Raw genomic sequence first — 57472 nt, forward strand, 5'->3', positions numbered from 1 at the left:
AGGCTGGTCAGCCCCGGGGTGCCGAACTTCTCGGGGAAGAAGCGCTCCAGCCGCCTCCGGATCCCGGGCCGGCTCTCCGTCAGGCCGATCACGGCGCTCGCCACCTCGATCGCCAGATGGAAGGCCACATCGGCGAGCCGGCCCCGGCCGGTGTCCCGGATGGTGCCGATCTGCGCCTCCGCCACCCGGACCATGACCTCGCGATAGTGCTCATCGACCCGGCGCGGGGTGAAGAACCGGGCGGTCTGCCGCCGGTCCTCACGGTGTTCGGGACCGTCCCGGTAGAGCACCGGCCGCCGGAACCGGGACGGCAGCTTCTCCACCGTCTCGATGCCGAGCCCGGCCTGCACGGTGGCGGTGTCGCGCAGTACGGCGCGGGCCTCCTGGTAGCCGGACACCTGCCAGATCCCGTCGGGCCCCCGCCGCACCGGACAGCCGCCCGCGTCCGGCCCCCGATCGACCCTGCGCCCTCCGTACTCGTGCGCTCCGTGATCCTGTGAACCGTGTGATCCGCGGTCCTGCGATCCGTGTGATCCGTGGTCCCGCGATCCGTGGTGGTGCGATGCGCGTTCCTGCGATCCCCCGCCCATGGGCGGCACCTCCCGGCCCAGACTAGGAGTAGCGCGGCCACCTTACGGGCTCCGGACCCCGCTTTCCCAGGTCTAGGCTCCCCGACATGGACAGCGAGAACCCCCTGGGGCGCTTTCTGCGCGCCCGCCGTGAACTGGTGCGGCCCGAGGACGTGGACATCCCGCCCGCCGGCCGGCGCCGGGTGGCGGGTCTGCGCCGGGAGGAGGTCGCCCTGCTCGCGGGGGTCAGCACCGACTACTACATCCGGCTGGAGCAGGGCCGGGAGCGCCATCCCTCGGCGCAGGTGGTCGAGGCGCTGGCCCGGGCGCTGGTGCTGGAGGAGGACGCGGTCGCCCATCTGCACCGGCTGGCCCGTCCGGCCCCCGGTCGGCGGCGCCGCCCGGCCGCGCGGCGGGAGCGGGTGAGCCCGGCCCTGCTGCGGATGATGGACGGCTGGCCGCGGACCCCGGCCGTCGTCCTGGGGCGCTGTCTGACCGTACTGGCCCACAACACCTTGGGCGGGGCCCTGTTCGACGGCCACACCCACAGCCGGGATCTGGTGCGGCTGGTCTTCCTCGACCCGGACGCGCGGGAGTTCTACCCCGACTGGGAGCGGGTGGCGGTCAACACCGTCGCCGGGCTCCGCGCGGCGGCGGGAGTCGATGAGGAGGACCCCGAACTGATCGCCGTCGTCGGGGAGTTGTCGCTGAAGAGCGAGGCGTTCCGGCGGCTGTGGGCCCGCCATGACATCCGCCAGAAGACCCATGAGATCAAGCGTTTCCGGCACCGCCTGGTCGGCGAGCTGACGCTGGAGTACGAGGCGCTGACCGTGAACAGCGCTCCCGGCCAGCAGCTCATCGTCTACCAGGCCGAACCGGGCAGCCCGTCCGAACAGGCCCTGTCCCTGCTGGGCAGCCTCGTCGCCGACGCGGTGGAGACGCCCCACGACCCCATGAGCACCACGACGGACCCTATGAGCACCACGACGAAGGACTCTTCCGCATGACCGTCAATGAATCGCCCGTCTGGTTCATCACCGGCTGTTCCACCGGTCTGGGCCGGGCGCTCGCCACCGCCGTCCTCGGCCACGGCCACCGCGCCGTGGTCACCGCACGCGACCCCCGGCAGGTGGCCGACGTGGTCGCCGGGCACACGGACCGTGCGCTGGCCCTGGCGCTCGACGTCACCGACAAGGACCGGGTGGCGGAGGCGGTCGGGACCGCGGGCGCACGGCGCACCAGCACCTTCGCCACCTATGGCCGCCAGCCCGGGGACCCGGCCCGGGCGAGCGAGGCCATCATCGGCGCGGTGGCGGCGGAGGAGCCCCCGCTGCGGCTGCTGCTGGGCAAGGCCGCCTACGACATCGCCCAGGCCAGGCTGGACTCCCTCAGGACCGCCTTCGACACCTGGCGCGAGGTCACCCTCGGAGCCGACTACCCCGTGGCCGCCTCCTAGGCCCCCTGGACGCGGGGGCCGGACCCGCCGGGCGCGCAGGCCGGACCCGCTGGGCACGCGGGCCGGACCCGCCGGGCGCACCGGGTCAGGACCCGCCGGGCCCTCGGCGCGACCGCGCCCGGTGGCCCAGTCGGCGCAGCAGCCCCCGCCGGGTCCGGGAAGCCCGCGGTCCGGAGGGCCGAGGGCCGGCCACGCCCGCCAGGGTGTGGCTCGGCGTCCACTGACCGTCGGGGGAGAGGATCGGAGCCTTGCGCTCCGCCTGGGCCCGGATCTCGTGGTGGGAGTCATGGGCGGTCACCCGGAACGCCTCGTCATGGGAGGCCATGGCGGCCCGCAGGGCCGCGCCCATCGCACCACGCCGACGGGCGAGGGACGCCACCCAGCCGAGGAAGACCATGAGCACGGCGAGCACACCGGCGACGATCAGATACGGCAACACATCACCCATGGGCCGAGGTTACGTGAGGCCGAACGTCGTCGAGGACCCCGAGTTCCAGACGGCTCAGCCGCCCGGGATCGGCGATCACCTCGTACGCGGCGATCCGCCCGTCCTCGACGGTGACGGTCAGGGCGAGGAGCAATCGGCCGCGCGGGGCCACGACGATCCCCACGGACCCGTTCACCAGCGCGGGCTCCGCGAACCGCGCCCTCGGCGTGAACCCGGCGGTCTCCTCCGCCACCGCCCGCGCACCGCGGGCCACCGTCGGCACCCCCTCGGGCAGGGCGGCGCGGTCGGCGCGCCGTACGACATCCGGGTCCAGCACCGCGAGCAGCGCGCCCATGTCCCCGCCTCGGGCGGCGGCGAGAAAGGCATCGACGGTGCGCCGCTGCCGGTCCAGCTCGGTGCGGGGCACCGCCGCGCTGCCCCTCACCTTCTGGCGGGCGCGGCTGGCGAGCTTCTTCGCGGCGACCGGTGAGCGCTCCACAATGGGCGCGATCCCGTCGAACGGCACCGCGAACACATCGTGCAGCACAAAGGCGATCCGCTCGGCCGGGCCCAGCGTGTCCAGCACCACGAGCAGCGCCCTGCCGACCGATTCGGCCAGCACCGCCTCGTCCTCCGGCGCGCCCCCGTGCCCGGTCGCCGGGGCCAGGTCGGACAGCTCCTGCCCGACCGGCTCCTCCCGGCGCGCGGCGCGCGAGCGCAGCATGTCCAGACAGATACGGGAGATCACCGTCCGCAGCCAGCCGGACAGGTTCCCGACCGTCTCGGCGTCGGCGCGGCTGAGCCGCAGCCATGTCTCCTGGACGGCGTCGTCCGCCTCGCTGAGCGATCCGAGCATCCGGTAGGCGACCGCCCGCAGCCGGCCGCGGTGCGCCTCGAACCGCTCCGCCAGCCCGTCCTGCGGATGCTCTCCGTTCCCCGGCTTCCGCCCGTCCATCGGTCACCTTTCCTCGCCGTGCTCCGTCATGTCCTCAGACGTATCCCACGCGGCCGAGGTGACAAGGCCGAGGTGAGAGGGGAAAACACCATGAGCACCATCTGTTCGACCGCCCTGGACCGGCCGCTGCTGCGCCCCGCGGACCTGGGGGACCTCCGGCTGCCCAACCGGGTGGTGATGGCCCCCATGACCCGGGCCCGCGCCACGGGCGAGGGGCTGGTCCCGAACGGTATGCACACGGCCTACTACGGTCAGCGGGCCGGGGCCGGGCTGATCATCACCGAGGGGACATGGGTGAGCGAGCGGGCCATCGGCTTCCCCCATGTCCCCGGTGTCTACAGCGAGGAGCAGATCAGGGGATGGCGCCGGGTCACCGACGTGGTCCACGCCCTCGGCGGCCGGATGGTGCTCCAGCTGTGGCACACCGGCGCCGCCTCGCACCCCGACCACCTCGGGGGCGCTCGGCCGGCCGGCCCGTCGGCGGTCGATCCCCGGGAGCGGTCCTACACCCTGGGCGGGCCCAAGGCCACGGTCACCCCGCGGGAGATGACGCTCGCGGAGATCCGGGACACGGTCGCGGAGTACGGGGCGGCCTCGGCCAACGCCCGCCGCGCCGGTTTCGACGGGGTGGAGATCCACGCCCTGGGCTCGTTCCTGATTCCGCAGTTCCTCAATCCGCGGCTGAACCGCCGCCGCGACGCCTACGGTCGCGACGGTGCCGGACGGCGGCGCCTGCTGCTGGAGATCGTCGACGCGGCGGCCGCGGCCTGGGACGGCCGCCGGGTGGGCGTCCGTCTGTCGCCGCACTGGACCGGCGAGCGGTTCACCGCCGATGAGCGGACGCTCGCCGACTACGACGCGCTCGTGGCGGAGCTGTGCGACCACCCCGTGGCCTATCTGCATCTACGGGGACCGGCCCCCGCCGCGCCCGGCGCCGCCCCCGGCCACGACGTCTTCGCCCGCTACCGGCCGCTCTTCGACGGACCGCTGATCGCCAACCACGGCTTCGACCGGGAGAGCGGGAACGCCGTGATCGAGGCGGGGCTCGCGGACGCCGTCTCCTATGCCACGCACTTCGTGGCCAACCCCGACCTGGTGGCCAGGTTCGCCCTGGACCGCGAGCTGGCGGCGGGCGATCCGGGCACGTACTACACCGGCGGGGCGGGCGGCTATGTCGACTATCCGGCCAGCGGCTGGGAGGACGGCGTCAGGCGTTGAGCACGCCCGTGCCGAGCAGTCCGAACAGCGCCACGCCGATCACGATCCGGTAGATCACAAAGGCGTTGAACGAATGTTTGGCGACGAACTTCAGCAGCCAGGCGATGGAGGCGTAGGCCACGGCGAAGGACACCACCGTGCCCACCAACAGCGGCACCGTGCCCACGCCGCCGCCCATGGCGTCCTTGAGCTCGTAGAGGCCCGCGCCGGTCAGCGACGGAATGCCCAGGAAGAAGGAGAGCCGGGTGGCGGCCACGCGGTCCAGGCCGAGCATGAGGCCGGTGGCCATCGTGGCGCCCGAACGGGAGAAGCCGGGGAAGAGCAGCGCGAGGATCTGCGAAGAGCCGACCAGCATCGCGTCCTTGACGTCGGTGTCGTCCTCCCCGCGCTTGTGGCGCCCCATCCGGTCGGCCAGCCACATCAGCCCGCTGCCCACGATCAGCGAACCGGCCACCACCCACAGCGAGGCGAGCGGGCCCTCGATCAGCGGTTTGGCCGCCAGGCCCACGACCACGATGGGGATCGTGGCGTAGATGACCCACCAGGCGAACTTGTAGTCGTGGTGGTACCTCTCCTCGCGGTTGACCAGCCCCCGTCCCCAGGCGGTGGCGAAGCGGCGGATGTCGCGGAAGAAGTACAGCAGGACGGCGGCGATGGCACCGACCTGGATCACCGCGGTGAAGGCGACGACCGACTTGTCGTCCACCGGGATGTCCATCAGCCCCTCGGAGATCTTGAGGTGGCCGGTGGACGAGACCGGGAGGAACTCCGTGACCCCCTCCACGACGCCGAGAACGACGGCCTGTCCGATGTTGATCGCGCTCACGTGATCCGTCCCGCCGGTGTCTGTCCGTAACCAGTGAATGATGACGGGACCGTAGACGATCGATGGGACGGTGGCCAATCGGCGGGCGCGGGACGGTGGCCCGATCACCGGGCGCGCGACGGGGCCGATCGGCGGGCGGCCCACGGCGCTCCGCCGGGCTTGTGCGCAGAGGCGGACGCGGAATCCGGGCATCGCCGCGGCCCGTGCCCGTACAGGAAGGGGCACGAGCCGCCGCGGGAAGGGGTCAGGCGGCCGGACCGGAACCGCTGAGCAGGCTCCGCACACCGTTGGCCGAAAGGGTGACTGCCTCCGGGGCGCCCGCGTCGATGGTCAGCGAAAGCTCTTCGGAGGGCCATCCCTGGGCCAGCGCGCCCAGCGGCACCAGGTGGTACCGCTCGATCTGGGGCAGGGCCTGGTGCATCCGGGCCGGGGTGGTGAAGACCGGTACCAGCTGAGCGCCGTCCTCCTGCTGGAACACGGGCAGGGTCACGGCCTGCGGGTCCGTCTCCTCTCCGGTCTCGGCGGAGGGGAGCAGGACCTCACTGTTGGCAAGGGTGTTCAGCGCCGACTCGTCCGCCCGGTCGGCCGCCAGCTCGCCGAGGGCCTGCTGGGTGGCGGAGACGTTTTCATCGGAAGGGCTGGTCATGATTCCGTCCATGGATCGGGTTGTGGGTCTTCGTGGGTTTCTGGGTCCCAGAGCGGCCGGTTGAAACAGCCGCGGCTGGCTCGAATACCCCGGCTCATCGAACTCACACGTCCTCCGGACTCGATTCCTCCGCCGGGCCCGCGGGGGAATATGCCCCGGGCTACGATCTGGCCCAGCCCAGCGATCTCTCGACCGCCCGCCGCCAGTTCTCGTACTCCGTCTCCCGCCGTGCGGGGTCCATCGTGGGCATCCATTGGGCCGCGCGGTGCCAGTTGCGGCGCAGCCCCTCCAGATCCGGCCAGTAGCCGGAGGCGAGTCCGGCGGCGTAGGCGGCCCCGAGCGAGACGGTCTCGGAGACCATGGGGCGCACCACCGGCATGTCCAGGACGTCGGCCAGGAACTGCATCAGCAGATTGTTCGACGTCATTCCGCCGTCCACCTTCAGTTGACGCAGTGGCCGAGGCGAGTCGGCGTTCATGGCGTCGACCACCTCCCGGGTCTGCCAGCCGGTGGCCTCCAGCACGGCCCGGGCCAGATGCCCCCTGGTGATGTACGAGGTGAGCCCGACGATCACCCCGCGGGCGTCGCTGCGCCAGTGCGGGGCGAACAGCCCGGAGAAGGCGGGGACGATATAGCAGCCGCCGTTGTCCTCGACACCGCGGGCGAGGGTCTCGATCTCGGGGGCGCTGTGGATCATCCCCAGACGGTCGCGGAACCACTGCACCAGCGAGCCGGTGACGGCGATCGGGCCCTCCAGGGCGTAGACCGGCGGCTCGTCGCCGACCTTGTAGCCCACCGTGGTCAGCAGCCCGTGCCGGGACCGTACGAGCTCGGTGCCGGTGTTGACCAGGAGGAAGCTGCCGGTGCCATAGGTGCACTTTGCCTCGCCGGTGGCGAAACACGTCTGCCCGAACAGCGCCGCCTGCTGATCGCCGAGCGCGGCGCAGATCGGGACGTTCGGCAGCAGGGCACTGGCCATGCCGTAGCACTCGGCGGAGGAGCGGATCTCCGGCAGCATCGCCCGGGGCACATCGAAATAGGCCAGCAGTTCATCGTCCCAGGTCAGGCTGCGGATGTTCATCAGCATGGTGCGGCTGGCGTTGGTGGCGTCGGTGAGGTGCAGCCCGCCGCCGGGCCCTCCGGTGAGATTCCAGATCAGCCAGCTCTCCATCGTGCCGAACAGCACGTCCCCGCGCTCCGCGCGCTCGCGCAAACCCTCGACGTGGTCGAACAGCCAGCGCAGCCGGGGCGCGGAGAAATAGGTCGTGGGCGACAGACCGCAGCGTTCCAGGAAGAAGTCGTCACCGGTGGTCCGGCGCAGCTCCTCGACATAGCCGCTGGTGCGGGTGTCCTGCCAGGTGATGGCGTGGCCCACCGGAACGCCCGTACGGCGGTCCCAGACCACCGTGGTCTCGCGCTGATTGGCGATGCCGATCGCCGTGATCTGCTCGGGCCGGATCCCCGCGCCGTCGAGGGCCCGGGGCACGACGACCCGGCGCAGATGGGACCAGATCTCGGCCGGGTCGTGCTCGGCCCAGCCGGGCCTGGCGAAGTACTGCTCATGTTCTCGCTGGCCGACCGATACCAGCCGCCCCTGGTGGTCGAAGAGGATGCACCGGGTGGACATGGTCCCCTGGTCGATGGACATCACATAGCGTTCAACCATGGCCTGGCCTGCCTTCGGGCGCGTATCTGCGGGGCATGGACATCACCAGCGAGCCGCGCCGAGATCGCGGGAGATCGCCCGGGCGGCGTCGCGCGTCAGCCCGACGAGTGAGGCCTGGGGCCGGCCCTTGCTGTCGCAGAGGCGGTCCATGGCGCCGGAGATACCGACGGCGCCCACCACCAGACCGCCCTGTCCGCGGATCGGCGCGGCGATGTCCGCCTCGCCCATCATCATTTCCTGGATCGCGGCCGCCCACCCGGCCTCGCGGACCTCGCCCAGCGCCCGGTTCAACTGCTGGGGGGAGACCAGGGTGTGCCGGGTGTAGCTCTCCTGTTCGGTTTCCATGAGCGGCTCCAGCGGGGTCGCCCCGTACGCCAGCAGGACCTTGCCCAGCGCGCTGGCGTGCAGGGGCAGCAGCGAGCCCACATCCAGGGTCTGGAAGGTGTCATCGGGCCGGAAGACGTGGTGGACGATGAGGACCTTGCCCTCCAGGGGCACTCCGAGGCGGACCGCCTCACCGCTGCGGGCGGCCAGGGCGTCGGCCCAGTTGATGGAGCGGGACCGCAGCTCGTTGATGTCGAGATAGCTGGTCCCCAGGTGCAGCAGCGCCGCGCCGAGCTGGTACTTCCCCGTCGCCCTGTCCTGTTCGACGAAGTCGACGCTCTGAAGAGTGCGCAGAATGCCGTGCGCGGTGCCTTTCGCGAGCCCGAGCGAGGTCGCCACCTCGCCCAGACTGAGCCGACCTGAGCCCCGGGCGAGCAGTCGCAGAATCGCCGCCGCCCGCTCGATGGACTGCACCGGGCCGGCCATGACGCGATCGTAGCTCGTTGGGCAGTGGCACAGCCTGTCGGCGAAAACGCCAAACGTTCGGTAATGCCGACTCGGATTCGTTGACCCCGCTTGATGAGGGCCATAGCGTCCGTATCGGGACAAGAAGACTTGTATACCGAAAGGTGCCCTGAAGGGTGCCCGGCAGAGAAGCACTATCCGGCTAGGAGAGGAGGAGACGTGGCGGAACAACTGAGCATGCCGATGCCCGGCCCCACCGGGCAGGCCGCGGGGACCGTCGTCACCGGCGCCCGTCTCATCGGCTCCCAGGCGCAGGGCCCGGACGCCTTGAGCGCGTCGGCGGCGGAACACGACGAGGTTCCGGACCGGCCGCCGCTTCCGACCGGCGACGAGATGCTGGACCGGCCGTCGTCGGCGACGCCCGACGAGATCCTGGACCGGTTCTCGGCGAGCGAGGGCGATGCCCATGTACTTCCGGTCCCGCACATCTGCGAGGCCGTCGCCACCGTGCGGCGGCGGGCGCACGCGCTGCTCACCGAATGGGAGCTGTCCACCGAACTGCTCGACGAGGCGCTGATGGTGATCTCGGAGCTGGTCACCAACGCGATCCTGCACGCGCTGCCCCCGGCCGTCCTGCGGCTGGGCTGGAGCCAGTGCGAGGGCCGCTCCAGCCTGCGCATCGAGGTGACCGACGGCGGCCCGGTCCCCGCCGACCAGCGGGCGGACGAGGACATCGAGCCCGATGAGCACGGCCGTGGGCTCGGCATCGTCACCGCGCTGTCCGCGCGCCACGGCAGTCGCTCCTGCCATCAGGGCATCACCTGGTGGGCGGATCTGCTGGTCGCCTAACCGGCGGCCCGGTCCCAGGTGACCGGGAGCCGGTGGACTCCGTAGACCAGCATGTCGTGGCGCAGGGGCACCTGGTCGGGCTCCACCGCGAGGCGGAGGGTGGGAAAGCGCCGCAGCAGGGCGGGGTAGCCCGTCCGCATCTCCATCCGCGCCAGATGCTGGCCCAGGCACTGGTGAATGCCGTGGCCGAAGGCCATCTGATCGGGTGTGTCGCGGGTGACGTCGAGGGTGTCGGGGTCGGGGAACCGCGAGGAGTCCCGGTTGGCCGAGGCCAGCGACCCGACCACCGTCTCCCCGGCCTGTACCCGCACCCCCGCGATCTCGAGGTCCTCCCGCGCGACCCGCACCGTCCCGAACTGGACGATGGTCAGATACCGCAGCAGTTCCTCCACCGCGAGGTCGATCACCTCGGGCCGCTCCCGCACCATGCGCGCCTGCTCGGGGTGGCGCAGCAGAGCGTAGGTGCCCAGAGCCAGCATGTTCGCCGTCGTCTCATGGCCCGCTACGAGCAGCAGCAGGCCCACACCGGTCAGCTCGTCGTCGGTCAGCCCGGCCGCCGTGGCGGTCCCGGGGCCGCCGGGCGCGCCGTGGTCGCCGTTGACCAGACGGGACAGCAGCGCCTCGTCCGGCCGGTGCCGCTTGGCGTCGATCAGCCCCCGCATGTAGTCCCACAGCGCGTCCCTGGCCGCGTAGACCTCCTGCCGGCTCTGGCCGAGCCGGAGCAGCACGGTGGCCCACCGCTGGAAGTCGGTCCGGTCCTCGTACGGGACCCCCAGCAGTTCGCAGATCACCAGCGAGGGGATCGGCTGGGCGAAGGACGTCACGAGGTCGGCCGGGGGACCGGCGCGCTCCATCGCGGCCAGGTGGTCCTCGACGATCTCCTCGATCCGGGGCTGGAGCCCGCGCATCCCCCGGGCGGTGAACCACTTGCTCAGCAGCCGCCGGTAGCGGGTGTGCTCGGGTGGGTCCATGCCGATGAACGAGCCCAGCATGCGGCGGTCGTCCGGGCGGACCGGAAACGAGTGCACCGGCGAGGAGGTCCGGCGGCGGTCCGAGCTGAACCGGTCGTCCGCCAGCAGCTGGGATACGTCCTCATGGCGGGTGAGCAGCCAGCCCACGTTGCCATCCGGAAAGGCGAGCCGGCCGGCACCGCCCTCCTCGCGCAGCTCCGTATAGGCACTGGGCGGATCGAAGGGGCAGTCACGATGTCTGGGGAGCGCGGACGGAGTCGACGCGCGTGATGTGACGGACACGGAAGCGCTCCCTTCGAAAGGCGAACCGAGTCCCTCCCCATTGAGTGTCCCTCCCTTTCGAGCGTAGCTCGGGCCGATGGACCGGGCTATGCGACGGCCTGTGCGACCGGGGCCCGCGGCAACGCGCGGTCACCGCGGGTGGGTCCCCGGGCACGACGCGTCGCGCCCGGGGAGCCGGTCATGGGGAGAACTCCCTTTCCGGAGGTCCTGGGCGTCACGGCGGTCAGGCTCCTCGGTCGGGGAGAAGGGCGGCCGCGTGGCGGAGCAGTGTGTGCAGGGCCGGGTTGTCGTTGTTGCCGCGCCATACGAGGTTGAGTTCCACCGGTTCCGGGGTGGTCAACTCCACCGGTTTGAAGGCGATGTTCGGGTAGCGCGGCCGGGCGGCGGTCTCCGGCACCAGGGCCACTCCCCAGCCGCCGTTGACCAGGGCCAGGATGGTGTGGACCTGGCTCAGGTACTGGGAGAAGACCGGGGTGGCGTGTGCGGCGCGGAAGATGCTGATGAGTAACTCGTTGAAGTAGCGCGCCTCGATCGGCGAGTACATCAGCAGGTCCTGCCCGTCGAAGTCGGCCACCTGGAGCGGTTCTTCGCGCGCCGCCAGCGGGTGGCCCGTCGGCAGGGCGGCGAGCAGCCGCTCCCGGGCCGCGGGCCGGGAGCACAGATCCGGTCCGGTGACCGAGGGCCGTACCAGGCCCAGGTCCAGGCTCCGCTCGGTGACGGCCTCCAACTGGTCGCGGGTGACCATCTCGCGCAGTGTGATCTCCGCGCCCGGCATGGTCGCCCGGGCGATCTCCAGCAGTGTGCCGAGCACGGAGTGGGCGCTGGCCGCCGTGAAGCCGATGGCGATGCTGCCCGCCTCGCCCGTGGCCACCTGCCGGGCGGCGAGGACGGCGTGCTCGGACTGGCGCAGGATACGGCGGGCCTCGGTGAGGAAGGCGCGTCCCGCGGGGGTGAGCCGCACCGAGCGGTTGGCGCGCTCCAGCAGCCGTACCCCTAACTCGGTCTCCAGCAGTTGGATCTGACGGCTCAGCGGCGGCTGGGTCATCTTCAGCCGCTCCGCGGCCCGGGTGAAATGCAGCTCCTCGGCGACCGTCACAAAGCTGGTGAGTTGCATGAGCGTGAACAACGATGCTCTCCCGGTATCAACGCATGCCAATTTTAAGTTAGACGTAGATCGTCTGGCGACCTTAGCTTGCAAAGGAGTTCGTCGGCCGCCCCGGGGCGGTTCCGGCATCCACTCGCCCCGCACACGGGCCCCACACACAGGGACAACACGTGGTGACCACATCGCATACGGCAACGCACATCGCACAGCAAGCAGGCGAGGCAACCCTGGACCGGGTCTCGTGGATCCGGGTGTCCTCGGTCGTCCTTCCCCTGGCCACTCCGATCAGCGACGCCAAGGTTCTCACCGGGCGCCAGAAGCCGATGACGGAAGTGGCGTTCCTCTTCGTCGAACTCGCCACCGAACAGGGCCACGAGGGCATCGGCTTCAGCTACTCCAAGCGCGCGGGAGGGCCCGGCCAGTTCGCCCACGCCCAGGAGATCGCGCCCACCCTCCTCGGTGAGGACCCCAGCGACATCGGCAGGATCTGGACCAAACTGGTGTGGGCCGGCGCCTCGGTGGGCCGCAGCGGGCTGTCCACCCAGGCGGTGGCGGCCTTCGACATCGCCCTGTGGGACCTCAAGGCCAAGCGGGCGGGACTGCCACTGGCCAAGTTGCTGGGCGCACACCGCGACACCGTCCGCTGCTACAACACCTCCGGTGGCTTTCTGCACACGCCGACCGGGCAACTCCTGGAGAACGCCACGGCCTCCCTGGCCAGTGGAATCGGCGGTATCAAGATCAAGGTGGGCCAGCCGGACGGCAAGGAGGACCTGCGCCGGCTGACCGCCGTACGCGAGCACCTGGGCGATGATGTGCCGCTCATGGTCGACGCCAATCAGCAGTGGGACCGGCCCACCGCACAGCGCATGGGGCGCGCCTTCGAGGAGTTCGGCCTGGTCTGGATCGAGGAGCCGCTGGACGCCTATGACGCACCGGGCCACGCGGCCCTCGCCGCCTCGCTGGACACCCCCGTGGCCACGGGGGAGATGCTCGCCAGCGTCGCCGAACACTGGGAGCTGATACGCCACGACGCGGCGGACATCATCCAGCCCGACGCACCGCGCATCGGTGGCATCACCCAGTTCCTCAAGCTGGCCACCCTCGCCGAGCAGCACCATCTCCAGCTCGCCCCGCACTTCGCGATGGAGATCCACCTCCATCTCGCGGCCGCCTATCCGGCCGAGCCGTGGGTGGAGCATTTCGACTGGCTGGAGCCGCTGTTCAATGAGCGGCTGGAGATCCGCGACGGCCGGATGCGGGTGTCCGCACGGCCCGGCCTCGGCATCACCCTCAGCGAGCAGGCCCACGCCTGGACGCGCGCCACCGCCGAGTTCGGCACCCGATGAGTCCGGCTCGCCGCGAAGCCGGTCGCGGATCCATGGCCACACCCATTGACCGGTGGTGGTCACCCCTCTAGCCTCCATCTGCATATATGGACGGAGTGCATGTACGTGGACTCCTTGGCCCGTCTGGCGAACCGTTGGCGCCTCCCGCCCAACCGCTCGCAGTTCAAAGGGGAACTGAAGACATGCCACTAGTCGTCGTCGGAATCAGCGTGGGGATCCTGCTGTTCCTCATGACCAGGCTGAAGCTCAACGGCTTCATCGCCCTGCTCCTCGTGGCCGTCGGGGTCGCGCTGGTGCAGGGGGTCGAGATGGAGAAGATCCCCGAGGTCCTCGGGGAGGGCGTCGGGGGTCAGATCGGCGACACCATGCTCGTCGTCGGTCTCGGCGCCATGGTCGGCCGGGTCATGGGCGACTGCGGCGCGGCCCAGCGCATAGCCACCACCCTCATCGACACCTTCGGACTGCGCTGGGTCCAGGTGGCGATGGTGGTCACCGCCATGCTCATCGGCGTGACCATGTTCTACGAGGTGGCCTTCGTCATCATCGTGCCGGTGGCGTTCACCATCGTCCGGGTCACCCGGAAGAACCTGCTGTGGGTCGGGCTTCCGATGTCCATCGCCCTGTCGACCATGCACAGCTTTCTGCCGCCCCACCCCGGGCCCACCGCGGTGGCCTCGACCTTCCACGCCTCCGTCGGACTGACCCTGTTCTACGGGCTGTTCATCGCCGTCCCGGCCGGTGCGCTGATCGCCCTGGTGTGGCCGCGCCTTCCGTTCGTCCGCCGGATGGACCCTGCGATCCCCAAGGGCCTGGTCAGCGAGCGCACCTTCACCGATGAGGAGATGCCGGGCCTCGGCTGGTCGCTTTCGGTGGCGCTGGTCCCGGTGGTGCTGATCGCGGGCGCCGCGGTGACCGATATGGCCGTGTCCGGCGACGGCCCGGTCCTGCACTTCATCACCTTCGTCGGATCCGCGCCGATCGCCCTGCTGCTGACCCTGCTGCTGGCGGTGTGGGCGTTCGGCCCGCGGATCGGCCGGAGCCTCGCCGAGGTCAGCGCCTCCTGCAACTCGGCGGCCCAGGCGATGGCGATGATCCTGCTGGTCATCGGGGCCGGTGGCGCGTTCAAGGAGGTCCTGGTCGAGGGCGGGATATCCGACTACATCAAGGACCTCACCGACAGCTGGTCCATCTCGCCGATCATCCTCGCCTGGCTCATCGCCGTCGTCCTGCGGGTGGCGCTCGGATCGGCGACGGTCGCGGTGGTCACCGCCGCCGGTGTGGTGCAGCCGCTCCTGGAGAACAGCGGAGTCCACCCCGAGCTGATGGTCCTCGCCGTCTCCTGTGGTTCGATCGCCTTCAGCCATGTGAACGACCCCGGCTTCTGGATGTTCAAGGAGTACTTCAACCTCTCCGTCATCGACGCCATCAAGGCGCGCACCACCTACACCACCGTGCTCGCGGTCCTCGGCCTCGGCGGTGTCCTGGCCGTCGAATGGACCCTCGAAGCACTGCATGTCTGACCGCCTCCGACCCAAGGACGCCACGATGAGCCAGCCGACCGTCACCTCCTTCTCCGTCTATCCGGTCGCCGGACGGGACAGCATGGAGCTGAACCTCTCCGGCGCCCACGGCCCGTACTTCACCCGCAACGTGGTCGTCCTCGAGGACTCCGAAGGCCGTACGGGACTGGGGGAGGTCCCCGGAGGGGAGAAGATCACCCAGACGCTGCGCGACGCCGGATCCCTCGTCGTCGGGGCGCGGGTGGGCGACTACAAGCGGGTGCTGAGCGAGATCGGACAGCGGTTCGGCGACCGCGACGCCGGCGGCCGCGGCGCCCAGACCTTCGATCTGCGCACCACCGTGCACGCCGTCACCGCCGTCGAGTCGGCCCTGCTGGACCTGCTGGGGCAACATCTCGAGGTGCCGGTCGCGGCGCTTCTGGGCGACGGACAGCAGCGCGACTCGGTACGGGTCCTGGGCTATCTCTTCTACGTCGGCGATCCCGACCGGACCGACCTGGAGTACGTCCGCGAACCCGACGCCGACGCCGAGTGGTACCGCGTCCGCCACGAGGAGGCGCTCACCCCCGAGGCGATAGTCCGCCAGGCCGAGGCCACCTACGACCTCTACGGCTTCCGGGACTTCAAGCTCAAGGGCGGGGTGCTGGAGGGGAACGAGGAGGTCAAGGCGGTACGGGCGCTCAAGGAGCGCTTCCCCGGGGCCCGTATCACCCTCGACCCCAACGGCGCCTGGTCGCTGCGCGAGGCGATCGAGCTGTGCCGCCCGCTGCTCGGCACGCTCGCCTACGCCGAGGACCCGTGCGGGGCGGAGGACGGCTACTCGGGGCGGGAGATCCTGGCGGAGTTCCGGCGCGCCACCGGACTGCCCACGGCCACCAACATGATCGCCACGGACTGGCGGCAGATGACCCACGCGCTGGCGCTGCAATCGGTCTCCATCCCGCTGGCCGACCCCCACTTCTGGACCATGCAGGGGTCGGTACGGGTGGCCCAGCTGTGCCATGAGATGGGCCTGACCTGGGGATGCCACTCCAATAACCACTTCGACATCTCCCTGGCGATGGTGGCCCACTGCGGAGCCGCCGCCCCGGGCGAGTACAACGCCCTGGACACCCACTGGATCTGGCAGGAGGGGCTGGAGCGGCTCACCGTCGATCCGCCGCGGATCACCGGTGGCGAGATCGCCATCCCGGACACCCCCGGCCTGGGAATCCGGCTCGACCGGGACCGGCTCCTCACCGCCCACGCCCTCTACCAGGAGAAGGCGCTGGGGGCGCGGGACGACGCGGTGGGCATGCGCTATCTCATTCCGGGCTGGACCTTCGACAACAAGCGTCCCTGCCTGGTGCGTTAGGGCCGTTGGAGACCGAATCGCTCCAGTCCGCACCTTGGCGTGTCCGGGACGCGGTGCGCTGCCCTGACGACGCGCTACGGCGCGGAGGGCGATGAGGTGGCGCCGGGGGTGGCGGGGGAGCCCGAGGCGCCCGGGGCGTCGTCGACGGGGGCGGGCGGCGACGGCGTGGGCGCTTCCCCCTTGCCGGCGAGCGAGGTCGGCGCCTTCAGGACGACCATGGGCTCACCGGGCCTGGGCATCACCGGCTTGGTGAAGTTCGGGCCCTGGGTCGGGGTCGAGGTGATCTGGCCGGGGAGGGCCTCGTAGTCCACCATCCCGGTGTTCTCCATCTGGGTGATGTGATCCAGCACCACCGTGTTGGCCTGGGTGGCGAGCTGGCGCACCAGGGTGTTCTTGCTGGTCGCCCGGATCTTGGCGATGGAGCTGAAGATCTGGCCGTGGGTGATGCGCAGGATCTGTGCCATCTGACTGTCGAAGTCCTTGCCCGTGGCGGCCGTCAGGGTGTCCAGGAACCCCTGCTGCTGCGGCGTGGGCTTGTTGGGCAGGGTGACGCCGAGTTTGGGTGCGATGTCCCGTACGGCGGCGTCCAGTTGCGCATGCCCCACGACCAGGTGCTCACCGGCCGTCTTCACCGGCGCCGCGGTGCCCTTCTTCAGGGCCAGCTCACCGACGGGGAACTCCCACAGCCCGGCGAGCCGGACCTTGACCACGAAGTCCCGGTCGGCCCCGGTGAGCGGTCCGTACTGCGTCGAGCTCGTCTTCGCCAGGTTCGCCTGGTTCTCCTGCTGCACACCCGTCAGGACGGGCGACATGATCACTCCGAGGGTGACCACCACGGAACCTATGAGGAGGGAGGTACCTGTCACGAAGTACCGGGATCGCATAGAGCCTCCTGGCGGGGACGCCGGTCGTAGTGCGGAACAGTGTCCGCCCGTGCTTGCACCGGCGAATACGGACCACGCGGCCTCCATGCTCAACGGTGTGGCGGCCGTTTATGCGTCTTTGAACCGTTACTTCGGCCGCATATGGCCTATCTCACAGCCGCCTCAGGAGCAACGCGTCATACGCCGTTTCCCGGGCGGGAGTCCGTGTGTCCCGGGGGAGCGGGAGTACCCCGCGCTCCCGCTCCCCCGGCTCCTCCTCCCAGAGGTTCCTACGGCAGGCCGCCCGGCTCCGGGCCCCGGTAGCCCGGCCGGGACGAGGCGTCGATGCCCACCTCGTAGCGGATACCGGAGTGGAGGACGTTGCCGGAGACCCGGGCGCCGGTCGAGTGTTCGGCGAGGCCGATGGCGTGGTGGGTGGGCGCGGCGAACACATTGCCGGTGATGGTCGCGTTCTGTACGTCCTCGAACATCAGGGCCTGGGAGGCGCGCAGCGTTTCACAGCGGTTGCCCCTGATGGTGAAGTCGGAGGTGGTGCCCCGGCCGTCGCCCTCGCCGTCGTTCGGGCCCTCGGCCATCAGGCACATGTTGTCCACCTCCAGACAGCGGTTGTCCTCGATGCGGACACGGTGGCTGGGCGGGGTGTCGCTGGCGAAGGTCTGCATGCAGTCGGCGTGCCGGCCATGGCTGTTGTCGGTGTCGCGGACGGTGTTGTGCGCGATGGTGAGATCTTCGCCGAAGAACCGGATGCCGTCGCCGTCCCCGCCCCTCGGGCCGATCACGGTGTTGTTCCGTAGGGTGACGCGGTGGCCGGTCAGCTCGATCCCGGGCGCCGCGGGGCGGATGGACCGGAACCCGTCGACGATCACATCGTCGGCCTCGATGGTGATGCCGTGCACGGAGTCCCCGCCCCCGGCGTAGGTGATCGGGTGCTCCCGGTCGCCGCCCTTGGTGATGACCAGCCGTTGCCGGGACAGGTCGCCGTCGAAGCAGACGGTGTCCCCCGGCCTCGCCAGGCGCGCCGCCTCCCGCGGGGTGGTGGCGCGCACGGTGCAGCGCGCGGCCCCCTTCACGGTGGCGGGCGACATCCTCTGCGCGGCGGTGCCGGATCCGCCGTCCGTACCTCGCTCCAGGGGCCACGACGGGCGCGCCAGGGCGGCCAGGAGCGCGAGGACCGAGACGGCCAGAAAGCCGAGGACGAGTCTCCAAGTGATCCGCATGCCGGGAACCGTAGAGCCGGATCCCGGGGACCGGTCCCGACGTCAACGGTGCATTGCTGTCACCCGGTTCACTCCACCGTCACCATGCGCCCCTAGGTTCACTCCCGAGACACGGAAGGGCGTGATCCCCGATGGAGACGCACAAAGCACGGCGAAAGAGACTCGGACGCCGATCGGCACTGGTCGGCGGGGGAGTGGCGGTGGCGATCGGCGCGCTGATCGCCCCGCTCGTCGAGGCCCCCGCGGCGAGCGCGGCGCCACGGGCCGACGAGGTACGCCACCCCGTCGACCATGTGGACCCGCTGATCGGCTCCGCGGGCGGCGGCAACACCTACCCCGGCGCCAATCTGCCGTTCGGCATGATCGCCTGGTCCCCGACCAGCACCACGGGCGACCAGACCAACACCGCCGCGGCCAACGGCTATTCGTACGACACCACCCGGGTCCGGGGCTTCAGCCTCACCCATGTCAACGGCGCGGGCTGCCACCCCGGGGCCGCGGGCGATGTGCCGATCATGCCGTTCGTCGGCGAGGTCGACAGCTCTCCCACCGCCGACACCAAGGACCAGAAGTACGCCGCCACCTTCTCGCACGACAATGAGAAGGCCGAGCCCGGCCACTACCGGGTGGGGCTCGACTCGGGCGCGGCCGCCGATCTCGCGGTGAGCGAGCGGGCCGGTGTCGCCGACTTCTCCTTCCCCCGGGACGCCCCGGCCCGACTGCTGTTCCGCACCTCAAACTCCCTCAACGGCAGCGAGAACGCGCATATCGAGATCGACGCCCAGCGCCACAAGGTCACCGGCTGGGTGCTGACCGGCGCGTTCTGCGGACGGCGCGCCAACGGCGGCGAGAACAACCGCAAGACCTACTACCGCCTCTACTTCAGCGCCTCGTTCGACCGCGCCTTCTCCACCGTGGGCACCTGGGAGAACGACCGGCTCTCACCCGGCGCCACCACCGCGGACGGCGGCGAGGGCTATCTCACCGGCGCCGACCGGGCCGGGCGCGGCTCCGGCGGATACGTCGGCTTCGACACCACACGGGACGACGATGTCCGGATGCGGCTCGGCATCTCGTACGTCTCCCTCGCGGGCGCCGAGGCCAACCTCCGCGCCGAGATAGCGCCCCGGGCGAGCGTCGCCGATGTGGCCTCCGCCGGACGGGCCGCCTGGGACCGCCGGCTGCGCGCCATCCGCGTCAGCGGCGGCAGTGAACCGCGCCGCACCGCCTTCTACACCGCCCTCTACCACGCGCTCCAGCAGCCCAACCTGATCAGCGACACCGACGGCCGCTACCCGGGCATGGACGGCACTCCGCACCGCGTCGAGCGCGGGCAGACGGCGCAGTACAGCAACTTCTCCGGCTGGGACCAGTACCGCGCCCAGGTGCAGCTGCTCGCCCTGCTCCAGCCCCGGGTCGCCGGGGACTTCGCCCAGTCGCTGTTCAACTTCGCCCGGCAGAACGGCGGCGTGTGGGACCGCTGGGTGCACATCAGCGGCGCCACCCATGTGATGACCGGCGACCCCTCCGCCGCCACGCTCGCCACCTTCTACGCCACGGGGGTACGGAACTTCGACGCCAAGGGCGCCTTCGACTCCCTCTACCGCCAGGCCACCGTCCCCCACCCCGATTCGCTCTCCGACAAGGGCTGCCCGGGGCAGTGCGAGGGCCAGCGTCCGGGTCTCGCCCAGTACCTGGAGTCGGGGTACGCGGCGCAGGACGCCTGCCACTGCTGGGGCGGCGCGGCGGAGACCCTGGAGGACTCCGTCGCCGATGACGCGCTCGCCCGCTGGGCCCGGCTGCTCGGCCGCGGCAAGGAGGCCGATGAGCTCGGCGCACGCGGCGGCTACTGGCGCAATGTGTTCAACCCCGGGGCCACCGGTACGGCCGGCTACAGCCAGGCCAGGAACCGGGACGGCTCCTGGGTGACCCCCTTCGACCCCGCGTCCGACCGGGGATTCGCCCAGGGCAGCGCGGCCACGTACACCTGGATGGTGCCGCAGGACGTCCAGGGGCTCGCCGACGCCATGGGCGGACGCCAGAAGGCGGCGGCCCGGCTGGACGGCTTCTTCCACAAGCCCGACGGCTCCTGGTCGGTCCGCGGCGGCGATCCGCTCCGCTACGACCCCACCAATGAACCGGGCATCCACGCCCCCTGGCTCTACAACGCGCTCGGTCAGCCCTGGAAGACCCAGGAGACGGTGCGCCAGATCGTCGCCAATGTGTACGGAACCGGGCCTAAGGGGCTGCCCGGCAATGACGACCTGGGCACCATGTCCGCGTGGTACGTGTTCGCGGCGCTCGGCCTCTACCCCCAGGCCCCGGGGCGTGCCGAGGCACTGCTCACCGGTCCGCTCTTCCCACGTGCCGTGGTCGCCCCGGCGGGCTCGCGGCGCGCCCTCACCATCGACGCCCCGGACGCCTCCGACACCGACTTCTATGTGCACGCGGTGCGGGTGAACGGCAAGCTGCACGACACCTCGTGGCTCGACGGCTCGTTCGTCCGCCAGGGCGGTTCGCTCTCCTTCGACCTGGCCGACCGGCCGGACACCACCTGGGCCACCGACCCGGGTCGGCTGCCTCACTGAGGCACTGGGCCGTCGCGCAGGCGAACGTGTCCGCGCGGACATGGGCCATGGGTCGGCCCGCCACCCGGGCACCCGGTCGGACCGGGACGCACGCACGGTGAGCGGGCCGGCCCACTCATAGCCCTTGTCCTCCGCATGGAGCGTCAGAGGGTCCGTCAGTTCCTGGCGTGGCTCATCGGCGCCGCTCACCGTCGCCGCGGGTGCGCCGGAGCGTGAAGGTGTCCACGGGCTCGACGCGGCCGTAGAGCCCGGTGACCGCGTAGTAGGTCACCGACATCGTGGTGAGGCCGCCCCGTTCGGTGCCGGGGTCGACGGTGAACGCGGCGAAGCCATAGGGGTTCACCCGGTCGCGCACCGCCGACCACGGGGCCGCCTCCGTGACGTAGACCGGGCTCTTGTGGCCGTTCGCCCCGGTCGCTCCGACACCGGTGATGACATTGCACCGCGGGGTGTCGAACAGAACGTCCATCGACGGCACCGAGGTGCCACCGCCACCGATGACCATATGGACGGTTCCCCCGGTGGTGTCCACCAGATCGGTGCGGGTGGCGGCGGGGGTCGGTGTCATCGTGTCACTGGGCTCCTGGCCACGGATCGGGTGGGAGCGCTCGTAGTGGTGTTCATGGCCGCAGACGACCAGGTCGACGCCGTAGGTGTCGAAGAGCGGCAGCCACTCCTCCCGGATGCCGAGGTCGGCGCCGTTGCCCGGGTGGTCGGCCGTGGAGACGACCACCTGGTGCATGACGACCACGATCCAGTCGATGTCCCGGTCGGCCCTGGCCCGTGCGAGCTCGGCCTCCAGCCAGCGCCGCTGGGCCCCGCCGGAGTAGCCCCGCACATAGGTGTTTCCGGCGTCCTGGTAGGCCACGTCGTCATTGGCCAGGCTCACGACGCGCACCGAGCCGACGGTGAAGGCGTACCACAGCCCCTCGGTCTCGGCGTCGCCGCCGTTGCCGGGCAGTGAGAAGTACGCCTGGTAGGCGGCGAACCCGATCGGCCCGTTGCCCAGCTCGTTCTCGTGGTTGCCGGCCGCGGGCATCCACGGCCGGAACCGCGAGGACCGGCTGGTCATATCGAACCAGTCCGACCAGGTGCGCAGCCGGTCCTCGGACAGATTGGCGTAGCACAGATCGCCGTTGACGAGGTGGAACAGTGGCGCGATCCGCTCGACGGCGGTGGTCACGTCATTGGCGTACGGCGAGCCGAGGTTGTCGTTGAGGTAGACGAGCTTCTCGGTGATCTTCGGCGGTCTGGGCCCGTTCAGCTTGCCCACCGTGGGCGTGCCCTGGTCGCCGAAGCTGGTGAAGGTGAACGGCGCCCGGCCGCCCGGCCCGGTGCGGAACGACCCCGCCTCGGGCGTCGCCCCGTCGTGGACGGCGGCGTAGACATAGCCGGTGCCGGGGCGCAGCCGGTTCAGCCGGGCGTGATGGACATAGATGGTCTGCCGGGACTTGGCGTCCTGGTAGGAGGTGGTCCGCGCGGTGACCTCGGTGCCCATGCCATGGGCCGGGGTGCCGAACATGACACGCGGCCGTTTCACCGGGACCGGTGTCTGCCAGGACACCACCACCTCCCGCGCGGCATCGGCCCCGAACTGGAGGTGCAGCCCGCTCACCGGCGGCATCCCGGACCCGTCGGGCCGGGTCCACAGCACCGGTGAGGCCGCCACCGCCTCCGGCTGGGAGATGAAGGTGCCCGCACCGGCCGCCGCCGCGCCTGCCGCGCCCAGCAGCCCCCGGCGGCTCACCCGGGGCGCCTTCGATGTGATGGCCGTCGTCGGTGTGATGGCCGTCGTCGGTGTGGTGGTCGCCGTCGTTGCGGTGGTCGTGGCCTTCGGTGTCGTCGTCATGGGGGGAAGCTCCCACGCGCCCGCCGCCGCCGGACACCGTGCCACCGTGAACAGCGCGGCAAGGCGGGCTACCGGCGGACGACCGGACGGCGAACCCCGACAACCATCTCGGTGGACGGTGGCGGATGGACGTTGCCAGGGGCGTATCCGCGCAGCACGCTGTTCCCTGTGAACGATCGGGACGAGGAGCTGCGCGGGCTGGACGCGGTGCTGCGGGAGCTGCGCCACGCCCGGTACGGGCTGTACGGACCGCTGGTACGGGAGCGCTTCCTGGACGGGCTGCCCGCGGAGGTGACCCCGACCGGCTACCGGGTGCTGCGCTTCGTCGAGGCCGGCTCCCCACCGCCACCCACCGTGTCCGACATCGCCGCCCTGCTGCTCTCCGACCGGGCCCGCGCCGTGCGCGTCGTGGACCGGCTGACGGCGGCAGGGCTGGTCACCCGGGTGCGGGACACGGTGGACCGGCGGATACGGAGGGTGGACCTGACCGACGCCGGGCGCCGCCATATCGCCCTGGCGGCCGCCCGGCGGACCCGGCTGCTGGGCGAGGCCACCGCGGACTGGCCGGATGAGGACCTGGCCCGGCTGACCGACTTCCTGGAGCGGCTCAACGCCTCCGTGGCACGCCATCTGCCGGGGGCCGAGGCATCCGATGTGTCCGGCGCAGCCGATGTGCACGACGTGTCCGACGCAACCGACGTGCCCGACGGCCGGTGATCGAGCCTCGGCCGCCCGGCAGTCCCGGAACAGCGGATAGGTGTCGAGGTGTCCGACGAGGCGCTCTCGACCGGGCGGTGGATGCCCCACCCGCGGTGGACACCTTTCCGCGGGCATACGAAGCCGCCGCCACCGGACGCCCCTGACCCGAGGGCCGTGGGACCGGTGGCGGCGGCTCGCCGCCGCTGTCGGCTCAGACGAGGGCGACCAGCAGATCGCCGCCCTCCACCTGCTGAATCGTGTTGATGGCGAGGCGCGAGACCGTGCCGCCCTTCGGGGCCGCGATGGTGGCTTCCATCTTCATCGCCTCGATCGTCGCCACGGTGGCCCCGGCCGCCACCTGATCGCCCTCGGCCACCACCAGCGTCACCACACCCGCGAAGGGCGCCGCCACATGGCCGGGGTCGCTCCGGTCGGCCTTCTCGGTGGCCGGCACGTCCGAGGCCGCCGAGGTGTCCCGCACCTGGACCGGGCGCAACTGCCCGTTCAGCGAGGACATCACCGTACGCATCCCGCGCTCGTCGGCGTCGCCGATCGCCTCCAGCTCGATCAGCAGCCGGACCCCGGGCTCGAGGTCCACCGTGTACTCCTGCCGCGGGCGCAGCCCGTAGAAGAAGTCCTTGCTGTCCAGCACGCTGGTGTCGCCGTGGGCCTGCCGATGTGCCTCGAACTCCTTGGTCGGGCCGGGGAACAGCAGCCGGTTCAGCGTGGCCCGCGGATCCTTCTCCAGTTGCTCCCGGTCCTCGGCGGACAGCTCCGCCATCGGCTTGGCGGCGGCGCGGCCCTCCAGCGCCTTGCCGCGGAACGGCTCGGGCCAGCCGCCCGGCGGATTGCCCAGCTCGCCGCGGAGGAACCCGATGACCGAGTCCGGGATGTCGTACCGGCCCGGCTCCGCCTCGAAGTCCTCCGGCGACACACCCGCCCCCACCAGGTGCAGCGCGAGATCGCCGACCACCTTCGACGACGGGGTGACCTTCACCAGATGGCCCAGGATCCGGTCCGCGGCGGTGTACATCGCCTCGATCTCCTCGAAGCGGTCGCCGAGGCCGAGCGCGATGGCCTGGGTGCGCAGGTTGGACAGCTGACCACCGGGGATCTCATGGTGGTACACCCGTCCGGTCGGCGAGGCCAGGCCCGCCTCGAACGGTGCGTAGATCTTGCGCACGGCCTCCCAGTACGGCTCCAGGCCGCCGATCGCCTCGAGGTCGAGTCCGGTCGGCCGGTCGGAGTGGTCGGTGGCGGCCACGATCGCCGACAGCGACGGCTGGGAGGTGGTGCCCGCCATGGAGGCCACCGCGCCGTCCACCGCGTCCGCACCGGCCTGGACCGCCGCGAGATAGGTGGCGAGCTGACCGCCCGCGGTGTCATGGGTGTGGATGTGCACCGGCAGGTCGAACTCCCTGCGCAGCGCGGACACCAGCTTGGCCGCGGCGGGGGCGCGCAGCAGCCCGGCCATGTCCTTGATGGCCAGCACATGCGCGCCCGCGTCCACGATCTGCTCGGCGAGCCGCAGATAGTAGTCGAGGGTGTAGAGCGTCTCGGAGGGATCGGACAGATCGGAGGTGTAGCAGAGCGCCACCTCGGCGATCGCGGTGCCCGTCTCCCGTACCGCGTCGATCGCCGGCCGCATCTGCCCGATGTCGTTCAGCGCGTCGAAGATCCGGAAGATATCGATCCCGGTGGCCGTGGCCTCCCGGACGAAGGAGGTGGTCACCTCGGTCGGATACGGCGTGTAGCCCACGGTGTTGCGGCCGCGCAGCAGCATCTGGAGACAGATGTTGGGCACCGCCTCGCGCAGCTTGGCCAGCCGCTCCCAGGGGTCCTCGGCGAGGAAGCGCAGCGCCACGTCGTAGGTGGCCCCGCCCCAGCACTCCAGCGACAGCAGCTGCGGCACGGTCCGCGCCACCACCGGGGCCACGGCCAGCAGGTCCCTGGTGCGGACCCGGGTGGCCAGCAGCGACTGGTGCGCGTCCCGGAAGGTGGTGTCGGTGACACCGATCGTGGGCGACTCGCGCAGCCATCGCGCGAAACCCTCAGGACCGAGTTCGGTGAGCCGCTGCTTGGTACCGGCGGGCGGTTCGGTGTCCGGCACCGGGGGCAGCTTGGTGGTCGCGTCGATCAGATGCGGCCGCTCGCCGTGGGGCTTGTTCACCGTGACATCGGCGAGATAGGTGAGCAGTTTGGTGCCGCGGTCGGCGGAGTGACGCGCGGTCAGCAGATGCGGCCGCTGTTCGATGAACGACGTGGTGACCTGTCCGGCCCGGAAGTCCGGATCGTCCAGCACCGCCTGGAGGAACGGGATGTTCGTGGACACGCCGCGGATGCGGAACTCGGCCACCGCGCGCCGGGCCCGGCCGACCGCGGTGGTGAAGTCCCGCCCCCGGCAGGTCAGCTTGACCAGCATCGAGTCGAAGTGCGCGCTGACCTCCGCACCGGCGTGGGTGGTGCCACCGTCCAGCCGGATGCCCGAACCGCCCGGCGAGCGGTACGCGCTGATCATGCCGGTGTCCGGGCGGAAGCCGTTGGCCGGGTCCTCGGTGGTGATCCGGCATTGCAGCGCCGCGCCCCGCGGATACACGGTGTCCTGCGTGAGGCCGAGGTCGGCCAGTGTCTGACCGGCGGCGATCCGCAGCTGTGCCTGGACCAGGTCCACATCGGTGATCTCCTCGGTCACCGTGTGCTCGACCTGGATCCGCGGATTCATCTCGATGAACACATGGTTGCCGTCGCGGTCGAGCAGGAACTCCACCGTGCCGGCGTTGCGATAGCCGATCTGCCGGGCGAACTTCACCGCGTCCGCGCAGATCCGCGTCCGCAGCTCCGGATCCAGATTGGGCGCCGGCGCCAGCTCGATCACCTTCTGGTGACGCCGCTGCACCGAACAGTCGCGTTCGAACAGATGGATGACATCGCCCTGCCCGTCGGCGAGGATCTGCACCTCGATATGGCGGGGCTCCACCACCGCCTTCTCCAGGAAGACCGTGGGATCGCCGAAGGCGGACTCCGCCTCCCGGGCCGCCGCCTCGATGGACTCGCGCAGCGTCTCGCGGCGCTCGACCCTGCGCATCCCGCGCCCGCCACCACCGGCGACGGCCTTGACGAACACCGGGAAACCGAGCTCGTCCGCGGCCCGGACCAGCTCGTCCACATCGGTCGACGGCTCGGAGGAGCCGAGCACCGGCACCCCGGCCGCACGGGCGGCGGCCACCGCGCGCGCCTTGTTCCCGGTGAGCTCCAGGGTCTGCGCGCCGGGCCCCACGAACGTGATCCCCGCCTCCTCGCACGCGCGCGCGAGTTCGGGGTTCTCGGACAGGAAGCCGTATCCGGGGTATACCGCGTCCGCGCCCGCCTTGCGCGCCGCGCGGACGATCTCCTCGACGGAGAGATAGGCCCGCACCGGATGGCCGGGCGCACCGATCTCGTACGCCTCGTCGGCCTTGAGCCGATGCAGCGAGTTGCGGTCCTCGTGCGGGAACACGGCGACGGTTCTCGCGCCCAGCTCATAGCCGGCGCGAAAGGCGCGAATGGCGATCTCTCCACGATTGGCGACCAGCACCTTGCGGAACATGCCCGATCCCTTCTACCTGCTGCCCGGTACCAACACACGCTTGTCGGCGAACCCTACTGCCGCGTTCCACGTGGCACGCCCGGGGTGTGATCGAGTTCTCGTGGATGGTGTACGGGATGGCATCCGGTCCTGGATATCCATGATCGCCGGAATACGCAGAGTGACCCTCCGGCCGCGCCGGGTGGTGCTCTACATGGACCCGGAACGCCGCTTCAACGCCGGGGCAGGGGCCGGTGGTGGACCTGACGCCGCTGAGCGGAATGCGGGAGCTGATCGTGCAGGTGAGCAATGCCGCCTACGTCAAGGGCGTGGGCCGGTTCCCCGACGGCCGCGCCCTGGTGGTCCCGGCGCCGTCGCGCTGAACCGGCCACCCACCGACGACCGGCTCAGCCGCCCGGCGGGCGGTCCGGCCGCTGTGGGCCTCGGTGAGGGCGGCGCTCGCGGCCGCGCGGTCAGCCCAGGGCCCGGTCCAGGTTGAACGCGGCGCTGATGAGCGCGAGATGGGTGAACGCCTGCGGGAAGTTGCCGATCTGCTCACCGGTGCGGCCGATCTCCTCCGCGTACAGCCCGACGTGGTTGGCGTACGTGAGCATCTTCTCGAAGGCCAGCCGCGCCTCGTCCACCCGCCCGGCCCGGGACAGCGCCTCGACGTACCAGAACGAGCAGATCGAGAAGGTGCCCTCCGCACCGCGCAGCCCGTCCGGGCTGACCGTGGGGTCGTAGCGGTAGACCAGCGAGTCGGACACCAGCTCCTCGCCCAGCGCGTCCAGGGTGGACAGCCATTTGGGGTCGGTGGGGGAGATGAACTTCGACAGCGGCATCATCAGCACCGAGGCGTCGAGCACCTCCTCGCCCTCGCGCTGTACGAAGGCGAGCCGCCGCGGCGACCAGCCGCTGCGCATGATCCGCCGGTAGATGTCATCGCGCGCCCGCGACCAGCGGGACATGTCCGCGGGCAGGCCGCGGTGGCGGGCGATGCGCATCGCCCGCTCGATCGCGACCCAGCACATCAGCTGCGAGTACAGGAAGTGCTGTGGTCCGGAGCGGGTCTCCCAGACGCTCATATCGGGCCGGTCCCAGTTGTCGCAGACCCAGCCGACCACCTCGCAGACGGCGTCCCAGTGGCCGCTCGCCAGCGGCTGCCCCCATTTGTCATAGAGGTAGAGGGAGTCCACCAGCGCCCCGTAGATGTCCAGCTGGAGCTGGTCGACCGCCGCGTTGCCGACCCGGACCGGGGACGAGCCCAGATGCCCCTCCAGATGGGGGAGCATCTGCTCGGGGATCTCGCTGCGGCCGTCGATGCCGTACATGATCTGGAGCGGGCCGCCGGGGCCGTCGCCCAGGCGGATGTCCTCGGAGAGGAAGCGCACGAACGCCTCGGCCTCCTGGGTGAAGCCCAGCCTCAGCAGCGCGTAGATGCAGAACGCGGAATCGCGGACCCATGCGTACCGGTAGTCCCAGTTGCGCTCGCCGCCGATCTGCTCGGGCAGGCTGGTGGTCGGGGCGGCCACGATGGCGCCGGTCGGTGCGTAGGTGAGCAGCTTCAGGGTGAGCGCCGAGCGGTGCACCATCTCCCGCCACCGCCCGCGGTAGCGGGACTGCGAGAGCCAGCGGCGCCAGTAGCGCACGGTGGCGTTGAACAGTTCCTCCGCCTCCGCCTGCGGACAGTGCCGCGGCCGCACGGCGCCGCCGATCCGGTCCAGCGCGAAAACCGCGGCCTCGCCCTCGACCAGCTTGAACGTGGACACCGCATCGGGTCCGTCGGTCTCCACGGTGACGCTGGACGTCAGCGCCAGCGACAGCTCCGGGGAATCGAAGATCGTGAGCCCCTGCTCGGTGCGCACCGTGTGCGACTGCCGGGCGTAGTCGAACCGGGGCGCCACGCGCGCGGTGAACGGCAGCGATCCGCGTACGCACAGCACCCGGCGGATCAGCCGGTGCCGGTCCGCCTCGCGCGAGTCGTCCACGATCGGCATGAAGTCCTGGACCTCGGCGACCCCGTCGTCCGCGAAGAAGCGGGTGATGAGGATATTGGTGTCGGGGAAGTAGAACTGCTTCGTGCGGGCGGGCACATCCGGCGTGAGCCGGAACGAACCGCCACGGTCGGTGTCCAGGATCGACGCGAACACACTGGGCGCGTCGAACCGGACCGGGCAGTACCAGTCGATGGTGCCGCCCGTGTCGACGAGCGCGGCGGTGCGCAGATCGCCGATCAGACCGTGCTCGGCGATGGGCACATAGCGGGACGCGTCCGTCGGGTGGGGGCGGTTGCTCTCGGCGACGGTCATCGGAACCTCCCGCGCTGGGGGAGGGGCTGGAAACCCTGGGTAGCGCAGACTCTCGCTTCAGCATACGACCGACCGGCCGGTCCGGCGCAGCGCCCGGACGGCGGCACCGCGACCGGTGGCCACGCCCCGCATCGAGCGGGGTGCGCAGCGTATGCCACGGTGGCGCGGGCGCCGCCGGCCTCGTCCTCCCTGGCGAAGGCCCAGGTCATGCCTCCGCGTAGCCGGCCGTCACGGTATGTGTGCGGATGTGCGGGAACGCCGTTCTCACCGGTGGGCGACGCTGGGCGCCGCCAGCCAGGACGCGACCGCGGCCGCGATGGGCTGACCGGTTTCCAACTCGACAAAGCCGAATTGGCCGCCCTGGTTGCACTCCAGGAACCACCAAACGCCCTCGGTGTCCTCGGCGAAGTCGAAGGCCCCGTAGGCGAGGCCGGTGAGCGTCATGTACTCATGGACGGAGCGCGCGATTCTGGCGGGCACATCGACGGCTTCCCAGTGATGTCCATGACATCCATAGCGCCCGTCCACCTGGCCGGAGGCGGCGGTCTTGCGCGCGGCGTATAACTCGCTGCCGACGCAGATCAGCCGGATGTCGGCCCGTTTGGGAATGTACCGCTGAAGAAGGGTGGCCCCGGCCGCGACATCGGAGAAATCCGTGTCCGGTCCGATGCGGGTCGTCGGCAGCGCGACCGGTGGATCGACGGAGGGCGGACCGGAGGCGGATTTCACCACGATGTCCGCGCACTGGATGGCGAAATCCCGCGCCGCGCGCGGATAGGTGGTGACAAGAGTCGACGGCACGGCGAAACCGCTGTGCTGGGCCACTCGCAACTGGAACGGTTTGTGGCGGGCCGGTTCGGCGGCCGCGGGATGGTTCATCCAGCGTGCCGTTGTCGCGTAGAGCATCCCGTACAGCGCCTGTCCGCACTCGGCCGTCAGCCACTCCGACGGATTCGGCGCGTGGGCGGCGGGTCGGCCCGGTCTGCGGACCCAGATGGACCGCACACCGTGGATGCTGACGAGACGTCCCTCGGTCGACAGATATCCCGTGAAGTCACCACGGTCGAATTCGGTCGACAGGGCGGCCTGATCCGGAAGGTCTGCCGGATCGAAACGCACCAGAGGGACGCCTTGTTCGCGCAGTTCCGCCACCACCAAGTCGGCGGTGACATCCTGGCGGCTCGTCAGGATGAGTACCGTCATCGACGTATGTGAACGTCAGTCGTCGAAGTGTGTCTTGGAGCCGGCTGTGGATGTGGTCGTGCCGGTCGCCAGCAGCACCGCCCGGTCGGCGATGGCGGGACGGCCGTCGGAGAGGACATTCAACTGCAAGGCGGCGCTATAGGCGTAGGGAACACTGGCCGCCGACCGTTCGGCGGGGATTGCGTGCTTCAGTACGAAGGGCTGCATGAGTGACCTCTTGGTGCTCAATCTATTCGTCTGTATTCGTCTATCCACCACGCAACAGTACGTACTAAAAGTCTACGGCACTCTCTAGCAACGAGTTTGTCCCGTGTGTTGCGATATGAAGTGCGTCACAGGATCGGGAAGAACGTCAACGGAGGGGTCGAAGGGCACATATGCCTCGGGTAATGCGCCGTCGAATAGTCGGCGGACGCGGAGGGGAGCATCGGCCACCGAGCGCCCCCACGGACCCCGCGCGTCCGGCGGGCCGGGGAACGGCCCGCCGGGCGGATCAGACCGCGAAGAGCCGCTCGATGTCGGCGAACGCCTTGAACTCCAGGGCGTTTCCGGCGGGGTCGAGGAAGAACATCGTCCACTGCTCGCCCGGTTCGCCCTCGAAGCGCACATACGGCTCGATGACGAAGTCCGTGCCCGCCGCCCTGAGCCGCTCGGCGAGCTCCTGGAACTCCGGCACCGGGAGCACCAGGCCGAAGTGCGGTACGGGCACCTGGTGGCCGTCGACCGGGTTGGTTCCGGCGACAGCGTCGCGCGGGGTCTTCGCCGGGCCGTCGCCCACCTGGTGGGTGACCACCTGATGGCCGCGGAAGTTCCAGTCGATCCACTTGGTGTCCGAGCGGCCCTGGGCGAACCCGAGCACCTTGCCGTAGAACTCACGGGCCGCGTCGAGGTCGTCGACGGGGATGGCCAGATGGAAGGGGACGAGGCCGGGGGAGTGTGCGGTCATGGTGTGCTTCCTTCGCTGCGGGAAGAGCGCGGGCCAGGTCAGGACGTCTGCCCGGCCTCGCGGTGGGTGACGCGGATCTTCGACTGGCCGTGCGGCAGCTCCTCCCAGTCCGCCATGAAGCGGGCCGCCAGACCGTGCTTCTCCGCCAGGGCGATGAGCGTATCGGTGCGGTAGTAGAAGTCTTCCCGCAGCACCTGGTGTTCCACGCCCTCGGTGCGGTCGAAGGTGAAGTCGAACCAGCCGCCCGGCGCCATGACACGGCCGACATGGGCCAGGCACTCCTCGATGACCGGCAGTGGCGAGTGCGAGAACACACTGTGCGCGTGCACCACGTCGAAGTGGGCGTCGGGCAGGAACCGCAGCGTCAGATCGCGGACCGGGGTGAGGGTGGGAACGCGGCTCTGGAGCCCGTGGCGCACCAGTGTGTCCTGTGCGGCGGCGAGGATCTCGGGCGAGATGTCCACGCCGTAGTAGTGGCCCGGCTCCAGATGGCCGATGAACCGCCAGCCCGCCCGCAGATTGCCGCAGCCGATCTCCAGCATCCGGTGCTCCGGCCGCAGACCGTGGCCGAGGAGATAGTCGAACTGCATCTCGCCCAGCGCCAGCCACCGGTCATGGCTGCGGCTGCCGACCGCCGCTTCCGGGCTGGTGCGGGTGTCGGACCGCATCACGGCGCGGTAGTACGCGACATGGTCCGGGTAGCGGTAGCGCAGCCAGGCGTCCCGGGTGGCGCGGACCAGATGGCGCGGGACGCGCTGCGGATGGCGCAGCGCGTAGGAGACGCGGTGACCGAGGGCGGAGCGATTGACGCTGAGGTTCTTGGCGGGCATGGGGACTCTCTCGGGCTCGAGGTGCGGACGCGGCGGCTTATGCGTTCCCGCGTCGCTCTGGTCGGTACCAGCCTCTGCGCCGTGGCGGCGACGGGGATCGGTGGAGCGGCCCCGGTCCGCGGGCGATCCGGGTGATCGTCGTATCAACCGATCGGATGATGCGACGTCCGGCCTGGCGCGTTAGGACTGGCTGGGGGAGCGAATCGAAGAGCAGTGAAGAGAACCGAGGATCCGGGGTGAACCGGGGAGCGAGGAGGGGCCGGGGTGCGGTCGGCGGGCAGGGCGGTCGGGGCAGGCGGGCGGTCCGGGCGGGCGCCGTGGTCGGTGCTGTGGTCGGCCACCTGGTCGGCCTGGTCCGGGCGGTCCGGATCCGACGGGCCGGACGATCCGGATGAGCGGTGGCTGACGGCGGTCCTGCACATCGCGTTCTTCCTGCTGCTGGGGTCCTCGCTGGTCCGCTATCTGATCCGGGACACCGGCGGCGCGCCGAACGGCTGGGTCATCGCCCTCTTCGTGGCCTTCGGCGCGCTCTATCCGCCCGGACGGTGGCCGGCGCCCGCGCCGGGCCCCGGCGGCCGGCCCTCCGGCCGCTATCTGGTCTGGCTGACCGCGGTGCTGGCCGCGTGGGTCGCGCTGCTGGTCCTCGCGCCGAGCGCCGCATGGTGCGCCATGCCGCTGTTCTTCACCGGTCTGCACACCCTCCCCACCCGGTTCGCGGTGCCCCTGGCCGCCGTGCTCACCGCGCTGGTCGTCGCCTCCAAACTGCGGTTCATGCACGACGGCTTCGACCCCAACGCGCTGATCGCGCCGCCCGCCATCGCCGCCGTGGCCGCCGCCGTCCTCATCCATCTGCGGCGGCAGTCGGCCCGGCAGCGGACGCTGATCGACGATCTCGTCCGCACCCGCCGCGATCTGGCCGCGACCGAGCGGCGGGCGGGGATCCTGGCCGAGCGCCAGCGGCTGTCCTCGGAGATCCATGACACCCTCGCCCAGGGGCTGTCCAGTCAGCGGATGCTGCTCCAGGCCGCGGACCGCACCTGGGAGACGGATCCGGAGGCGGCCCGCGGACATATGCGGGACGCGGCGGAGATCGCTTCCCGCAGCCTCGCCGAGGCCCGCCGGTTCGTCCAGGACCTGGCCCCGGCCGACCTCGCCGAGCGCTCCCTGGCCCAGGCGCTCGGCGCGCTCGCCGAGCGGGAGAGCGGCCCGGGGCGGACGGTGGACTTCCGGCTCGACGGCCCCCTCGGCCCACTGCCCGAGCGGGTGGCGGCCGCGCTGCTGCGCATCGCGCAGGGCGCGCTGGCCAATGTGCGGGAGCACGCCGGGGCGGGCCGGGCCGCGCTCACCCTGACCTGGATGGGCGATCAGATCTGTCTGGACATCGCCGATGACGGCCGTGGCTTCGACACCGGCGCCGTCCCGGTCGCCGGTGCGGACCGGTCGCGCGGACACGGGCTCCCGGCCATGCGGGCCCGGGTACGGCAGCTGGGCGGCACGCTCACCGTGGAGTCCGCACCGGGTGAGGGGACCGTGGTCTCGGCCGCGATCCCCGTGGAGCCCCTCCCCGCCCTCGTCCCCGACCGCCCCGTGGAGGCCACGCCATGAGCCCGTCCCCGTCCCCTTCCCCCTCTTCCCCCTCGTCGTCCGGCCCGGCCATGGGCCCGTCCCCGTCCCCGCCTCCGTCTTCTTCCTCCTCCTCGTCCGGCCCGGACGCGGGCCCGTCGCCGTCCCCGTCGCCCGGCCCCGCTCCGAGCGTGGCCCCGTCCCCGCCCGCCATCCGGCTGCTGCTCTGCGACGACCACGCCGTGGTGCGGGCCGGACTGCGGGCGCTGCTGGCCAGCACCGAGGGCATCGAGGTGGTCGGCGAGGCGGGCAGCGGCGAGGAGGCCCTCGCCATGGCCACCCGGCTGCGGCCCGATGTGGTGCTGATGGATCTCCAGCTCGGGGAGGGTATGGACGGGGTGACCGCCACCCGGCGGCTGGTCCGTGGCGATCCACCCGCGCCCCGCGTCCTGGTCCTCACCATGTTCGACACCGACGCCGACATCACCCGTGCCATCGAGGCGGGGGCCACCGGCTATCTGCTCAAGGCCGAGCGCCCGGAGGAGCTGTTCGCGGCGATCCGGAACGCCGCCTCCGGCCGTACCGCGCTGTCGGCCCCGGTCGCCGACCGGGTGCTGGCCCGGATGCGCAGCCCGCGCCCCGGGCTGTCCGAGCGGGAGCGCGACATCCTCCGGCAGCTGGCCCGCGGCCTGGGCAACCGGGAGATCGCCCGGGCCCTGTTCATCAGCGAGGCCACGGTCAAGACCCATCTGGGACGGATCTACGGGAAATTGGGGGTCGAGACCCGGGCCGGGGCGGTGGCGGTGGCCACCGAGCGGCGGCTGCTGCCCTGACGGCGTCAGATCGCCGGGCGGCCCGGCAGCGGAACGCGGTCCTGGTCGGGCAGGACGAGCGTACGCGTGGGCAGCGGGATCTCGATGCCCTCGGCGCGGAACCGGCGGTGCAGCTCCTTCATGAACTCATGCTTGATGAGGTACTGGTCGCTGAACTCCAGGGCCCGCAGAAACACCGAGAAGTCGATGCCGGACTCTCCGAAGGTGTGGAAGCGCACGCTGGCCTCGTGGTCGACGACGCCGCCCTCGACACCGGACATCACCTTCCCGGCGACCTCGACGGTCACCCGCTCGACATGGTCCAGATCGCTTCCGTAGCCGACCTTCGCCTGGACCATGACCGACATTTGCTGCTCGGGCTGGTGAAAGTTGGTCATGATGGTGTTGCCCAGCTTGGCGTTCGGGATGATGACGAGGTTGTCCGACAGCTGCCGCACCGCCGTGTTGCGCCAGTTGATGTCGACCACATACCCCTCCTCCCCGCTGCTGAGCCGGATGTAGTGGCCGGGCTGCACCGTCTTGGAGGCCAGGATGTGCACCCCCGCGAAGAGGTTGGCCAAGGTGTCCTGGAGGGCCAGGGCGACCGCCAGACCTCCCACGCCCAGCGCGGTGAGCAGCGGGGCGATCGAGACGCCCAGCGTCTCCAGCAGAATCAGCACACCCATCGCCAGTACGGCGATCCGCGTGATGTTGACGAAGATGGTGGCCGTGCCGGCCACTCCGGAGCGGGACAGTGCCAGTGAGCGCACCAGATCGGCCACCACTCGCGCCGCCGTGGCGGTGGTGACCAGGATCAGAGCGGCCACCAGCGTCTGATCGACGTCATGGCCGACCGTGGGGGTCAGCGGCAGCGCGGCGGCCGCGGCGGCCACACCGGCGGCCATCGACGCCCACGGCGCCAGAGTGCGCAAGGTGTCGACGATGATGTCGTCGCCGCTCCAGCGGGTGGCGCGGGCCCGCTCACCCAGCCAGCGCAGCGCCAGGCGCAACAACACACCACCGGCCGCGCCGCATACCAGGGCCGCCCCGACGACGATGACATCGTGCAAGGTGAGAGCCCGGTTCATCGACCACTCTCCCCGGTGCCGGACAGCGCGTCAGGAGTGGCCGTACGGCATGCCGTCGTCGGTGCGGCCTCGGGTCTGGGGGTCTGTGGGATCACCATGTCACCTGCTTGTACCTGGGGTGTACGGGCTGTGCCGGCGTACATGTGTACGGCTCCGGCGTGAGGTGCCATCCTGCCGCATGGGATGAGGGCCGAATGACGGGATGCCCCGCTACCGCACGTAACCCGCCAGGTGGCGGGCGGCGCGTCACCGCGTTTGACGGACATGTGATGTGTGGTGGAATCAGATCGCATGGAAAGCCGTCGAAACGACGTGGGCAGAGCGTGGCCGTATCTCGCGGCCGCCTACGCCTTCGTGGTCACGATGTGCGGTACGACGCTGCCCACGCCGCTCTACTCGCTCTATCAGCGGGAGTTCGGCTTCTCCTCGTTCATGGTCACGGTGATCTTCGCCGTGTACGCGGCGGGGGTCATCGTCGCGTTGCTGCTGCTCGGAAGCGTGTCCGACTTCATCGGGCGACGGCCCGTCATGTTGGCCGCGCTGGTGCTGTCGGCCCTGAGCGCGGTGTGTTTCCTGCTCGCCCGGGGACTGCCGGAGCTGTTCGCGGGCCGCACCCTGTCGGGGCTGTCCGCCGGTCTGGCCACCGGCACCGCCACCGTGACGGTGATCGAGCTGGCGCCCCCGAGCCGGCGCCGTGCCGCCACCCTCCTCGCCACCGGGGCCAACCTGGGCGGTCTCGGCGTCGGCCCGTTGCTGGCGGGTGTGCTGGCCCAGTACGCCCCGGCGCCGCTGAAGCTGGTGTTCGTGGTGGACCTGGTGCTGGTGGCGGTGGCCGCCGCCATGGTGCTCGCCCTCCCGGAGACCGTACGGACGCGGAGCCGTGCGCCGCTGAGGCCGCAGCGGCTGCGGGTGCCCAAGGAGATGCGCTCGACGTTCGCGGCCGCGGCCATGGCGGGGTTCGCGGGCTTCGCCACACTGGGCCTGTTCACCTCGGTGTCGCCCACGTTCCTGAGCGAGGTGGAGGGGGAGAGCAATCTCGCGGTCGCCGGTGCCGTGGCGTTCTCCGTGTTCGCCGCCTCGATCGCAGGGCAGGTGCTGGGGCGGCGGCTCGGCCCGGGGTGGTCGCTGCCCGGAGGGTGCGCGGTGCTGGTGGCCGGTATGGCGGCCATCGCGATCTCGCTGGCCATCGCGTCGCTCGCGCTGCTGGTGCTGGGCGCCGTGGTGGCGGGGACGGGCCAGGGGCTGTCGTTCCACGCGGCCGTACGGGTGGTGACGGAGCGCAGCCCGGCCGACCGCCGCGCCGAGGTCACCTCCGCCCTCTTCGTGCTGATGTACCTGGCGATCTCGATTCCGGTCATCGGTGTCGGCGCGCTGACGGTGTCGGTCGGGCTGCGGACCGCCGGGCTCGTCTTCACGGGCTGTGTGGCCCTGCTGGCCGTGGCCACCCTGCTGCGGGTGCGGGCGCTCTCGGCGGAGACGGCCGACCGCTGAGGGCCCGCCGACCCGTCGATCCGCCCCCGGAGGAGCGGATCGACGGCGTCCGGCGTGGCCGCCCGGCGTCACAGCTCCAGGACGGTCCGCACCGGCAGATGGTCGCTGGGGTACTGGGTGTCCTGGGAGAAGGTGTCGATGGCGGCGTGGCGGGTGCGCACCCCCGGCGAGGTCAGGATCCAGTCGATCCGGTCGCCGTCGGGGGTCAGCGGGCCGAAGCCGTGGAACGTCCCGTACAGCGGGCCGCGCCGCTCGGCGGTGTCCCAGGTGTCCACCAGCGTCCCGCCGTTCAGCATGGCGTCGTACACCGGGTTGCCATGGGCCGCCACATTGAAGTCGCCGGTCACGATGCGGGGAAGCGCGGAGTCCAGACCGTCGAGCCGCTCGGTGATCAGAGCGGCGGCGTGCTCACGGGCGTTCTGGCTGCGGTGGTCCAGATGGGTGTTGAGGGCGTAGAACTCCTTGCCGGTGTGCCGGTCGTGGAAGCGCACCCAGGTGACCATGCGGACCACGGCCCCGCCCCAGGTGTTGGAACCGATCACATTCGGGGTGTCGGACAGCCAGAAGTGGTCGTACTCCAGGGGTTCCAGCCGCCCGGTGTCGTAGAAGACGGCCATGAACTCGTCGCGGCTGCCGCCCATCCGCCCGACGCCGATCCAGGAGTAGCGCTGCCCGAGGTCCTGGGCGATATCACGCAGCTGACCGTACAGCCCCTCCTGAGTGCCCAGCAGATGGGGCCGGGCCCGGCGCAGCAGCTCCCGCATGACCGGGCGGCGCCGGCCCCAGGAGTTGGGCTCGCTGTCACTGGCGTAGCGCAGATTGAAGGTCATGGCGGCCAGCCGTGGACCGTCGGCGGGGGCGACCGGGGCGGCGGGGACCGCCGTGGCCACGTACTGCGGCTGGGCGGCGAGCGGAAGCGCGACGGCCGCCGCGGCCGCGACGCGCATACCGCGACGGCGGCTGAACACAGGTGCGGGCATGGCTCCTCCAAGGTCTTGAAGGTGCGGTGTCGGCCCAAGTGTCGGACCCCGCGGTGTGGGGGGCGTGTCCTGCGGTGGCCGTCCGGTGGAACGTACGGTCACACCGAGCCGACCTCAAGAGCGCGGGCGAGCTTCGGCTGTGACGAGAAGTCCCACCAGTGACGGGAGACCTCACCAGCGACGGGGGTGGCCGGGGGTGCGCGGCGGTGGCGGTGGGTAGACAGGGTCGGTAGTCGTCGAGACGGAAGGGGCACCTGGGGTGAGCGTACGGCCGCTGACCTTCGTCGTGGGGACCGGACGATGCGGTTCCACCGCACTGTCGCGCGTCCTGCGGCTGCATCCGGATCTGCTCAGCGTGAGCGAGCTGATCGCCTCGCTGGAGCCGGACGCGCTGCCCGAGGCGCCGCTGACCGGGGCGGAGTTCTGGCGGATCCTCGCCACTCCGCGCTCGTTCGCCAACCGGGTCATCCGCGATGGCATCCCGCTGCCGGAGTACCGGTATCCGCATGTCGAGGGGCGGTTCTCGGTGGCCGGCGGTGGCATTCCGGCCCTGTGCATGATGACGCTGCCGCATCTCACCGACGACCCCGACGCGCTGTTCGACGTGCTGGAACCGGAGCTGACCCGGCGGCCCGCCGCCCCGGTGGCCGATCACTACCGGGCCCTGTTCGGCCTGCTGGGCGAGCGGTTCGGCCGACGTGCCGTGGTGGAGCGGTCGGGCTACTCGCTGCGGTCGGTGCCCCGGCTGCGGGAGGTCTTTCCCGAGGCCCGGTTCGTCCACCTCCACCGGGACGGCGCCGACTGCGCGCTCTCCATGAGCCGCCACCCCGGTTTCCGGCTGATCCAGCTGATGACGGAGCGCGCCGAGACCACCGAGGACCTTCCGGCCGGTCTCGACGCGCTGCTCAGCGACGACGACGCCGATTTGCGCCCGCTGTACCAACGGTCGGTACCGATCGCCGAGTTCGGCCGTCTGTGGTCGGCCACGATCGTCGAGGGACTGGAGCGTCTGTCCCGGCTCCCCGCCGACATCCGGATGTCCCTGTCGTACGAGGGCCTCCTCGACGCGCCCGAGCGCGAGCTCACCCGGCTGGCCCACCATGTCGGGGTGGAACCCCTCCCGGAGTGGCTGGCGGCCGGACGGGCCCTGCTCGACGGCGACCGCCGGGGCACGGCCGCCGCGACCCTGCCGCCCGACGAACTGGCCGCCCTCCGCGAAAGCTGCGCCCCTGGTGCCCAGGCACTGAGCGTGGTCCACGGCGGATGAGACGTGCCCCGGGCCCGGGGCACGGCGGACAGAGCGGGTCTTGAGCCGGGTGCACGGCGGACAGAGCGGGTCTTGGGCCGGGCGCACGTCGGACAGAGCGGGTCTTGAGCCGGGTGCACGGCGGAGGGGGCGGGCCTTGAGCCGAGCGCACGGCGGACAGGGCGGGCCTTGAGCCGGGTGCACGGCGGACAGAGCGGGTCTTGGGCCGGGCGCACGTCGGACAGAACGGGCCCTGAGCCGAGCGCACGGCCGATGAGCCCGGCCCAGACGCCCGGCGCACGCCGGAGACCGTCTTCGGGCCCCGTGCGTGGCGGCTGAGCCCGGCCCGGGACCGATGAGGTAGCCCGGCGTCGGGCCGTCGCCGCTCAGGCGGCATCCCGCGACTGCTCGACGGCCACCGCCCGCAGCGCCTCCAGCAGGGCGGCCACCGCGGGCACCCTGGCCGCCTCCGGCCGCAGCAGCGCGCAGACGTGGCGCGGGGGCCAGTCGTCCAGCGGACGCGGCTCGACCCGAGGATCGCACCGGGGGAGCAGACCCAGGCCGTCCATCAGGGCGATGCCCACCCCATCGCCCACCAGGCCCAGCGTCGTCGCCTGGTCGTCGGTCGTGGTCACCACCCGGGGCTCGAACCCCGCCTCCGCGCAGCGCCGCAGCAGCCGCTCGCGGTCCCGCTCCAGGATCCACCGCTCCCGCGACAGATCGGCGAGGCGGACGCTGCGCCGCCCCGCGAGCGCATGGCCGCGCGGCAGCAGCACATGGCGGCGGTCGACCAGCAGCGGGACCCGGCGCAGCGGGGTGTTCGCGGGCCTCGTCGCGTCTCCCGCCGCCTCTCCCGGTTCGTCGTCGGCGACGATCGCCAGATCGGTCTCGCCCGAGTCCAGCAGCCGGTAGGCGTCCTGGGAGGCGGTCTGGCCCAGCTCCACCTCCACTTCGATACGGGAGGCGCCCAGCCTGGCCAGCGCGGCGGGCAGCACGGCGACACTGACGCTCTGCACGGAGGACATCCGCACCCGGCCCCGGGTGCGCGCGGCGAGCGCCTCGAACTCGTTCTCCACGTCCCGCAGCCCGGCCAGTACCCCCTGGGCGCGCTCGGCGAGTCTGTGGCCCGCCGGCGTCAGCCGCACCCCCCGTCCCGCCCTGACCGTGAGCGCCACGCCCACAGCACGTTCCAGCGCGCGCATGTGATAGCTGATGGCCGGTTGGGTGTACCCGAGACTGTCCGCCGCGGCGCTGTAGGAGCCGGCGCGACAGACTTCTGTGAGCACGGTGAGCTGGCGAAGATCGATCACTACAGGAAGATAAAAATCGTTTATCAATTCCCGGAAGACTTTAATTGGACGAGTGATCGGGAGACCGTCAAAATCATGGTGACGGATTTCGCCCGAACTCGCTCATCGAACTGACCGATCGGACACGGTCCCACCCGCACTGGCTGACCGTACGGTCACAGCCCGCCCACAACGGTTTCCTCCCCGACGATCCGGCCGGACCGGCATGGGGAACCGGGCGCGGTGACATTCCTTCCTCCGCCCGACCCCCCGCTGGAATGGATGGATGGTGCCCGATGCATGATGGCTGGAATCGCATGACTCCGGTGGTGGCGGAGAACAATCCCTTCCACCAGATGTCGCTCAACGAAACCGTTCACCCCCCGCTCCCCGAAGTGGTGGACGCCGTCCTGCGCACCGCGCGGAACGCCCACCGTACCCTCGATGCCCTCGGCACCGGGCTGTGTCAGGCCCTCGCCGCGCATCTGGGAGTGGGCCCGGAGCACATACTCGCCGGACCGGGCTCCGGCGCGCTGCTCCAGCAGCTGTTCTCCACCCTCACCGGACCCGACACCGACACGGTGCACGCCTGGCCCTCATGGGAGGCGTACCCCATGATGGCGGCCAACGCCGGATCCACCACCGTGCGGGTGCCGCTCTCCGGATACGACCACGATCTGAAGGCGATGGCCGACGCCGTCACCGACCGCACCCGCATGGTCCTGCTGTGCACCCCCAACAACCCCACCGGCACCGCGCTGGACCAGGAGCGGATCCTGCGCTTGCTGGACCGGCTGCCCGCCCATGTCACCGTCGTCATCGACGAGGCGTACCGGGACTTCGCCGACCCCGGCGCCATCGCCGACGGCATCGCACTGCACCGCGCCGATGAACGGGTCTGTGTGGTGCGGACGTTCTCCAAGTCCTACGGACTGCTCAGCCTGCGGGTCGGCTATCTCGTGGCCCATGAGCCCGTGCTCGCCCCGCTCCGCTCGGTCCTGCCCTTCCACCGGGTGAGCGCCGTGGCGCAGGAGGCCGCCATCGCCGCGCTCGGCGCCCATGAGCGGGTGCTCCGGCAGTGCGCCCGGACCGTCGAGGAGCGCGAGCGGCTCCACCGGACCCTGCTCGACCAGGGCTGGGAGGTGCCCGCGAGCCAGGGCAACTTCCTCTGGCTGCCCATGACCTCCGGCGTGGAGCGCTTCACCCAGTTCTGCGCGGACCACGGCGTGGTGGTGTGCGGCAAACCGGGCGAAGGCATCCGCGTCACCGCCGCCGAGCCCGCCGCCAACCAGGCGTTCGCCCAACTCGCCGGAAAGTACCGGGAGGCGACCGTATGACCCCGCCCGACGTCGCGGTCACCGAGGTGGCCGATCCGCTGGCGGAGGCCGCCCCCACCATGGAGCTCCTGCTGCGCGAGCTCGACCGGCGCTGGCCGCGGGAGGCCGAACGGCTCCACCGGATCTCCCGGTACGCCCTGCTCCCGGCGGGGAAGCTGCTGCGCCCGCTGCTGCTCATGGAGGCCGCCGAGGCGGTGGGCGGCGGCGGACCCGCCGTCGTCCCGGCCGCGCTGAGCGTGGAGTACCTCCATGTGGGATCCCTCGTCCACGACGATGTCATCGACGGCGACGCCATGCGGCGGGGCCGTCCGTCCGTCGCGGCGCGCTACGGCACCGCCGACGCCATCGTCACCGGGGACGCCCTGATGCTGGGCACGTTCGGCGTGCTCACCGACGGCACCGACGAGGCGGGCGGGCTGCCGCCGGGCCGGGTCCTCGACGCCGTACGGGTCTTCGCCCAGGCGGGCGTCGATCTGTGCCGCGGCCAGGCGATGGAGGGCGAACTCCGCGGCGACCTCGGCTGCGGACTCGACCGGTACGTCACCATGACCGCCCTGAAGACCGGGGCGCTGTTCCGGGCCGCCTGCCGGGGCGGGGCGATCCTGGGCGGCGGATCCCCCGCCCAGCGGCACGCGCTCACCGCCTACGCCGAACACCTGGGGTCGGCCTTCCAGATGCACGACGACCTGCTGCCGTACACCAGCGACAGCCGCACCACCGGCAAGTCCGCCCTGAGCGACATCGCGGCCGCCCGGCCCACCTTCCCCGTTCTGCTCTGCCACGCCATGGCCGGTGCCCCGGCCCGCGCCCGGCTGGAGGCGGCGCTCGGCGGCGCCCTGCCCGCCGCCGACGCGCTGCGGACGGTGCACGAACTGCTGGAGACGACCGGCGCGCTCGACGCCGCGCGGGACCGGGCCACGGCCCAGGCGGACCTGGCCAAGTCCTGTCTGGCGGAACTGCCCCGCTCCCGGGCCACCGCCGTGCTCGCGGCGGTGGCCGATCTGTCGGTCAGCCGGGACCGGTGACACCGTGGCGGCCCCGCGCACGGCACTCCTCGCCCATCTCCAGACCTGGCGCCCGTACACCCTGTGGTACCCCGGTCTGGTCGGACTCGCCGGAGCCTCGCTCACCGGATCGCACCCCACCACGGGGCAGTTGACGGTGGCCTGGGCCGCGCCGACCCTCGGCTGGGTCGCCGGCCACTATCTCGGCGACTACTACGACCGTGACCTGGACGCCCTCAGCAAGCCCCAACGCCCCATACCCTCCGGACGGTTGAGCCCTCGTACGGCCGTGGCCGCGGGTATCGGCTGCGCCCTCGCGGTGGCCGCGCTGGCCCTGTGGGCCAACTGGCGCGCGGTGGCCGTGGCCGCCGCCGCCATGGCGGGCATCGTGGCCTACAGCCGGGTCCTCAAGGGGCGTGGCCTGCCGGGCAATCTCGTCCGCGGTGTGCTGACCGCACTCACCGTGCTCTTCGGCGCGATGGCCGTCCAGCCGTGGCCACCGTGGCGGACGCTGCCCTTCGCCCTGGTCTTCCTGGCCCATGACACCGCGTCCAACCTCGTCGGCACCCTCCGCGACGTCGACGGTGACCGCGAGGGCGGCTACGCCACCGTGCCGGTGCGCCGGGGTGTGCGGCGCGCCACGCACACCGCGGCCGCGCTGTATCTGACCGCCGTGGCCGTGGCCTGCGCCGCCACCGGGCTGGTGCCCGAGGACACGGCCGGCTATCTGGTGCTGCTGTCGGCGGCGGCGCTGTGCGGCGCGGGCGTCTTCGGGCTGCTGCTGCGGTCGCCGGGGCACCTCACCCCGGCGCTGGCGCTGCGCGCCCACGCCGTCCTCGTCTGCGAACGCCTGGTGCTGGCCGCGGCGGTGGTGGCCGCAGGCGCCGGCACGGCACCCGCCCTGGCGCTGCTGACACCGCTCCTCGCGATCAGCGTCATCACCCAGAGCCGGATGCGGTCCCGCCATGAGTTCCCCGCCCCTCTGGCCGATGGCCGGCCCACCCTCCCCGATCCACGTCCCTGACACGGCGCGCCACACCAGAAGGGTCCGATCCCATGCCCCCTTCCGCCTTGACCGAGAGCGTCGGCACGGCCATCGTCGCCGGTGCCGAGGCGCTCCTGGCCCATCGGCGCGACGACGGCGCCTTCGTCTTCGGCGCGCACCACGCCTCCCCGCTGAACACCGCCGGAGCCCTCACCGCACTGCACTTCGCCGATCCGGAGGGCTCGGCCGCGACCATCGAGCGCGGTGTCACCTGGCTGTGCGAGACCCAGCGGGACGACGGCGGCTGGGCCATGCGCTCGGTGCCCACCGAACCCCTCACCACCGCGCTCGCCGCCGCCGCGCTCCAACTGGTGGCCCCCCGCCGGGCGGCGTCGGCCGTACGCGCCGCACGGGACCGGTTCGAGGAGCTCGGCGGCTCCGCGGCCGTCCCGGAACCCGTGATGACCGCCCTCATCCGCCAGTTCCACACCTTCGCCGGGCTGCCCCATGAGGGCGCCCAGCGCCGGCTCCCTCTGGAACTGCTGCTCCTCCCCGGCCTCAGCCGCCGTCTGCTCAGCCTGCGGCTGCCCATCTACGCCGGCCAGGCGCTCGCCCAGTCCGCCCACCGCCGCCGCGGCCCGGCCGGCCGCGTCCTGGACCGGCTGGCCCGCCCCAGGGCCCTGGCGATCCTCCGTGACGCGTACGAACGCGAGGGCGCCACCGGCGGGTTCAGCACCGACCCCTGGCTCACCGGACTCATCTGCCTGGGCCTCGCCCGCTCCGGCCAGGCGCCCGACCTGGTCCGCGCCGCCGCCGGCTGGCTCCGCTCGGCGGCGCGCCCCGACGGCTCCTGGGATCTGATGCCCCTCGATGTGACCTGGACGAACTTCGCCACCGCCGCGCTGATCGAAGCCGGTCGCGCCGACGACCCCCAGCTGATCGGCACCCGCGAGATGCTCCACCGCCACCAGCAGCCCGAGCCGTTCGACGCGCTCGGCTGCCCGGCCGGCTACTGGGGGTTCTCCAGCCCCCGCAGCTGGCCGATGGCCCTGGAGACGGCCGAGTCCAGCGCCATCCTGCTGCGGCTGCCCGGCGGCGCGTACGACCCGCATGTGCGCGCCGGGCTGGCGTGGCTGACCGCCACCCAGGACGCGGCCGGGTCCTGGAGCCTGGCCGTGCGGAACACCAAACCGGGCGGCTTCGGACCCTGCCCCCAGATGACCGCCAAGATCGTGGGCGCCCTGCTCGACTCCGGGGCCGGGGCCGACGACCCGCGCGTGGCCAAGGCGGTGCGGTGGCTGGTCGGCCGGCAGCGCCCGGACGGATCGTTCGAGGCCATGTGGTACCGCGGCGGCACCCCCGGCACCGCCGCGGCGCTGGAGGCGCTCACCAGGGCGGGCCGCACCGAGGAACACCGCCGGGCGGCGGCCCGGGCCAGGGACTGGCTGCTGCGCACCCGGCACCCCGACGGCTCGTGGAGCACCGGCGAGGGCACCCGGCCCGGCACCGTGGAGGAGACCGCCTGGGCGCTGCGCGGGCTGCTCGCCGCCGGGCCGAGCCCCGCCGACCCGGCCCTCGCGGCGGCGGCCCGCTGGCTCGTCGACGCCCAGCGGGCGGACGGCGGCTGGAACCCGGCGCCGGTCAACGAGTACATCCGCGGCTGTGCCCGCTACGCCGACGACGGCATCGCGGCGGGCCTGGCGCTGCGGGCCCTGGCCCACTACCGCTCCGCGACGGCCACCACCACGACCCGCACGAAAGACATCACAGGCGACGGCGGAGGAGGCAGGCCATGAGCCCCGATGTGCTGGTGTGCGGGGCGGGCGTCGGCGGTCTCGCGGCGGCCCGCGCGCTCGGCGGCCTCGGACTGGACGTCCTGGTGGTCGACAAGCAGCCGAGGATCCGCCCGATCGCCAAGGGAGAGGTGCTCCAGCCGGGCGCGCTGCGTCTGCTGCGCTCCTGGGGCGTGGAGCAGCGGCTCGACGCCCAGGGCGCGGTCCGGCTCGGACGGCTGGTCGTCCGCGATCCGCGGGGCACCGCGCTGATGTCCCTCGACTACGGTCAACTGCCCGCCCCCGACCAGTGGTTGCTGGCCCATGACCACACCACCATCCTCACCGCCCTGGCCGAGGGGCTCGGGCCGCGCGTCGAACTGCGCCGGGGCGTCCGCGCCGAGTTGCCGCTGCGCGACGACTCCGGCCGGATCACCGGACTGCGGCTGGCCGAAGGCGGCAGGGTCTACGAGGAGCGGGCCCCGCTCGTGGTCGCCGCCGACGGCATCTCCTCACGGCTGCGGTCCTGGGCGGACATCGAGGCCAAACGGATCGACTACCCGCACCGGCTGGTCTCCTTCGACATCGCCGACGCCGAAGCCGCCGCGCGGGCCGACGACTTCTCCGCGTACGTCACCGACCGGGGGCTGCGCCTGCTCTATCCGCTGCCGGGCGGCCGGCTGCGGCTCTACCTCCAGGCCGGGCCCGATGAGCTGCGCGGCGTCACGGCGCGCGGGGAGCTGGCCGACTGGGCCACCCGGGCGCTGTCCCAGGTACCCGCCCTGGAGCCGCTGACCGCCTCCCTGCTCGCCCATCTCGACACCCGGCAGACGCTGCCCGTCGGACGGCTGCTGTCGCCCCGGCTGGCCGGGCACGGACTGGCGCTGGTCGGCGAGGCCGCGTACGCCGTCCACCCGATGGCCGCGCAGGGCATGAACACCGCCATCACCAGCGCCGGCGCCCTCGCCGAGCGGCTGGCGGACCGGCTGGAGCACATGGGCGGGATGTCGGCCGCGGCGGTGGACGGCGCGCTGCGCGACTACCACGAACGGCAGCTGCCCCTTCTCGCCCAGGCGGCCAGGACCAGCGGCAACGCGGCGCGGATGGTCACCGATCTGTCGTGGCGCGGCCGGATCCTGGGCCGCCGGGCGGTCCGCCACACCGGGGCCAACCCCCGGCTGCTGCACACCGTCACCCACAACATGTCGGGCCTCGGCCCCCGCCCGCTGACCCCGCTGGACCGGCTTCAGCAGCTCGGTCTCGTCCCCGATCCGCGCGCCCACCGAGTGCCGGCCGCACCGGCCGGCCGACCGCAATCCATGTGAGGACGGTTTACCGCATGCCCACTCCCGAACTGGCCGTGACCCCCGTCTCCGGAGCGCTCGGCGCGGAGATCCGCGGTGTCGATCTGACCGAGCTCACCGACGAACTCTTCGAGCGTGTCCATGAGTTGCTGCTCGAGCACCTCGTGGTCTTCTTCCCGGACCAGGAACACCTCACCCCCGACGCGCATATCGCCCTGGGGCGGCGGCTGGGGGAGCTGGAGGTCCATCCGTTCCTGCCGAAGGCCGACGGCCACCCCGAGATCGTCGTCCTGGACGCGGACCAGGGTGCCAAGGCCGACGAGTGGCATATCGACGTGACCTTCCAGCCCAATCCGCCGGTCGCTTCCATCCTCCATCTCCAGGTGTGTCCCGCCTCCGGCGGCGACACCATGTGGAGCAACCAGTACCTGGTCTACGAGACGCTCTCCGAGCCGATGCGCGAACTCCTCGACGGGCTCACCGCCGTCCACGTCCTCAACACACCGCAGACCGGCGAGCACTCCGCCGAACACCCGGTGGTGCGGATCCACCCCGAGACCGGCAGGCGCTCGCTGTATGTGACGCGCATGTGGACCTCGCACATCCCGCAGCTCAGCCGCCCGGAGAGCGACGCCCTGCTCCAGTACCTCTTCGAGCACTCCGAGTCGCCCCGGTTCAACTGCCGCTACCGCTGGCAGCCCGGCGCGGTCGCGATGTGGGACAACCGCGCCACCCAGCACCTGGCCGTCAACGACTACACGGGGCCCCGCAGGGGACAGCGGGTGACCGTCCTCGGCGACCATCCCACCGGCGACACCCCCCGCTGGAAGGAGTACCGGCCCGCGCCCGACGAGCGCTACTACCCGCGCCATGTCACGGCCCGGCACGGCTACCGGTGACAACCCGTCAGCGGCCCGGGCGCCGCCGCCGTACGGTGGCGGCGACCCCCGCGCCCAGCACCAGCACGGACGCGCCACCGGCGAGCAGCACCGGAGTGGTGGTGCCGCCGTCGTCCGCTCCGGTGGCGGAGGTGGCCGAGGAGGGCGGCGCGTCGCCTCGGGACGGCGGGGCGGTGACCTCCACCGACGGGGCCGCAGCCACATCGGACGGGGTGGCGCGCCGCTCCGGCGAGTCCTTCGGGCCCTTCCCCGCGGCGGCGCTCAGCACCACATCGGAGCAGGAGTAGTAGGTGTCCGGGGTGCTGGTGTTCCGCCAGATCGTGTAGAGCAGCTGACGGCCGGTCCGGCCGGCGGGCAGCGTGGCCTGGATGCGGTACGCGTCGTCCACCAGCGCGGGGTCCTTGGCCGTGGCGAACGGCTTCGGCTCCAGGTCCGACCACCTCAGCGGCCGGGTGGGAGCGTAGCCCTCCTTGGTGAGATACAGCTCGAAGGTCCCCGTGTGCGGGATCGTCGACCGATAGGTGAGCGTGAGCTTCGCCCCGGCCGAAAGCCGTGTCGAGGGCCAGTCGGCGCGCGCCAGGTCCAGACCCCGGTACGCCTCCAGGCCCCCGCTGCACAGCTTTCCGTCCGGGACCCGCTCCCGGTCTCTGCCCTCGACCCCCGCGATCCGCAGATTGTCCCAGTCCGCCGCCTCCGGGCCATTGGCGGCCCGGGCCGCCCGGCACGCGGTCGACCGCGCCGCGGCTCCGCCCTCGGGTGAGCAGGCGAACGTCCGGCTCACCGGATCCGTCGGCGCCCCGTGCGCCTGGGCGGGCTGAGCGGCCAGCGCCGTGAACAGACAGGGGAGGGCGCCGAGAAGAGCGCCCACGGCGGCGGTGCGGTGCGAGGTCATCCGGTGCGGCCCTCCAGCTCGGTGCGGCGACGGGCGGCTCGCCCGTACCGGGGGATACGGGAGGCCCGGCCCGCGCGTTCAACGGGCCCCCGGAAGCGGTGGCATGACGCCGTACAACCATCCACGAGGTCCGCATGTCTCCCTAGGCAGACGCAAACAGCGCCTACGCCCATGAAGAATCATTAAGGGGGACAAATGAATCTTTCTCGCCGTATGGCCGCCACCGCGGTCCTCGCCACCGCCGCCATCGCGGGCACCGTGGCCATCACGCCGCAGGCGTCGGCCGCCGCCACGGCCGCGTACAACGGGGTGTGCGGCACCGGATACAAGGTGGTGAACTCGGCGCCCATCGGCTCCAAGGGCACCGTCTTCCTCACCTACAACTCCGCCAAGGGCAAGAACTGCGTGGTCACCGTCCGGAACGCCACGGGCAAGCCGGTTCCCATGTTCGCCTACCTGTACGTTCAGGGAGCCGACGAGTCGGCCGAGGACGGCGGCGCGTACACCTCGTACGCGGGCCCGGTGTACGGCGACGGGCGTGGCAAGTGTGTGGACTGGGCCGGGGGCATCGAGAACCAGTCCACCTGGACGTACGGATCGAACTGCGGATCCCTGACGGCCCACCGCGTGACCAAGGGCTGGTAGGCGCAAGCCCGGAAGCCACGCGCCGATCGAGCCCACCGACGGGGGAACGCACGGGAGAGCGGCGGCCATCTCTGCGAGGTGGCCGCCGCACTCGTCGGGCACTAGCGATCGGTGAAGGCCACCGCGTGGGTGTCCAGCACGATGTGGAGCTGTGCGAGACGGTAGGCGGCACCGTCGGAGCGGACCACACAGCGCACCACGCCGCCGGCGATCGGGGTCACTTGGCCCTCGGTGATGTTGGTGGCGTACATATAGGACACCACCGAGATGTCATCGCCGTCGACCCGCTCGATGTGGATGTTCGAGGCGTTGTGGCGCAGCGGGTAGCCGGCCGCCTCGCGGTGCTTCCGCTGCCAGGCGATCACCTGCTCACGGCCCTGGTTGTCGGAGGCGATGAACTCCTCGTACGGGGACTTCCCGGTGTCCGAGCGGGAGGTGATGTGTACGTCCTCGGTCAGCAGCTCGGGCCAGACGTCGAACTGCCCCTCGTCGAAGACGAACCACCAGCGGTGGATCAGCTCATGGACCGCCAGACGATCGAGCATGCGGAGCTCTCCCCCCGAGGATCCAAGTGATCGACAGCATATCCCGGGGGTCTTGGCCGACGAGGTCCCGGATGCCGAACCGCCGCCGGAGTCCGGTGCGGCCCCCGCCGGGCGTGCGGAAGAATTCCGTGAAGCCACCGACCCATCGGTATGCCGATGGTGCAATAGCGGGGCAGGCTCTGGTATCAAACCTGGCCGTGGCCTCACGCTGCCGCGTCGAGCTGCGCTTTCGCCCGTCACAGGTGGAGGAACGTCTATGCACCCCGTCACCGGCTCCCGCGCTTCCGCCCCCGCCATGGGCCGCCCGGCCCCCCGCCGGTCCGCCGACCGGGGCCGTACACCGCCCCGGATGCCCGCCGCCCGGCCGCCGATCCGGTCGCGGGCCGACGCCGAGACCGTGGCGCTGCTGCACCGCACCGCCCGCGTGCTCATCGAGGAGGTCCCACGGCTGACGGACCGTATCGTCACGCTGATGAAGGAGCGCGAGCCCGTCTACCGGTCGCCCTCCCTCGACCCGCACGAGGTGTGGCGGGAGGTCCACGACTCGCTCAGCCACAATGTGCGCTCGCTGGTGCGCCCCAAGGAGACGCGCGAATCGGCCAGATCCTGCGCGTGGCGGATCGGCACCGACCGCGCCGCCCAGGGCTTTCCGCTGGACGCGCTGCTGCACGCGTACCGCATCGGCTGCACCGTCGTCTGGGAGCGGCTCCTGGAGACCGCCTCGAAGGAGGACCCGCTCGGCGCCCAGGCGCTGGTCCATGTCGCCGCCGACGTATGGAACTTCGTCGACGAGCACTGCACCCTCGTCGCCACGGCGTACCAGGAGGTCGAACGGCAGCTCTCCTGGCACCGGGAGAACCGCTACCGGATCATCGTCGCCGCTCTGCTCGACGGCACCGCCCGGGTGACCGACTTCCCCGAGGCGGAGGAGGTCCTCGGCCTGCCCGAGCGGGGGCGTTACGCGGTCGTGGCGCTGGAGGACACCGATGCCCCGGCGCGGACGCCACACCCCGCCACCGGGGTGTGCGCCGGTCTTCGCACGGTCTGGCACACGGCGGAGGGCATCGCCCACGCCATCGTGCTGCTCGGCGACAGCGACGGCGACGGCGGTGATGGCTACGGCGGTGGTGACGACGGCGATGGCGTCGGCGTGGAGCGGCTGGTGCGCGGGCTGGAGGTGCCGCCCGGCGCACGGGCCGGGGTCAGCCCCGCCGTGGCCGGTCTGGCCGCGGTCAACACCGCCCGCAGGCTCGCCGATACGGCGCTGCGCACCCGCCCGGCGGCCGGGGAGGCGGCGCTGCTGGAGGAGCGCTATCCGGAGGCGCTGGTGGTGTCCTCCCCGGACCTCGGCACCGCGCTCGCCGACCGGATGCTCGGACCGGTCCTGGCGCTGGAGCCCGCCGACCGGGAGCTGCTGCTGACGACGCTGGCCGCCTGGCTGGAGGCCGCGGGATCGGCGCGCCGCGCGGGCGAGCTGCTGTTCTGCCACCGCAACACGGTGCTCAACCGGCTGCGCCGCTACGAGCAGTTGACCGGGCGTTCGCTGGACCGCCCCCGAGAGGTGATGGAGCTGTCGCTCGCGCTGTCCGCGCACCGGCTGTTGACCTCCTGAGCACCGGCTGCCCGCCTGAGACGGTGTGGGCGTGCACAACGGCCCCGCGCCGATCATGTGCGCCCGTCACACGGTCCGCCGGTTGGCCTGTACGCGACCGTGCTGACCTGCTGTCGTGGCGATTCCGTCCCGGTGACGTGGGACGGAATCCGCACAAGGAGCCGCGACATGTCCGACCACGACCACCTCTGGGGCCCGTCCGTCCCGTCCGTCCCGTCCGTCGAGTCCCGCGCCACGCACCCCACCGCGCACCACGGCCCGTACCGCACCACGCGCCGTGCCGCCACGATGCCGCACCACTCCACGGCGCCGCCTCCGCCTCCGCCTCCGCCGGAGCGGCGCTCACCGTGGCAGCGGCCGTGGCCCTGGCCGGCGCGGGCGGCCTGCGCCGCCCTCACCTGTCATGTGGCCGCCGTGGTGGTGAGCTGTGCCGCCGAGGGCGTGGTCAACCTCGGCGCGGGCGGCGGGTTCACCGTGGGCGCCATGCTGATCGGCCTGGACACGGCGGTGCTGCTCACCGTCCTGGCCCGGGCCCACCGCCGGTCCGGCGCCGCGGGGGAGGGGGAACGGTGAGCTTCCTCGACCCCAGAACGCTGGCGTTCGTGCTCTTCGCGGGCTTCATGGCCATCTCGTTCCTGCTCTGCATCCTCGCGGCCACCGGCAATGACGACCCCACCGAGTTCTACCTCGGCACCGGCGCGCTCAGCCCGATGCAGAACGGCCTGGCCATCGCGGGTGACTACATCTCCGCCGCCACCGTGCTCAGCACCACCGGCACCATCGCCCTCGCCGGATTCGACGGGGTGCTCATCGCCACCTCCACCGTGCTCTCCATTCTGCTGTTCATGCTGGTCCTCGCCGGACCGCTGTGCGGACGCGGGCAGTTCACCCTCGGCGACGTCCTCTCCGAGCGGCTGAGCGAGCGCCCCGCCCGTACAGGCACCGCCGTCGTGGTGCTGGTGGTGGTCCTGCCGCTGCTGCTGGTGCAGCTCAACGGCGCAGGCGACATGCTGGCGCTGCTGCTCGGCATCCCCGGCAGCGGCGCGGTCACCGGCTGCACCGTCTTCATCGGCTCGCTCATGGTCTGCTACGCCGCCCTCGGCGGGATGAAGGGCACCGGCTTCATCCAGATCCTCAAGACGGTGCTGCTGCTCGCCGCGTTCGTCCTGCTCGCCTGTCTGGTGCTGAGGCGCTTCTCCTGGAACCCGGTCACCCTCTTCGACGCCGCGGCCGACGCCAGCGGCTACGGCGACGGCTTCTGGCAGTCCGGCCGCCAGTACGGAGACTCCCTCAGCGGCCGCCTGGACGTCATCAGCGTCCAGCTCACCCTCGCCGTCGGCGCGGCCTGCATGCCCCATCTCACCATGCGGCTGCACCCGATCCGCGGGATGCGGGCCGCCCGCGCCGCCACCACCTGGGCGGTCGGCGCGGTCACCACCATCCTCGGGCTGATCGTGATCGTGGGTGCCGGAGCCACCGCCGTCGTGGGCGCCCGCGCCCTGCGCGCCTCCGACCCCACCGGCGGCGACTCCCTGCTGCTGCTCACCCTCGCCCTGGACCCGGCGGCGCCGGAGGCCCACCGCAGCCTGCTCTTCTCCGTCGTGGCCTGCGCGGTCGTCGCCACCACCCTCGCGGCGGTCGCCGGACTCACCCTCGCCGCCGCGGCCTCCCTCGCCCATGACGTGCTGGCCAAGGTCGTCTTCAAGGGCAGGCTCTCGGCCGATCGCGAGCTCGCCGCCGCCCGTGCGGCCATCGTGGCCGTCGGCGTCACGGCCGTCGTCCTCGCCATCGTGACCCAGCACTGGAACCGTCAGGTCCTGATCTCCTTCACCTTCGCGGCCGCCGCCTCGGCCCTGCTGCCGGTCGTGCTCTACGGCACCCTGTGGCGCGGCTTCACGGTGAACGGACTGCGCTGGGCGCTGTACGGGGGGCTCGTGCTCACCGCCGTGGCCATGGCCTTCTCCCCGGCGATCTCCGGCAACCCCCTCGCGGTCTTCCCCGACCGCGACTTCCACTGGTTCCCGCTCCGCAACCCGGGCCTCATCACCGTCCCCGCCGGGTTTCTGCTCGGCTGGTTCGGCTCCCGTATCGGACGGCGGGCTCGGCATGCCCAGAACCCCGCGCGGGGCGACACGCCCTACGCGGCGCACCCCGGCTGACGCGTCGAATCCGCCGGAGTCCTTACGGGGACCGGGATCCGGCCTTGGCACGCCGGTGGGCGGCCACCCGCTCCCGGGTCGCGCACCGGCGTGAGCAGTAGCGGCGCTCCGGTCCGCTGCCCACGGTGAGGAAGACATCGCCGCAGCCGGGGGAGGAGCACAGACCGCCGGGCGGGCGCTGACCCTCCCAGAGCAGCACGGTCAGCGCCATGCACGACGAGGCCAGGAACCATTCGCCCCAGGGCGCCTCGTCATCGCTGTCCAGATGCGGATGCCAGGGCGAGCGGCCGTCGTGCGAGCTGAGCCGCAGCGGACCCGTGCCCTCCCGCAGCAGCCGGTTCAGCACTCCGGCGGCTTCGTCGACACCGTCGGCGGCGAACACCTCGCGCAGCCGCAGCGCGGCGGTGCGCAGGCCCGCGACATCGCCGGAGGTGAGCTCGAGCGGGCCGAGCTCGCCGTGGTCGAGCAGGATGCCGGCGATCGCGCCGGGATCCGGATCCGGCTCCGCGGTGAGGGCGTTGACGAGGGCGGCGGTGCGGCGGGCGGTGGCCCGTACCGAATGCCGGGTGGACCGGTCGTCGTTCGAGGCTGGTGACACGGGGTCAATGTAACGCACCTGGCGAGATTTTGCGTTAGCTGCATAACGTGATGGGCATGTTGGGGCGTTACGCGATGAGGTGCTATCTGGGCGGCGCGGCCGCCGCCCGCGCGGGGGACGAGATGTCCGGGCCCGCGCTGCTGCTGGCCGGACCGGCGCTCACCGGTTCCGCCACCTCCGGCTCGTCGCTGCTGGCGGGCATCATGGTCGCGGCGGCGCTCGGCGGGCCGCTCTTCGGGGTGCTGCTCGACCGCTCCGCCCGGCCGGGGCGGCTGCTGGCCGCGGCACTCGCCCTCTACGCGGCGGCGCTGACCGCGATCCTCCTGGCCCTGGAGCGGCTGCCGTTCGCCCTCACGGTGCTTCTCGCCGTGGGCGCGGGGCTGCTGGGACCGGCCCTGTCCGGCGGCTGGACCTCCCAGCTGCCGCGGGTGGCGCCGCCGGGGGGCCTGCCCCGTGCCAACGCGCTCGACGCGATGACGTTCAGCCTCGCCGCGCTGGTGGGGCCCGCACTCGCCGGGGCCGTGGCGGGGACGGTCGGGGCGCCGGCCGCCGTGGCGGTGTCCATCGCGCTGATCGGCCTCGCGCTGCCCGCCGCGTGGGCGCTCCCCGCGCCTGAGCGGCCCGTCTCCACGCCGCCGCCCACCTCCTCGGTCCGCGCCGATCTCACCGCCGGGCTGCGGGTCGTCGCCCGCAACCGGCGCCTGGCCCGCGCCACCGCCACCTCCGTCATCTCCTGTGTGGGCCAAGGCGCGTTGCTCACCTGCTGCCCGCCGCTCGGCGCGGCCGTACTCGGCGGTGCCGACCGTGGCGCCCTGCTGCTGTCCGCCACCGCCGCATCGGCCCTCGTGGCCAACGCGGCCCTCTCCCGCCACCCGCGCCCACCGCGCCCGGACACCGTGCTCCTCGGTGGCGCCCTGCTGCTCGCCCTCGCGCCCCTGCTGGCGGCCATCGGCCATCCGGCCCCGGTGATCGCCGCCGCGCTGCTCACCGGCGCCGCCGAAGGCCCGCTGCTCACGGCCCTGTTCGCGGTGCGCCACCGGGAGGCGCCCGAGCGGCTGCGCGGTCAGGTCTTCACCACCGGCGCCAGCCTGAAGCTCACCGGCTTCGCCCTGGGCGCGGCGCTCGCCGGTCCGCTCGCCGCCTGGTCGCTGCCCGGTGCCCTGGTGGCCGCCGCGGGGTGCGCGGGGCTCGCGGCCCTCGTCTTCGTATGCTTGTCCAACGGCGCGGAGGCTACCGTTCCGCTTCCACCCCCGGGGGCTGTGTGACGGTGCCCATGTCATCCATGATGACCTGCATGGAAGATCTGAAAGACCTGCTCCCGGTCGAGGCCGTACGGCTTGACGTCCGGGCGCCCGACTGGCGTGAGGCGATAGGCGCCGCCGGGCGTCTCATGGTGGAAACGGGAGCCACCACCGACGAGTACACCCGCGAGATGGTCGCCAACGTCGAGGAGAACGGGCCGTATATCGTCATCGCCCCCGGGGTGGCCTTCGCCCACTCCCGGCCGTCCCCGGCGGTGCTCACCACCGGGATGTCCTGGGTCCGGCTCGCCGAGCCCGTGGAATTCGGGCATGAGTCCAACGACCCGGTCACCCTCGTGGTCGCCCTGGCCGCCAAGGACACGGCCGCGCACACCTCCGCGATGGCGAGCCTGGCACGGCTCCTGGGCGACCCCGACACCGCGGCCGCCCTCGCGGCGGCGCCCACCCCGGAGGCGCTGCACGCGGTGCTGACCGGGGACGGCGCCGAGGCGTCCGAACCGTCCGCCGGACCCGAACCGTCCGCCGCCTCCGGGCCCCGAGCGGCCTCGCTGCACAAGATCCTCACCGTCTGCGGCAATGGCGTGGGCACCAGCCTGTTCCTCAAGAACACTCTGGAGCAGGTGCTGGACCGCTGGGGCTGGTCCAGGTTCGTCACCGTGGAGGCCACCGACACCATCTCCGCGAAGGGCAAGGCGTCCGAGGCCGTGGTCCTGCTCACCTCCCGTGAGATCGCCAGGACTTTGGGGGATGTGGGACGGCCCGTGAAGGTCGTCCAGGACTTCACCAGCACCGCCGAGGTGGACGCGGTGCTCCGGGACACGTACGACGTCTGAACGACGGGGACAGAGGAAGCACCATGAGCTGGTTTGTCACCCTCGCCACGTTTCTCGTCAATGAGATTCTGAGCGAACCCGCGTATCTGATCGGCATCATCACCGCCGTCGGACTGATCGCGATGAGGAGAAGCACCGGGCAGATCATCGGCGGCGCCATCAAGGCGACCCTCGGATTTCTGCTGATCGGCGCGGGAGCGGGACTGGTCACCGACTCCCTCGCCCCGCTGGGCACCATGATCCAGGGCGTCACCGGCGCCCACGGCGTCATCCCCACCAACGAGGCCATCGTCGGCATCGCCCAGGACCAGTTCGGCTCACGGGTCGCCTGGCTGATGATCCTGGGCTTCGTGGTCAGCCTGGTGCTGGCCCGGTTCACCCCGCTCCGCTATGTCTTTCTGACCGGCCACCACATGCTGTTCATGGCCACGCTGCTGACCGTGGTCCTGGCCAACGGCGGCCGCTCGACCGTCGCCGTGGTGGCCGTCGGCGGTGTGCTGCTGGGCATCATGCTGGTCGCGATGCCCGCCTTCGCCCACCCCTGGACCAAGCGGGTCACCGGAAGCGACACCGTCGCCATCGGCCACTTCGGCACCGCCGGATACATCGTGGCGGGCGCGGCCGGAAAGGTGGTCGGCAGGCGCAGCCGCTCCACCGAGGAGATGAAGCTCCCCGAGGGGCTGCGCTTCCTGCGCGACTCGATGGTGGCCACCGCCTTGTCGATGCTGCTGATCTACCTGGTCATGGCCGTCCTCCTGCTCGTCAAGGAGGGGCAGAAGGCCGCCTTCAAGGCGTTCGCCACGGGCACCGGCGGCGCCGTGGCCACCGGTACCGGGAACTATCTGATGCAGTCCGTGATGCAGGGGCTCCAGTTCGGCATCGCGGTCGCGGTGATCCTCTTCGGCGTCCGTACGATCCTCGGCGAGCTCGTCCCGGCCTTCCAGGGGATCGCGCGGAAGGTCGTCCCCGGTGCCCTGCCCGCGCTGGACGCGCCCATCGTGTTCCCGTACGCGCAGAACGCGGTGCTGATCGGCTTCCTCTCCAGCTTCACCGGCGGGCTGATCGGTCTGGCCCTGCTCACCAT

Annotated in this window: 50 protein-coding genes and 1 pseudogene (1 of these 51 cut by a window edge); 27 read left to right on the plus strand and 24 right to left on the minus strand. The window is 71.7% G+C overall.

The features are described from left to right. Nucleotides 1–428, minus strand: a pseudogene (locus NQU54_RS20200) (cytochrome P450); the annotation flags it as partial. A gap of 248 nt (nt 429–676) precedes the next feature. Between NQU54_RS20200 and NQU54_RS20205 the strand changes: the two are divergent. Then, nucleotides 677–1576, plus strand: a complete 900-nt coding sequence (locus NQU54_RS20205) for a helix-turn-helix transcriptional regulator (RefSeq protein WP_257632275.1) — start codon at nt 677–679, stop codon at nt 1574–1576. After that, nucleotides 1573–2025 (plus strand): SDR family NAD(P)-dependent oxidoreductase, encoded by a 453-nt coding sequence (locus NQU54_RS20210; RefSeq protein WP_257632276.1) that lies wholly within the window; start codon nt 1573–1575, stop codon nt 2023–2025. Before NQU54_RS20205 ends, NQU54_RS20210 begins: the two co-directional genes overlap by 4 nt. Before the next feature lie 85 nt (nt 2026–2110). Here NQU54_RS20210 and NQU54_RS20215 read toward each other — a convergent pair whose 3' ends face one another. After that, on the minus strand, nt 2111–2473 hold the full coding sequence (locus NQU54_RS20215; RefSeq protein WP_257632277.1) for a hypothetical protein: 363 nt from the start codon (nt 2471–2473) through the stop codon (nt 2111–2113). Then, nucleotides 2466–3407 (minus strand): sigma-70 family RNA polymerase sigma factor, encoded by a 942-nt coding sequence (locus tag NQU54_RS20220; RefSeq protein ID WP_257632278.1) that lies wholly within the window; start codon nt 3405–3407, stop codon nt 2466–2468. The genes NQU54_RS20215 and NQU54_RS20220 overlap by 8 nt, the downstream gene beginning before the upstream one ends. Before the next feature lie 90 nt (nt 3408–3497). Between NQU54_RS20220 and NQU54_RS20225 the strand changes: the two genes are divergently transcribed. After that, nucleotides 3498–4625 (plus strand): alkene reductase, encoded by a 1128-nt coding sequence (locus NQU54_RS20225; protein ID WP_257632279.1) that lies wholly within the window; start codon nt 3498–3500, stop codon nt 4623–4625. On the opposite strand, the gene NQU54_RS20230 is transcribed toward NQU54_RS20225, so the two are convergent. From NQU54_RS20230 to NQU54_RS20245, 4 genes are all read right to left on the minus strand, one after another. Beyond that, nucleotides 4615–5451, minus strand: coding sequence for an undecaprenyl-diphosphate phosphatase (locus tag NQU54_RS20230; RefSeq protein ID WP_167499962.1), 837 nt, complete (start codon nt 5449–5451; stop codon nt 4615–4617). The two genes, NQU54_RS20225 and NQU54_RS20230, sit on opposite strands and share 11 nt — an antisense overlap. A 244-nt stretch (nt 5452–5695) precedes the next feature. Next, nucleotides 5696–6097, minus strand: a complete 402-nt coding sequence (locus NQU54_RS20235; RefSeq protein ID WP_069872347.1) for an SseB family protein — start codon at nt 6095–6097, stop codon at nt 5696–5698. Between the two features lie 160 nt (nt 6098–6257). Continuing rightward, nucleotides 6258–7763, minus strand: coding sequence for a glycerol kinase GlpK (gene glpK, locus NQU54_RS20240; RefSeq protein ID WP_257632280.1), 1506 nt, complete (start codon nt 7761–7763; stop codon nt 6258–6260). 42 nt (nt 7764–7805) lie between these two features. Then, on the minus strand, nt 7806–8573 hold the full coding sequence (locus NQU54_RS20245; RefSeq protein WP_257632281.1) for an IclR family transcriptional regulator: 768 nt from the start codon (nt 8571–8573) through the stop codon (nt 7806–7808). Nucleotides 8574–8771: 198 nt separating this feature from the next. Here NQU54_RS20245 and NQU54_RS20250 point away from each other — a divergent pair, with 198 nt between their 5' ends. Beyond that, the gene (locus NQU54_RS20250) at nt 8772–9401 is read left to right on the plus strand and encodes an ATP-binding protein (protein WP_257632282.1); all 630 of its coding nucleotides are present in this window, start codon (nt 8772–8774) and stop codon (nt 9399–9401) included. Here NQU54_RS20250 and NQU54_RS20255 read toward each other — a convergent pair. Together NQU54_RS20255 and NQU54_RS20260 are read right to left on the minus strand one after the other, a co-directional pair. Then, nucleotides 9398–10654 carry a cytochrome P450 gene (locus tag NQU54_RS20255; RefSeq protein ID WP_257632283.1) on the minus strand — a complete coding sequence of 419 codons (1257 nt, stop codon included), beginning with the start codon at nt 10652–10654 and terminating at the stop codon, nt 9398–9400. The genes NQU54_RS20250 and NQU54_RS20255 overlap by 4 nt on opposite strands. Nucleotides 10655–10877: 223 nt before the next feature. Continuing rightward, the gene (locus NQU54_RS20260; protein WP_167499960.1) at nt 10878–11780 is read right to left on the minus strand and encodes a LysR substrate-binding domain-containing protein; all 903 of its coding nucleotides are present in this window, start codon (nt 11778–11780) and stop codon (nt 10878–10880) included. 149 nt (nt 11781–11929) lie between these two features. On the opposite strand from NQU54_RS20260, the gene NQU54_RS20265 reads away from it, so the two are divergent. The 3 genes from NQU54_RS20265 (at nt 11930) to NQU54_RS20275 (ending at nt 15982) form a co-directional block, all read left to right on the plus strand. Continuing rightward, nucleotides 11930–13108: an L-talarate/galactarate dehydratase gene (locus NQU54_RS20265; protein WP_257632284.1), complete on the plus strand. Its 1179-nt coding sequence runs from the start codon at nt 11930–11932 to the stop codon at nt 13106–13108. Between the two features lie 182 nt (nt 13109–13290). Continuing rightward, nucleotides 13291–14628, plus strand: a complete 1338-nt coding sequence (locus NQU54_RS20270; protein ID WP_257632285.1) for a gluconate:H+ symporter — start codon at nt 13291–13293, stop codon at nt 14626–14628. A gap of 25 nt (nt 14629–14653) precedes the next feature. Beyond that, a complete protein-coding gene (locus NQU54_RS20275; RefSeq protein ID WP_257632286.1) occupies nt 14654–15982 on the plus strand; it encodes an enolase C-terminal domain-like protein in 1329 nt (442 codons plus the stop codon). 74 nt (nt 15983–16056) lie between these two features. Here NQU54_RS20275 and NQU54_RS20280 read toward each other — a convergent pair whose 3' ends face one another. Beyond that, the gene (locus NQU54_RS20280) at nt 16057–16866 is read right to left on the minus strand and encodes a DUF4142 domain-containing protein (protein WP_257632287.1); all 810 of its coding nucleotides are present in this window, start codon (nt 16864–16866) and stop codon (nt 16057–16059) included. Between the two features lie 269 nt (nt 16867–17135). After that, nucleotides 17136–18083, minus strand: a complete 948-nt coding sequence (locus NQU54_RS20285; RefSeq protein WP_257632288.1) for a right-handed parallel beta-helix repeat-containing protein — start codon at nt 18081–18083, stop codon at nt 17136–17138. 131 nt (nt 18084–18214) lie between these two features. Between NQU54_RS20285 and NQU54_RS20290 the strand changes: the two genes are divergently transcribed. After that, on the plus strand, nt 18215–20671 hold the full coding sequence (locus NQU54_RS20290) for a GH92 family glycosyl hydrolase (RefSeq protein WP_257632289.1): 2457 nt from the start codon (nt 18215–18217) through the stop codon (nt 20669–20671). Nucleotides 20672–20843: 172 nt separating this feature from the next. Here NQU54_RS20290 and NQU54_RS20300 read toward each other — a convergent pair whose 3' ends face one another. After that, nucleotides 20844–22520, minus strand: coding sequence for a purple acid phosphatase family protein (locus NQU54_RS20300; protein WP_257632290.1), 1677 nt, complete (start codon nt 22518–22520; stop codon nt 20844–20846). 168 nt (nt 22521–22688) lie between these two features. Here NQU54_RS20300 and NQU54_RS20305 point away from each other — a divergent pair, with 168 nt between their 5' ends. After that, complete coding sequence (locus tag NQU54_RS20305; protein ID WP_257632291.1) at nt 22689–23237, plus strand: MarR family winged helix-turn-helix transcriptional regulator; 549 nt, start codon at nt 22689–22691, stop codon at nt 23235–23237. A gap of 193 nt (nt 23238–23430) precedes the next feature. Here the strand turns inward: NQU54_RS20305 and NQU54_RS20310 are convergent, their stop codons facing one another. Then, nucleotides 23431–26805, minus strand: a complete 3375-nt coding sequence (locus NQU54_RS20310; RefSeq protein ID WP_257632292.1) for a pyruvate carboxylase — start codon at nt 26803–26805, stop codon at nt 23431–23433. A gap of 236 nt (nt 26806–27041) precedes the next feature. On the opposite strand from NQU54_RS20310, the gene NQU54_RS20315 reads away from it, so the two are divergent. Next, the gene (locus tag NQU54_RS20315; RefSeq protein WP_257632293.1) at nt 27042–27167 is read left to right on the plus strand and encodes a hypothetical protein; all 126 of its coding nucleotides are present in this window, start codon (nt 27042–27044) and stop codon (nt 27165–27167) included. 90 nt (nt 27168–27257) lie between these two features. On the opposite strand, the gene NQU54_RS20320 is transcribed toward NQU54_RS20315, so the two are convergent. The 5 genes from NQU54_RS20320 to NQU54_RS20340 form a co-directional block, all read right to left on the minus strand. Further along, nucleotides 27258–29093, minus strand: a complete 1836-nt coding sequence (locus NQU54_RS20320; RefSeq protein WP_257632294.1) for a glycoside hydrolase family 15 protein — start codon at nt 29091–29093, stop codon at nt 27258–27260. Nucleotides 29094–29357: 264 nt separating this feature from the next. Then, nucleotides 29358–30296 (minus strand): ATP-grasp ribosomal peptide maturase, encoded by a 939-nt coding sequence (gene tgmB / locus NQU54_RS20325; protein WP_257632295.1) that lies wholly within the window; start codon nt 30294–30296, stop codon nt 29358–29360. A gap of 15 nt (nt 30297–30311) precedes the next feature. Continuing rightward, on the minus strand, nt 30312–30503 hold the full coding sequence (gene tgmA, locus NQU54_RS20330) for a putative ATP-grasp-modified RiPP (RefSeq protein WP_069872196.1): 192 nt from the start codon (nt 30501–30503) through the stop codon (nt 30312–30314). A 286-nt stretch (nt 30504–30789) separates the two neighbouring features. Beyond that, on the minus strand, nt 30790–31242 hold the full coding sequence (locus NQU54_RS20335) for a VOC family protein (protein ID WP_257632296.1): 453 nt from the start codon (nt 31240–31242) through the stop codon (nt 30790–30792). 38 nt (nt 31243–31280) lie between these two features. Further along, nucleotides 31281–32072, minus strand: coding sequence for a class I SAM-dependent methyltransferase (locus NQU54_RS20340; RefSeq protein WP_093701596.1), 792 nt, complete (start codon nt 32070–32072; stop codon nt 31281–31283). 324 nt (nt 32073–32396) lie between these two features. Here NQU54_RS20340 and NQU54_RS20345 point away from each other — a divergent pair, with 324 nt between their 5' ends. Both NQU54_RS20345 and NQU54_RS20350 read left to right on the plus strand, forming a co-directional pair. Then, nucleotides 32397–33677 carry a sensor histidine kinase gene (locus NQU54_RS20345; protein WP_257632365.1) on the plus strand — a complete coding sequence of 427 codons (1281 nt, stop codon included), beginning with the start codon at nt 32397–32399 and terminating at the stop codon, nt 33675–33677. Between the two features lie 50 nt (nt 33678–33727). Next, nucleotides 33728–34468, plus strand: coding sequence for a response regulator (locus tag NQU54_RS20350; RefSeq protein ID WP_306278903.1), 741 nt, complete (start codon nt 33728–33730; stop codon nt 34466–34468). Nucleotides 34469–34473: 5 nt separating this feature from the next. Here NQU54_RS20350 and NQU54_RS20355 read toward each other — a convergent pair whose 3' ends face one another. After that, nucleotides 34474–35535 (minus strand): mechanosensitive ion channel family protein, encoded by a 1062-nt coding sequence (locus NQU54_RS20355; RefSeq protein WP_069872206.1) that lies wholly within the window; start codon nt 35533–35535, stop codon nt 34474–34476. Between the two features lie 291 nt (nt 35536–35826). On the opposite strand from NQU54_RS20355, the gene NQU54_RS20360 reads away from it, so the two are divergent. Beyond that, nucleotides 35827–37026, plus strand: a complete 1200-nt coding sequence (locus NQU54_RS20360; protein ID WP_257632297.1) for an MFS transporter — start codon at nt 35827–35829, stop codon at nt 37024–37026. A 68-nt stretch (nt 37027–37094) separates the two neighbouring features. Here the strand turns inward: NQU54_RS20360 and NQU54_RS20365 are convergent, their stop codons facing one another. Continuing rightward, entirely contained in the window at nt 37095–38006 is a 912-nt protein-coding gene (locus NQU54_RS20365; RefSeq protein WP_257632298.1) for an endonuclease/exonuclease/phosphatase family protein, read from the minus strand. A 259-nt stretch (nt 38007–38265) separates the two neighbouring features. Here NQU54_RS20365 and NQU54_RS20370 point away from each other — a divergent pair, with 259 nt between their 5' ends. Next, complete coding sequence (locus NQU54_RS20370; RefSeq protein ID WP_257632299.1) at nt 38266–39273, plus strand: sulfotransferase; 1008 nt, start codon at nt 38266–38268, stop codon at nt 39271–39273. A gap of 365 nt (nt 39274–39638) precedes the next feature. Here NQU54_RS20370 and NQU54_RS20375 read toward each other — a convergent pair whose 3' ends face one another. Next, complete coding sequence (locus tag NQU54_RS20375) at nt 39639–40562, minus strand: LysR family transcriptional regulator (protein ID WP_257632300.1); 924 nt, start codon at nt 40560–40562, stop codon at nt 39639–39641. 308 nt (nt 40563–40870) lie between these two features. Here NQU54_RS20375 and NQU54_RS20380 point away from each other — a divergent pair, with 308 nt between their 5' ends. Genes NQU54_RS20380 through NQU54_RS20405 form a run of 6 tightly spaced genes read left to right on the plus strand, consistent with a single transcriptional unit; the run spans nt 40871 to nt 47842 of the window. Next, nucleotides 40871–41878 (plus strand): aminotransferase class I/II-fold pyridoxal phosphate-dependent enzyme, encoded by a 1008-nt coding sequence (locus tag NQU54_RS20380; protein ID WP_257632301.1) that lies wholly within the window; start codon nt 40871–40873, stop codon nt 41876–41878. Continuing rightward, entirely contained in the window at nt 41875–42903 is a 1029-nt protein-coding gene (locus NQU54_RS20385) for a polyprenyl synthetase family protein (protein ID WP_257632302.1), read from the plus strand. The genes NQU54_RS20380 and NQU54_RS20385 overlap by 4 nt, the downstream gene beginning before the upstream one ends. Before the next feature lie 4 nt (nt 42904–42907). Then, a complete protein-coding gene (locus tag NQU54_RS20390) occupies nt 42908–43906 on the plus strand; it encodes a UbiA family prenyltransferase (protein WP_257632303.1) in 999 nt (332 codons plus the stop codon). A 47-nt stretch (nt 43907–43953) separates the two neighbouring features. Continuing rightward, nucleotides 43954–45663: a prenyltransferase/squalene oxidase repeat-containing protein gene (locus NQU54_RS20395; RefSeq protein WP_257632304.1), complete on the plus strand. Its 1710-nt coding sequence runs from the start codon at nt 43954–43956 to the stop codon at nt 45661–45663. Next, entirely contained in the window at nt 45660–46964 is a 1305-nt protein-coding gene (locus NQU54_RS20400) for an FAD-dependent oxidoreductase (protein ID WP_257632305.1), read from the plus strand. Before NQU54_RS20395 ends, NQU54_RS20400 begins: the two co-directional genes overlap by 4 nt. Before the next feature lie 14 nt (nt 46965–46978). Next, nucleotides 46979–47842, plus strand: coding sequence for a TauD/TfdA dioxygenase family protein (locus NQU54_RS20405; RefSeq protein ID WP_257632306.1), 864 nt, complete (start codon nt 46979–46981; stop codon nt 47840–47842). A gap of 7 nt (nt 47843–47849) precedes the next feature. Here the strand turns inward: NQU54_RS20405 and NQU54_RS20410 are convergent, their stop codons facing one another. Next, nucleotides 47850–48734 (minus strand): lytic polysaccharide monooxygenase auxiliary activity family 9 protein, encoded by an 885-nt coding sequence (locus NQU54_RS20410; RefSeq protein ID WP_257632307.1) that lies wholly within the window; start codon nt 48732–48734, stop codon nt 47850–47852. A 195-nt stretch (nt 48735–48929) separates the two neighbouring features. On the opposite strand from NQU54_RS20410, the gene NQU54_RS20415 reads away from it, so the two are divergent. Continuing rightward, nucleotides 48930–49379, plus strand: a complete 450-nt coding sequence (locus tag NQU54_RS20415; RefSeq protein ID WP_257632308.1) for a spore-associated protein A — start codon at nt 48930–48932, stop codon at nt 49377–49379. A 101-nt stretch (nt 49380–49480) separates the two neighbouring features. Here NQU54_RS20415 and NQU54_RS20420 read toward each other — a convergent pair whose 3' ends face one another. Beyond that, nucleotides 49481–49924 carry a nuclear transport factor 2 family protein gene (locus NQU54_RS20420; RefSeq protein WP_257632309.1) on the minus strand — a complete coding sequence of 148 codons (444 nt, stop codon included), beginning with the start codon at nt 49922–49924 and terminating at the stop codon, nt 49481–49483. Nucleotides 49925–50180: 256 nt separating this feature from the next. Between NQU54_RS20420 and NQU54_RS20425 the strand changes: the two genes are divergently transcribed. The 3 genes from NQU54_RS20425 to NQU54_RS20435 all read left to right on the plus strand — a co-directional run bounded on the left by NQU54_RS20425 (nt 50181) and on the right by NQU54_RS20435 (nt 53695). Continuing rightward, complete coding sequence (locus NQU54_RS20425) at nt 50181–51536, plus strand: PucR family transcriptional regulator (RefSeq protein WP_257632310.1); 1356 nt, start codon at nt 50181–50183, stop codon at nt 51534–51536. Between the two features lie 168 nt (nt 51537–51704). Beyond that, a complete protein-coding gene (locus NQU54_RS20430; RefSeq protein ID WP_257632311.1) occupies nt 51705–52109 on the plus strand; it encodes a hypothetical protein in 405 nt (134 codons plus the stop codon). Beyond that, nucleotides 52106–53695, plus strand: a complete 1590-nt coding sequence (locus tag NQU54_RS20435) for a sodium/solute symporter (RefSeq protein ID WP_257632312.1) — start codon at nt 52106–52108, stop codon at nt 53693–53695. The genes NQU54_RS20430 and NQU54_RS20435 overlap by 4 nt, the downstream gene beginning before the upstream one ends. A gap of 22 nt (nt 53696–53717) precedes the next feature. On the opposite strand, the gene NQU54_RS20440 is transcribed toward NQU54_RS20435, so the two are convergent. Continuing rightward, entirely contained in the window at nt 53718–54293 is a 576-nt protein-coding gene (locus NQU54_RS20440) for a CGNR zinc finger domain-containing protein (RefSeq protein WP_257632313.1), read from the minus strand. A 74-nt stretch (nt 54294–54367) separates the two neighbouring features. Between NQU54_RS20440 and NQU54_RS20445 the strand changes: the two genes are divergently transcribed. The 3 genes in view from NQU54_RS20445 to ulaA are tightly spaced (at most 29 nt apart) and all read left to right on the plus strand, a layout consistent with a single transcriptional unit that may run on beyond the window. Beyond that, nucleotides 54368–55558, plus strand: a complete 1191-nt coding sequence (locus tag NQU54_RS20445) for an MFS transporter (RefSeq protein ID WP_372505967.1) — start codon at nt 54368–54370, stop codon at nt 55556–55558. A gap of 29 nt (nt 55559–55587) precedes the next feature. Then, on the plus strand, nt 55588–56388 hold the full coding sequence (locus tag NQU54_RS20450) for a PTS sugar transporter subunit IIAB (RefSeq protein ID WP_257632315.1): 801 nt from the start codon (nt 55588–55590) through the stop codon (nt 56386–56388). Nucleotides 56389–56411: 23 nt separating this feature from the next. Then, nucleotides 56412–57472: the 5' portion of a PTS ascorbate transporter subunit IIC gene (gene ulaA / locus NQU54_RS20455; protein ID WP_257632316.1), read on the plus strand. Its footprint extends 496 nt past the window's final position; 1061 of the gene's 1557 nt are visible here — the first part of the coding sequence; it begins with the start codon at nt 56412–56414; the stop codon falls past the right edge of the window.

It is taken from the genome of Streptomyces malaysiensis subsp. samsunensis, assembly GCF_024519315.1.
GTDB classification, from domain to species: Bacteria; Actinomycetota; Actinomycetes; order Streptomycetales; family Streptomycetaceae; genus Streptomyces; species Streptomyces malaysiensis.

Coding starts and splice junctions, on each gene's coding strand:
- NQU54_RS20430 (WP_257632311.1), top strand. CDS start 51,705: ATGTCCGACCACGACCACCTCTGGGGCCCGTCCGTCCCGTCCGTCCCG.
- NQU54_RS20405 (WP_257632306.1), top strand. CDS start 46,979: ATGCCCACTCCCGAACTGGCCGTGACCCCCGTCTCCGGAGCGCTCGGC.
- NQU54_RS20350 (WP_306278903.1), top strand. CDS start 33,728: ATGGGCCCGTCCCCGTCCCCGCCTCCGTCTTCTTCCTCCTCCTCGTCC.
- tgmA (WP_069872196.1), bottom strand. CDS start 30,503: ATGCAGCCCTTCGTACTGAAGCACGCAATCCCCGCCGAACGGTCGGCG.
- NQU54_RS20400 (WP_257632305.1), top strand. CDS start 45,660: ATGAGCCCCGATGTGCTGGTGTGCGGGGCGGGCGTCGGCGGTCTCGCG.
- tgmB (WP_257632295.1), bottom strand. CDS start 30,296: ATGACGGTACTCATCCTGACGAGCCGCCAGGATGTCACCGCCGACTTG.
- NQU54_RS20365 (WP_257632298.1), bottom strand. CDS start 38,006: ATGCCCGCACCTGTGTTCAGCCGCCGTCGCGGTATGCGCGTCGCGGCC.
- NQU54_RS20340 (WP_093701596.1), bottom strand. CDS start 32,072: ATGCCCGCCAAGAACCTCAGCGTCAATCGCTCCGCCCTCGGTCACCGC.
- NQU54_RS20310 (WP_257632292.1), bottom strand. CDS start 26,805: ATGTTCCGCAAGGTGCTGGTCGCCAATCGTGGAGAGATCGCCATTCGC.
- NQU54_RS20335 (WP_257632296.1), bottom strand. CDS start 31,242: ATGACCGCACACTCCCCCGGCCTCGTCCCCTTCCATCTGGCCATCCCC.
- NQU54_RS20245 (WP_257632281.1), bottom strand. CDS start 8,573: ATGGCCGGCCCGGTGCAGTCCATCGAGCGGGCGGCGGCGATTCTGCGA.
- NQU54_RS20270 (WP_257632285.1), top strand. CDS start 13,291: ATGCCACTAGTCGTCGTCGGAATCAGCGTGGGGATCCTGCTGTTCCTC.
- glpK (WP_257632280.1), bottom strand. CDS start 7,763: ATGGTTGAACGCTATGTGATGTCCATCGACCAGGGGACCATGTCCACC.
- NQU54_RS20280 (WP_257632287.1), bottom strand. CDS start 16,866: ATGCGATCCCGGTACTTCGTGACAGGTACCTCCCTCCTCATAGGTTCC.
- NQU54_RS20215 (WP_257632277.1), bottom strand. CDS start 2,473: ATGGGTGATGTGTTGCCGTATCTGATCGTCGCCGGTGTGCTCGCCGTG.
- NQU54_RS20415 (WP_257632308.1), top strand. CDS start 48,930: ATGAATCTTTCTCGCCGTATGGCCGCCACCGCGGTCCTCGCCACCGCC.
- NQU54_RS20220 (WP_257632278.1), bottom strand. CDS start 3,407: ATGGACGGGCGGAAGCCGGGGAACGGAGAGCATCCGCAGGACGGGCTG.
- NQU54_RS20320 (WP_257632294.1), bottom strand. CDS start 29,093: ATGACCGTCGCCGAGAGCAACCGCCCCCACCCGACGGACGCGTCCCGC.
- NQU54_RS20205 (WP_257632275.1), top strand. CDS start 677: ATGGACAGCGAGAACCCCCTGGGGCGCTTTCTGCGCGCCCGCCGTGAA.
- NQU54_RS20235 (WP_069872347.1), bottom strand. CDS start 6,097: ATGACCAGCCCTTCCGATGAAAACGTCTCCGCCACCCAGCAGGCCCTC.
- NQU54_RS20360 (WP_257632297.1), top strand. CDS start 35,827: ATGGAAAGCCGTCGAAACGACGTGGGCAGAGCGTGGCCGTATCTCGCG.
- NQU54_RS20385 (WP_257632302.1), top strand. CDS start 41,875: ATGACCCCGCCCGACGTCGCGGTCACCGAGGTGGCCGATCCGCTGGCG.
- NQU54_RS20355 (WP_069872206.1), bottom strand. CDS start 35,535: ATGAACCGGGCTCTCACCTTGCACGATGTCATCGTCGTCGGGGCGGCC.
- NQU54_RS20275 (WP_257632286.1), top strand. CDS start 14,654: ATGAGCCAGCCGACCGTCACCTCCTTCTCCGTCTATCCGGTCGCCGGA.
- NQU54_RS20420 (WP_257632309.1), bottom strand. CDS start 49,924: ATGCTCGATCGTCTGGCGGTCCATGAGCTGATCCACCGCTGGTGGTTC.
- NQU54_RS20450 (WP_257632315.1), top strand. CDS start 55,588: ATGGAAGATCTGAAAGACCTGCTCCCGGTCGAGGCCGTACGGCTTGAC.
- NQU54_RS20410 (WP_257632307.1), bottom strand. CDS start 48,734: ATGACCTCGCACCGCACCGCCGCCGTGGGCGCTCTTCTCGGCGCCCTC.
- NQU54_RS20290 (WP_257632289.1), top strand. CDS start 18,215: ATGGAGACGCACAAAGCACGGCGAAAGAGACTCGGACGCCGATCGGCA.
- NQU54_RS20445 (WP_372505967.1), top strand. CDS start 54,368: ATGAGGTGCTATCTGGGCGGCGCGGCCGCCGCCCGCGCGGGGGACGAG.
- NQU54_RS20425 (WP_257632310.1), top strand. CDS start 50,181: ATGCACCCCGTCACCGGCTCCCGCGCTTCCGCCCCCGCCATGGGCCGC.
- NQU54_RS20225 (WP_257632279.1), top strand. CDS start 3,498: ATGAGCACCATCTGTTCGACCGCCCTGGACCGGCCGCTGCTGCGCCCC.
- NQU54_RS20285 (WP_257632288.1), bottom strand. CDS start 18,083: ATGCGGATCACTTGGAGACTCGTCCTCGGCTTTCTGGCCGTCTCGGTC.
- NQU54_RS20210 (WP_257632276.1), top strand. CDS start 1,573: ATGACCGTCAATGAATCGCCCGTCTGGTTCATCACCGGCTGTTCCACC.
- NQU54_RS20300 (WP_257632290.1), bottom strand. CDS start 22,520: ATGACGACGACACCGAAGGCCACGACCACCGCAACGACGGCGACCACC.